The 57,671-nt window shown below is 34.3% G+C and carries 50 protein-coding genes, 1 tRNA gene, 1 other RNA gene and 1 pseudogene (1 of these 53 cut by a window edge); 25 read left to right on the top strand and 28 right to left on the bottom strand.

The genetic code is table 11. The features are described from left to right. Positions 1-924 carry the 3' portion of a tRNA (adenosine(37)-N6)-dimethylallyltransferase MiaA gene (gene miaA, locus ACFELV_RS06910; protein WP_375327323.1) on the top strand. Its footprint begins 33 nt before the window's first position, so 924 of the gene's 957 nt are visible here — the last part of the coding sequence; the start codon falls outside the window, past its left edge; the stop codon is at positions 922-924. Positions 925-962: 38 nt separating this feature from the next. Here miaA and ACFELV_RS06905 read toward each other — a convergent pair whose 3' ends face one another. The 8 genes from ACFELV_RS06905 to ACFELV_RS06870 form a co-directional block, all read right to left on the bottom strand. Then, entirely contained in the window at positions 963-1,616 is a 654-nt protein-coding gene (locus ACFELV_RS06905; RefSeq protein ID WP_375327322.1) for a hypothetical protein, read from the bottom strand. A gap of 56 nt (positions 1,617-1,672) precedes the next feature. Beyond that, entirely contained in the window at positions 1,673-2,368 is a 696-nt protein-coding gene (locus ACFELV_RS06900; protein ID WP_375327321.1) for an Hsp20/alpha crystallin family protein, read from the bottom strand. A gap of 86 nt (positions 2,369-2,454) precedes the next feature. Then, on the bottom strand, positions 2,455-2,793 hold the full coding sequence (locus tag ACFELV_RS06895) for a hypothetical protein (RefSeq protein WP_375327320.1): 339 nt from the start codon (positions 2,791-2,793) through the stop codon (positions 2,455-2,457). 193 nt (positions 2,794-2,986) lie between these two features. Next, complete coding sequence (locus tag ACFELV_RS06890; RefSeq protein ID WP_375327319.1) at positions 2,987-3,433, bottom strand: hypothetical protein; 447 nt, start codon at positions 3,431-3,433, stop codon at positions 2,987-2,989. Positions 3,434-3,520: 87 nt separating this feature from the next. Continuing rightward, positions 3,521-4,042: a hypothetical protein gene (locus tag ACFELV_RS06885; RefSeq protein WP_375327318.1), complete on the bottom strand. Its 522-nt coding sequence runs from the start codon at positions 4,040-4,042 to the stop codon at positions 3,521-3,523. Between the two features lie 124 nt (positions 4,043-4,166). Further along, on the bottom strand, positions 4,167-5,567 hold the full coding sequence (terL, locus tag ACFELV_RS06880) for a phage terminase large subunit (RefSeq protein WP_375327317.1): 1,401 nt from the start codon (positions 5,565-5,567) through the stop codon (positions 4,167-4,169). Beyond that, positions 5,564-5,827 (bottom strand): hypothetical protein, encoded by a 264-nt coding sequence (locus ACFELV_RS06875; protein ID WP_375327316.1) that lies wholly within the window; start codon positions 5,825-5,827, stop codon positions 5,564-5,566. Before ACFELV_RS06875 ends, terL begins: the two co-directional genes overlap by 4 nt. Beyond that, positions 5,824-6,984, bottom strand: coding sequence for a phage portal protein (locus tag ACFELV_RS06870; protein WP_375327315.1), 1,161 nt, complete (start codon positions 6,982-6,984; stop codon positions 5,824-5,826). The genes ACFELV_RS06875 and ACFELV_RS06870 overlap by 4 nt, the downstream gene beginning before the upstream one ends. A 217-nt stretch (positions 6,985-7,201) precedes the next feature. Between ACFELV_RS06870 and ACFELV_RS06865 the strand changes: the two genes are divergently transcribed. Next, positions 7,202-7,870 (top strand): hypothetical protein, encoded by a 669-nt coding sequence (locus tag ACFELV_RS06865; RefSeq protein ID WP_375327314.1) that lies wholly within the window; start codon positions 7,202-7,204, stop codon positions 7,868-7,870. A gap of 116 nt (positions 7,871-7,986) precedes the next feature. On the opposite strand, the gene infA is transcribed toward ACFELV_RS06865, so the two are convergent. After that, positions 7,987-8,202 (bottom strand): translation initiation factor IF-1, encoded by a 216-nt coding sequence (gene infA / locus ACFELV_RS06860; protein ID WP_375327313.1) that lies wholly within the window; start codon positions 8,200-8,202, stop codon positions 7,987-7,989. A 28-nt stretch (positions 8,203-8,230) separates the two neighbouring features. Further along, positions 8,231-8,305 (bottom strand) — tRNA-Asn (locus tag ACFELV_RS06855). 152 nt (positions 8,306-8,457) lie between these two features. On the opposite strand from ACFELV_RS06855, the gene ACFELV_RS06850 reads away from it, so the two are divergent. Both ACFELV_RS06850 and ACFELV_RS06845 read left to right on the top strand, forming a co-directional pair. Further along, positions 8,458-8,685 carry a hypothetical protein gene (locus ACFELV_RS06850; protein WP_375327312.1) on the top strand — a complete coding sequence of 76 codons (228 nt, stop codon included), beginning with the start codon at positions 8,458-8,460 and terminating at the stop codon, positions 8,683-8,685. A gap of 165 nt (positions 8,686-8,850) precedes the next feature. Next, on the top strand, positions 8,851-9,600 hold the full coding sequence (locus ACFELV_RS06845; protein WP_375327311.1) for a hypothetical protein: 750 nt from the start codon (positions 8,851-8,853) through the stop codon (positions 9,598-9,600). Between the two features lie 29 nt (positions 9,601-9,629). Here the strand turns inward: ACFELV_RS06845 and rodA are convergent, their stop codons facing one another. Then, the gene (rodA, locus tag ACFELV_RS06840) at positions 9,630-10,724 is read right to left on the bottom strand and encodes a rod shape-determining protein RodA (protein ID WP_375327310.1); all 1,095 of its coding nucleotides are present in this window, start codon (positions 10,722-10,724) and stop codon (positions 9,630-9,632) included. Positions 10,725-10,786: 62 nt separating this feature from the next. Between rodA and cysS the strand changes: the two genes are divergently transcribed. From cysS to tsf, 3 genes are all read left to right on the top strand, one after another. Continuing rightward, entirely contained in the window at positions 10,787-12,175 is a 1,389-nt protein-coding gene (gene cysS, locus ACFELV_RS06835; RefSeq protein WP_375327556.1) for a cysteine--tRNA ligase, read from the top strand. A gap of 386 nt (positions 12,176-12,561) precedes the next feature. Continuing rightward, positions 12,562-13,461 (top strand): 30S ribosomal protein S2, encoded by a 900-nt coding sequence (rpsB, locus tag ACFELV_RS06825; protein WP_375327309.1) that lies wholly within the window; start codon positions 12,562-12,564, stop codon positions 13,459-13,461. An 11-nt stretch (positions 13,462-13,472) separates the two neighbouring features. After that, complete coding sequence (tsf, locus tag ACFELV_RS06820; RefSeq protein WP_375327308.1) at positions 13,473-14,390, top strand: translation elongation factor Ts; 918 nt, start codon at positions 13,473-13,475, stop codon at positions 14,388-14,390. Positions 14,391-14,608: 218 nt separating this feature from the next. On the opposite strand, the gene ACFELV_RS06815 is transcribed toward tsf, so the two are convergent. The 7 genes and pseudogenes from ACFELV_RS06815 to dapF all read right to left on the bottom strand — a co-directional run bounded on the left by ACFELV_RS06815 (position 14,609) and on the right by dapF (position 22,204). Continuing rightward, positions 14,609-15,358 carry a biotin--[acetyl-CoA-carboxylase] ligase gene (locus ACFELV_RS06815; protein ID WP_375327307.1) on the bottom strand — a complete coding sequence of 250 codons (750 nt, stop codon included), beginning with the start codon at positions 15,356-15,358 and terminating at the stop codon, positions 14,609-14,611. After that, positions 15,357-16,772, bottom strand: a pseudogene (locus ACFELV_RS06810) (NADH-quinone oxidoreductase subunit N); the annotation flags it as partial. The pseudogene ACFELV_RS06810 and the gene ACFELV_RS06815, both read right to left, overlap by 2 nt. A 36-nt stretch (positions 16,773-16,808) precedes the next feature. Next, the gene (gene mrdA / locus ACFELV_RS06805; RefSeq protein WP_375327306.1) at positions 16,809-18,590 is read right to left on the bottom strand and encodes a penicillin-binding protein 2; all 1,782 of its coding nucleotides are present in this window, start codon (positions 18,588-18,590) and stop codon (positions 16,809-16,811) included. A 52-nt stretch (positions 18,591-18,642) separates the two neighbouring features. Beyond that, positions 18,643-19,128, bottom strand: a complete 486-nt coding sequence (locus tag ACFELV_RS06800) for a hypothetical protein (RefSeq protein WP_375327305.1) — start codon at positions 19,126-19,128, stop codon at positions 18,643-18,645. Between the two features lie 67 nt (positions 19,129-19,195). After that, positions 19,196-20,152 carry an NAD(P)H-dependent glycerol-3-phosphate dehydrogenase gene (locus ACFELV_RS06795; protein WP_375327304.1) on the bottom strand — a complete coding sequence of 319 codons (957 nt, stop codon included), beginning with the start codon at positions 20,150-20,152 and terminating at the stop codon, positions 19,196-19,198. A 2-nt stretch (positions 20,153-20,154) separates the two neighbouring features. Beyond that, positions 20,155-21,402, bottom strand: coding sequence for a tRNA (N(6)-L-threonylcarbamoyladenosine(37)-C(2))-methylthiotransferase MtaB (mtaB, locus tag ACFELV_RS06790; RefSeq protein ID WP_375327303.1), 1,248 nt, complete (start codon positions 21,400-21,402; stop codon positions 20,155-20,157). Next, complete coding sequence (gene dapF, locus ACFELV_RS06785; RefSeq protein ID WP_375327302.1) at positions 21,395-22,204, bottom strand: diaminopimelate epimerase; 810 nt, start codon at positions 22,202-22,204, stop codon at positions 21,395-21,397. The genes mtaB and dapF overlap by 8 nt, the downstream gene beginning before the upstream one ends. A 66-nt stretch (positions 22,205-22,270) precedes the next feature. Here dapF and ACFELV_RS06780 point away from each other — a divergent pair, with 66 nt between their 5' ends. The 5 genes from ACFELV_RS06780 (at position 22,271) to uvrC (ending at position 27,065) form a co-directional block, all read left to right on the top strand. After that, positions 22,271-23,530 carry a M16 family metallopeptidase gene (locus ACFELV_RS06780; RefSeq protein WP_375327301.1) on the top strand — a complete coding sequence of 420 codons (1,260 nt, stop codon included), beginning with the start codon at positions 22,271-22,273 and terminating at the stop codon, positions 23,528-23,530. Between the two features lie 71 nt (positions 23,531-23,601). Continuing rightward, the gene (locus tag ACFELV_RS06775) at positions 23,602-24,234 is read left to right on the top strand and encodes an exopolysaccharide biosynthesis protein (RefSeq protein WP_375327300.1); all 633 of its coding nucleotides are present in this window, start codon (positions 23,602-23,604) and stop codon (positions 24,232-24,234) included. Positions 24,235-24,243: 9 nt separating this feature from the next. Beyond that, complete coding sequence (locus ACFELV_RS06770; RefSeq protein WP_375327299.1) at positions 24,244-24,960, top strand: phosphoribosylaminoimidazolesuccinocarboxamide synthase; 717 nt, start codon at positions 24,244-24,246, stop codon at positions 24,958-24,960. After that, positions 24,957-25,205 carry a membrane protein insertion efficiency factor YidD gene (gene yidD / locus ACFELV_RS06765; protein WP_375327298.1) on the top strand — a complete coding sequence of 83 codons (249 nt, stop codon included), beginning with the start codon at positions 24,957-24,959 and terminating at the stop codon, positions 25,203-25,205. Before ACFELV_RS06770 ends, yidD begins: the two co-directional genes overlap by 4 nt. 18 nt (positions 25,206-25,223) lie before the next feature. Then, on the top strand, positions 25,224-27,065 hold the full coding sequence (uvrC, locus tag ACFELV_RS06760; RefSeq protein ID WP_375327297.1) for an excinuclease ABC subunit UvrC: 1,842 nt from the start codon (positions 25,224-25,226) through the stop codon (positions 27,063-27,065). Here the strand turns inward: uvrC and ACFELV_RS06755 are convergent. Continuing rightward, a complete protein-coding gene (locus tag ACFELV_RS06755; protein ID WP_375327296.1) occupies positions 27,045-27,935 on the bottom strand; it encodes a branched-chain amino acid transaminase in 891 nt (296 codons plus the stop codon). The two genes, uvrC and ACFELV_RS06755, sit on opposite strands and share 21 nt — an antisense overlap. A gap of 109 nt (positions 27,936-28,044) precedes the next feature. Here ACFELV_RS06755 and ACFELV_RS06750 point away from each other — a divergent pair, with 109 nt between their 5' ends. From ACFELV_RS06750 to ACFELV_RS06725, 6 genes are read left to right on the top strand one after another with little or no spacing between them, the layout of a single operon-like run. Then, positions 28,045-28,725, top strand: coding sequence for a response regulator transcription factor (locus ACFELV_RS06750; protein ID WP_375327295.1), 681 nt, complete (start codon positions 28,045-28,047; stop codon positions 28,723-28,725). Beyond that, on the top strand, positions 28,709-30,031 hold the full coding sequence (locus ACFELV_RS06745) for a sensor histidine kinase (protein WP_375327294.1): 1,323 nt from the start codon (positions 28,709-28,711) through the stop codon (positions 30,029-30,031). The genes ACFELV_RS06750 and ACFELV_RS06745 overlap by 17 nt, the downstream gene beginning before the upstream one ends. Next, positions 30,028-30,717 carry a polyprenyl diphosphate synthase gene (gene uppS / locus ACFELV_RS06740; RefSeq protein WP_375327293.1) on the top strand — a complete coding sequence of 230 codons (690 nt, stop codon included), beginning with the start codon at positions 30,028-30,030 and terminating at the stop codon, positions 30,715-30,717. The genes ACFELV_RS06745 and uppS overlap by 4 nt, the downstream gene beginning before the upstream one ends. Next, a complete protein-coding gene (locus tag ACFELV_RS06735) occupies positions 30,707-31,369 on the top strand; it encodes a phosphatidate cytidylyltransferase (RefSeq protein WP_375327292.1) in 663 nt (220 codons plus the stop codon). Before uppS ends, ACFELV_RS06735 begins: the two co-directional genes overlap by 11 nt. Further along, positions 31,366-31,722: an FtsB family cell division protein gene (locus ACFELV_RS06730; RefSeq protein WP_375327291.1), complete on the top strand. Its 357-nt coding sequence runs from the start codon at positions 31,366-31,368 to the stop codon at positions 31,720-31,722. The genes ACFELV_RS06735 and ACFELV_RS06730 overlap by 4 nt, the downstream gene beginning before the upstream one ends. A gap of 31 nt (positions 31,723-31,753) precedes the next feature. Beyond that, positions 31,754-32,365: a ribonuclease D gene (locus ACFELV_RS06725; protein WP_375327554.1), complete on the top strand. Its 612-nt coding sequence runs from the start codon at positions 31,754-31,756 to the stop codon at positions 32,363-32,365. A gap of 29 nt (positions 32,366-32,394) precedes the next feature. Here ACFELV_RS06725 and ACFELV_RS06720 read toward each other — a convergent pair whose 3' ends face one another. The 3 genes from ACFELV_RS06720 to ACFELV_RS06710 form a co-directional block, all read right to left on the bottom strand. Further along, the gene (locus ACFELV_RS06720; RefSeq protein ID WP_375327290.1) at positions 32,395-34,761 is read right to left on the bottom strand and encodes a penicillin-binding protein 1A; all 2,367 of its coding nucleotides are present in this window, start codon (positions 34,759-34,761) and stop codon (positions 32,395-32,397) included. 26 nt (positions 34,762-34,787) lie between these two features. Continuing rightward, entirely contained in the window at positions 34,788-36,119 is a 1,332-nt protein-coding gene (gene miaB / locus ACFELV_RS06715) for a tRNA (N6-isopentenyl adenosine(37)-C2)-methylthiotransferase MiaB (protein ID WP_375327289.1), read from the bottom strand. 349 nt (positions 36,120-36,468) lie between these two features. Beyond that, positions 36,469-37,794: a hypothetical protein gene (locus ACFELV_RS06710; protein ID WP_375327288.1), complete on the bottom strand. Its 1,326-nt coding sequence runs from the start codon at positions 37,792-37,794 to the stop codon at positions 36,469-36,471. Between the two features lie 428 nt (positions 37,795-38,222). Here ACFELV_RS06710 and ACFELV_RS06705 point away from each other — a divergent pair, with 428 nt between their 5' ends. Beyond that, entirely contained in the window at positions 38,223-40,304 is a 2,082-nt protein-coding gene (locus ACFELV_RS06705) for an ATP-dependent DNA helicase RecG (protein ID WP_375327287.1), read from the top strand. A 19-nt stretch (positions 40,305-40,323) separates the two neighbouring features. Here ACFELV_RS06705 and rnpB read toward each other — a convergent pair. Beyond that, positions 40,324-40,715: RNase P RNA component class A (rnpB, locus tag ACFELV_RS06700), an RNA gene on the bottom strand. A 412-nt stretch (positions 40,716-41,127) separates the two neighbouring features. Between rnpB and ACFELV_RS06695 the strand changes: the two genes are divergently transcribed. The 5 genes from ACFELV_RS06695 to dnaJ all read left to right on the top strand — a co-directional run bounded on the left by ACFELV_RS06695 (position 41,128) and on the right by dnaJ (position 49,907). Beyond that, positions 41,128-42,003: a hypothetical protein gene (locus ACFELV_RS06695; protein WP_375327286.1), complete on the top strand. Its 876-nt coding sequence runs from the start codon at positions 41,128-41,130 to the stop codon at positions 42,001-42,003. Between the two features lie 28 nt (positions 42,004-42,031). Further along, on the top strand, positions 42,032-44,647 hold the full coding sequence (locus ACFELV_RS06690) for an autotransporter domain-containing protein (RefSeq protein WP_375327285.1): 2,616 nt from the start codon (positions 42,032-42,034) through the stop codon (positions 44,645-44,647). A gap of 229 nt (positions 44,648-44,876) precedes the next feature. Continuing rightward, the gene (locus tag ACFELV_RS06685; protein WP_375327284.1) at positions 44,877-46,517 is read left to right on the top strand and encodes a patatin-like phospholipase family protein; all 1,641 of its coding nucleotides are present in this window, start codon (positions 44,877-44,879) and stop codon (positions 46,515-46,517) included. A gap of 273 nt (positions 46,518-46,790) precedes the next feature. Then, positions 46,791-48,674, top strand: a complete 1,884-nt coding sequence (gene dnaK / locus ACFELV_RS06680; protein WP_375327283.1) for a molecular chaperone DnaK — start codon at positions 46,791-46,793, stop codon at positions 48,672-48,674. A gap of 105 nt (positions 48,675-48,779) precedes the next feature. Further along, positions 48,780-49,907: a molecular chaperone DnaJ gene (dnaJ, locus tag ACFELV_RS06675; RefSeq protein WP_375327282.1), complete on the top strand. Its 1,128-nt coding sequence runs from the start codon at positions 48,780-48,782 to the stop codon at positions 49,905-49,907. Positions 49,908-50,006: 99 nt separating this feature from the next. Here the strand turns inward: dnaJ and ACFELV_RS06670 are convergent, their stop codons facing one another. Beyond that, positions 50,007-51,266 (bottom strand): MFS transporter, encoded by a 1,260-nt coding sequence (locus ACFELV_RS06670; RefSeq protein ID WP_375327281.1) that lies wholly within the window; start codon positions 51,264-51,266, stop codon positions 50,007-50,009. 181 nt (positions 51,267-51,447) lie between these two features. On the opposite strand from ACFELV_RS06670, the gene ACFELV_RS06665 reads away from it, so the two are divergent. Further along, entirely contained in the window at positions 51,448-52,527 is a 1,080-nt protein-coding gene (locus tag ACFELV_RS06665) for an IS4 family transposase (protein ID WP_375326208.1), read from the top strand. Here the strand turns inward: ACFELV_RS06665 and ACFELV_RS06660 are convergent. The 4 genes from ACFELV_RS06660 to prfA form a co-directional block, all read right to left on the bottom strand. Beyond that, positions 52,518-52,754: a hypothetical protein gene (locus tag ACFELV_RS06660; protein WP_375326287.1), complete on the bottom strand. Its 237-nt coding sequence runs from the start codon at positions 52,752-52,754 to the stop codon at positions 52,518-52,520. The two genes, ACFELV_RS06665 and ACFELV_RS06660, sit on opposite strands and share 10 nt — an antisense overlap. Positions 52,755-52,850: 96 nt before the next feature. Then, entirely contained in the window at positions 52,851-55,592 is a 2,742-nt protein-coding gene (locus tag ACFELV_RS06655) for a Tn3 family transposase (protein WP_375327280.1), read from the bottom strand. A 176-nt stretch (positions 55,593-55,768) separates the two neighbouring features. Further along, positions 55,769-56,083: a hypothetical protein gene (locus ACFELV_RS06650; protein ID WP_375327279.1), complete on the bottom strand. Its 315-nt coding sequence runs from the start codon at positions 56,081-56,083 to the stop codon at positions 55,769-55,771. A gap of 468 nt (positions 56,084-56,551) precedes the next feature. Then, complete coding sequence (gene prfA / locus ACFELV_RS06645; RefSeq protein WP_375327278.1) at positions 56,552-57,619, bottom strand: peptide chain release factor 1; 1,068 nt, start codon at positions 57,617-57,619, stop codon at positions 56,552-56,554. Positions 57,620-57,671 lie beyond the last annotated feature (52 nt).

Below are 57,671 nucleotides of genomic sequence, written 5' to 3'. Positions count from 1 at the left end.
CCAACTGCTAGTGGCAAAACACATTTAGGGCACCGTTTAGCTAAATTATATAATGGTGCAATAATTAATAGTGACGCTATGCAAATATATCAGCAAATCCCTATTATTACTGCTTCACCTTTAGCAATATATCGCCAGGAAATACCGTATCATCTCTATAATTTTTTATCTATCTCACAGGAATTTTCAGTTGTAAAATATCTAAATACAGCTTTCGAGATAATTAAAGAAATTGCCGATAGAGATCAACTCCCAATTATTATCGGGGGCACTGGCTTATATATTAATTCATTACTTTTTGGTTACAATGAGATTCCTGAAATATCACCGGAAATTCGGCAATATGTCCGGGCATTACATACTCATATTGGCCAGGTAGAATTTTTCCAAAAATTACAGCAATTAGATGTAGTATCTGGCCAAAAACTCCACTCATCAGACAGGCAACGTTCTATAAGAAGCTATGAAGTATATATGCAAACCGGCCGATCTATTTTTGAATTTCACACTGCTAAAAATGCCCGTTCGGCGGCGCTGGCAAAATTTAATGTGCAAGTATTGCTCCTGCACCCTGAACGTAATTTTCTATATCAGAGCTGTAATGAGAGAGTAGAGACCTTGTTTAATAATGGGGCTATTGAAGAGGTAAAAGCAGTAGCGCAAGATTTTCCTAATCTGACCACCGCTGGCACAAAAGCTATTGGCGTGCAAGAAATACTAGCATATTTAACTAATACCGTCACTTTGTCGGAAGCATTAACCCTAACTCAAACGAAAACTCGGCAATATGCCAAAAGACAACTCACTTGGTTCAGAAACCAGATACAGGATAAAACTACCTTTGAATATTCAAGTAATTTACAATTTGAAGAATTGCTCAATAGCTTTAATAATTCTGAGGAGTTATTAAAGCTAGATAGTTAACAATGCCTCTATGACGTTATCACCACTTTCTTTTGCACCTAGCAATCCCAGCGCCAAGAAGCCTCGTCATCTACTGTTGCGCGCTCTGCACCTGCTGCTAATGGCATATTTGTTTCTTCTCTTACTGCGTCTGCATAGGAAGGAGGAGGAGAAAAATGACTAGACCCTGCTGCAGCAGCAACTGAAGACTCAGTAGGACATTGACAGAATGCCTTAGGCGCAGCGGTATCTAGAACCGGTTCTGGTGCCACAACGGCGGCTTGGACTAGCTCTACTACTTCAACGGGGGCTGGTAGAATGTTCAAGTAGCCCTGGATAAATTCTAATTTGTAAGCGTTTAATATTGCTCCGTCAGGCGTGTCGTCAGAAATGTGGGCGTCATTAAAAATTTTATTTCTGTCTGCGCGTGACATCTGAGATAATTTTTCCTTATAACCGTTATCAAGCAAGCCGATAGTCCCTCCTAGTTTAAGATGTTGAACTATATGCTTATCATAATCTCTTGGTCCAAGGTTATGGTATTGTTTCATATAACAACCCATAGCTTTGCTATAATCATTCCATTCCTTTGGTACGCTCTCCCCTGGTTCAGCCTTACCAAGATCTGCAAAATCATGTCTTGAGTACCACGTGCCTTTATAGCACCCTCTTGGCTCAAACTCCGCCGTATTCTTAAATAGTTTCTTCAACATATACACACCTCTTACTTAAATATAAATTTACAAAATCTCTAAAGAATTTATATTATTTAACCAATAGGAATAGTTTTAATTTCTTCTGTTTTTATCGGCGATTTAGGCAAAATAATAGTTAATACTCCATTCTTTAAAGTAGTTGCGATAGCATTTTTATTAACATCTTTTGGTAAAAGCAATTTTTGATAAAATGAATTACGGAATTGTGAGTTGGTAGGCGAATTGTCTTTCTTATTTTCCTCAGCTTTTTGAGCTTTAATAATGATATATTCCCCTTGTAATTCAACTTTCACTTGTTCTTTTTCAAAACCAGGTATTTCAATATTTAATATATGTTCCTTATCATTACTATCAAGGTAACTATTAAAGCTAGTACTATGCATGAAGGAGCCGTCAACTATATAACCACTATTATCCCTGATAGCTATTTTATGCCATAACCTATCCATATTTTTGGATAATTGCTCAAAAGGGTTATAATATTCGTACGTTTCATTACGCTGGTTTGCACTCTCGTCCTGCTGCCCCTTGACAGTTTCCTTTGTTTGTGGCGTTTTTACCGTAGCCGCTTCGGCTAAATTATTAAAAACCATGAGGGTAGCAATAACAATACTCAGTATCAACAGATTACTGATATAAAATAAGTTAGTTGATGACTGCACCCCAGAAATTCCTAATTTTGTGTTACTTGTACTTCTCACTTCTTGTTTATTCTTATAAATATCAAAATTTTTCCAATAATTTTCCATAGTTAACCTCATATTTTACTTATGATAATTATAATATATTTTGTTTTCTGATTATTTCAATAACTCAAATATTAAATTTATAATTTTCATTCAGCATCTGGTGCTCCACTGTCATAATGGGATGTTTTACTACCCTCCCCTGTTAATTTTTTATTGTGCTCTTCAGCTTCAACTATATCAGGGTCACTATGAGAGTCTAAAGGAGCTGTTACTTCTACTTCCTCAGGTTCATGTTCATCATCCTCGGGTTTATTACAATAGTAATAAACGAGTTTCACGACCGTTATCATAACCCCGACTAGACATACAACAGAGGCAATTAATACTAGCACCAAAGGCAGCAGCTCAAAGTCGTTAGTTCTGCCCAAAACAGACCTAGAGGTAAGACCAGAAAGGGTAACATTATTAAGGTTCTTACCCCCCATCTGATAACTGACTCAATAATTTTATTGGTTATAACTCTTAGCATATTATCACTTGTACTTAAGATAAAGGTAGGTTATTAACGAACAATTAATAATATCCTGGTCTTGATCTAATTAGTTATAGCGTGTTGGATAGGGTTGAGCTCAGACATGATTTAAAGTAGTATAATTTTTAGTTAATATTATATAGTAGTTAAGCACTTAAAGATTCGACTAGGTCTCCTGCTAATTCTTGCATTATAAACTCCTGGACAGCAGCAAAGCATATAGGCTTATCGCTTGTTAACTTAATAATAAATTCTTCTTCTGCATAAGTTTCAATATAGTCTAATTTACGTGGAGTTTTCTTGATAATTTTATTCTTCCCTTTACAAACTTTCAGTTTAATTACAATATTATTCCAACATGATTTAGAGTTCACATCACCTTCTTGATAATAATCCTGTGGAGTTGTTTCGGCTTTTTCTGGAGAATGATTAATATTGTGATTCTCCATCCAAGCTGTATGCTCCTTTATTTCTGGTACTTGCACATACTTAGTCACTGTTATCTCCCTTGGTATGATATCCTCAAACTCTAGGTCTCGGTCTTGCCAAAGTAAATTCAGTTGTTTTTTAATATTCTTAATATATTTTAACATAATGCCTTTTTATTAATATTTAGATAATAGGTATGTAGAAAGAAATTTGCAGTATAATGCCAGAAACCTTAACTTACATCGCTAGTGTTATACAGCTAACTCTGCATTTCCTAGAAGAGGTGACTCACCGCCAGTATTAGGGTCCTCAGGCACTAACGATACCATCTGAAGTAGTTGGCAAGACTGCTGGGTGCAAGACGGATAGCTTGGTGGTTCCTCTCCCTTAAAGGTAGAATCCAGGGATACCCAACTCCCATAGGGTGGTGGTAGGTCTGTATAAGACTGCTGCACCAAGAGGCCACTTGCAAGGGTATCTCCTGAAGAGGGCAGCGGTGGGCAGCTGCTGTCTGGAGTTAAGGGGTATCCCCCGGAAGAATCCTCTTGTGCATTACACCAATTCCATACCTTATTATATAGTTTAACACCTTGTGTTATTATCCAGCTCCCATGCTGACAACAAATCCATAAAGTAACGAGCCCTCCTGCAACCCCTGCAACCACTATACCTGCTTGAAAACTATTATCTTCCTGCCTTCCCTGCTCATAATTATTTTCATCAGATAAGATTGGCACATCATTCCAGGTAAAATTCATCAAACGCGAAAACATTATTATCTCCTAAAATTATTATTTCAATTATTAATTATTTAATTATTATTTAACTATTTGGTGGACTGTGTTAATTACTATAAATTATTTATTTTGTCAACCGCATAATTTGAAACAAAAAATTTTACAATTCTCTTATTCGAGCTGGCATTTTGGCTGATTGCTCTTTCATAAAATTTAAAAATTGGCTCACCGAATCTACTATGTCATCGTTTTTAGAATGAGGAAAGCTCAGCAATTCATGAAGTAATATACTATTAAAGGTGGATTGTTTAGGAAGGTAGGCGGTTGTTTGCAGCAAGGTGCTACTAGAAGCAAATCTGGTGATCTTATCAAGTTTAGGCTTAATCGAGGCTATATTAACAAACCCTGCCAGTTTTAGGTCTTGGATAATCTGCTGTCCACTTGCTTTATCTTCAATAAGAATAATTTTAGGGAGATATTTTTGGGATAATTTAATTACTTGTTCTTTAAGCTCAGGGTAGGTTAGTTTTTTTCTTAACATTGATAATAAATAATATTTTTTATCAATAATACCCCATGAGGTACAAACACTATAATCAGCATTTTCAGAAATTTTAATTGCAGTATCCCAGCTTTGTATTACATAATCAAATCTTTCAGGTATAATTTCATAAAAATTAATATCTTGTATGTTTAATAACATGCAATTATTAGTAATAGGCTCTTGTAAATATTGAGCTGCATAATTATAAAGGCCGATTTCTTTTTCTAATTGCACAAGATATTGAGGATTATCTCGCAAATTATGCAAACTATTACCTTGAATATATTTATATTTAAAATTATTTATCGCAAAAAACTGATCGTGAGTAGCCATAGAGGGAATCTTTAAGTGGCTCCAAGAAGTAGAATTATTTAACAAATAACCAGTTAGATCCTCAGTATGAAGGCGTTGCATTACTAATACTATGACGCCAGTATTCTTATCATTGAGCCGCGTAGCAAAAGTTTGCTCGAACCACTCAATCACGCGCCGGCGCATCGTAGGTGAATTAATTTGGCTTGGATTATGAGGGTCATCAATAATTAATATATCCCCCCCTTCCCCTGTTGCGGAACCACCAACAGAGGTGGCAAATCTAAAACCATTAGCAGTGGTTAAAAACTTTCTTTTGGTATTAAGAGTTCTACTTAAGATGGTTTTAGGAAAAAGTTCTCTATACCATGGGGAAGACATAACAAAACGGCAATCTAATGAATGTTTATCACTTAAAATTTGGGAATAGCTAGCAGACATAATCCGTTTTGATGGATTATGTCCTAATATCCAAGCTGGCCACGCCACTCCTATACATACTGACTTTAAAGATCTAGGAGGCATATTAATGATTAATCTTTTAATATCGCCATTTTGTATTGCCTGCAAATATTCAGCTATTAATTCAATATGCCAATTAGGCTGATATGGACTACCAGGGTTAATGCTACTAAATGCTTTGCTAATAAAACTGGTAAAATCACTACGCAGAATTGCGTATAACAACTTTTTTTGGTGGCTCATTGATATTTACGTAAATACTGCTCTATAATTAATTCATCATCTTCCTGGATGACTGTATCTTCGTGCCAGCCCCCATCCTTATTTAACTTATTTAATTGAATAATTAAATTGACCAATTTATTAAGTGTTTCAGTAATATTTTTCTTAACAGTTATTTCATCTTTACATTTTTTCTCTCCTAGCCCGTCCAGTTCTACTTCAAGTAAAGAAATAATTCTCGCAATAAAACTGTATAACCTAGTAATTGTCGCATTGGTCATAGTCTATCACCATCCTCTAATGGCTTTAAGCCCACAATGGCTCTTTTCTCATTTAAAGTCATAAAATTAGCATTTGTAATCTTTGCCCATAAATTCTCTCTTTTTTCTGTCAAAGCGGAAATACTATCACGATCAAAATCTATAATAATTTCTTCTTGATACCAATGGGATAACCAATTCCCTAAAGCATCGGATAATTTGTCTAATAAAGGTATTAGAGTCTCTTCCCAAAGAGCTAACCTAGCTTCTTGCATATTACTATAAGTATTGTCCCCATTAATGCCTAGTAACTGCGGAGGAATACCGAAAGCAAGAGCTATTTCTCTAGCAGCTGAATTCTTTGATTCAATAAAATCCATATCCTTAGGATTAATACTCATTTCTTGCCATGCCAGCCCCCCTTCTAAAAGTAATGGTTTGCCTGAATTATTACTGCTTGTGAATTTTTCGATCAGTTGGCTTTGCAACCTATCAAACTGTTCTTCAGTAAGGTAGCCATCTTTTACTATTAAAGCTCCACTAGGGCGTGCCCCATTCTGCAGTAAAGAACTATTCCAATTAGTGGTCTGATCATGCAAATTAATAGAGCGAGAAGCCGCATCAAGACAGGATAAGCCGTAATGCTGATTAGTATGATGATAATTTTTTAAATGTAGTATCTTGCTCATTTTATTGAGCGGATCAATAGGATACACTTTCTCTTCATTATTACCTATATATCTATAAGCTATTGGAGCTGCTTTCTCCAATATTAATTCAGTAGAATTAGCTGGTAGCAAATAGATCTCTCGAGGTTTCATATTGACTAGTACTACTAAAATATAGGCATTCCCATATAACAACTTATTAGCGATAATTTCCCCAAAAAAATCCGCACCCGCTTTTCCTGGATTTGGTCTTTTCAATAAATTATAAATTGGATGATTGGCAATTCTTTCATAATTGCCCCCCTTATTTCTACTAACTAACCAAGGTACATGGCTAGCTGACTGAGCTATTAAGTTTACACATCTATAGACAATAACATTTTTTTTATATGCGTTAGCACCAACAGTGATATTATTACTACTTTCTCCTCCCATACTAATAAAATCTATAAATTTATGAGATTTATGGCCATTTGATTTAAACAACCTGTTGAAATATTTTGTTATCATGATTCACCTCAAATAAATACAATATCCCTGATTAATTATTGCTAATAATAACATAATTTAAAGCCTCACTAAGTATTACAGTACGTTTTTTTATTAATGATTTTTAATTCTTCACTTAATTAATATTATCGCGTAAAAATACTTCCAAATATTTTAATTTTACAATACAATGACAGAATGTTACATGCAGTTTTTAAAATCTAATTGAGTTATATTAATGTTCCCTCAAATGATCGAGTTATTAATTTTTGCTGGTATTGCATTTTTTGTTATTAACAAGCTTATTTCTAAACTTGGGTCTACCTCAGACAATGATCCTGCCAAACAAAAATTTTCTTTTTTTGGAGAAGCAAAAATTAAAGATGTGACCTATACTGCTCAAAATGCTCCTACTAATGTCTTTAAAAAGAATTTTTTTAGAAAAGCACCACTTGATGGTATAAACCTTGAGGGATTAATAGTGGAAGAAAATAGAGAGCCAATTACCACGGGCTTAGAATCTATTGCGACTAAGCTACCCTCTTTTCAGCCTCTTAAGTTTCTAAATAGTGCCAAAATGGCTTTTGAACTTATTATTGAAGCTGCAAATGATGAGGATATTGATGAGCTAGTAAAACTAGTAGATAAAAGATATGTAGAAAAATTTCATATTTTTTCGGAGAGTTACGGCGAGTTTGTACATGGCAGTAAATTAGAAGCCAAAATTTCTGAAAGCTATAGTTTTGCTAATAATGTTTTTATTAAAGTATTATTTAGTGGCAAAAAAATAACTAGTAAAATCGACTTTTTAAAGGAAGAATGGACTTTTTCCAGAAATCTTATATCTAATGAAATTAATTGGTTTTTAACAAATGTTGAGAGAGCTAATGAAATAGTAGGGGCTTAAACGTATTTTTAAGAAAAAAAGGTGATAGGGATAGTATAGTTCAACTAATGCTTATTATGTTTTTGATAACCTAAGCCTCCTGGCTCAAGGCAGAGCACCACGATAAATCAGAGTAATTAATAACGATGAGTAACACGGCCTTTTGTTAAATCATAAGGCGTCATTTCTACTGTTACTTTATCTCCCACGAGGATCCTAATACGATTTTTACGCATCCTGCCGGAGGTATGGGCGGTGATAAAATGACCATTTTCTAATTGAACTTTAAAAGTCGCGCTAGGTAAAAGTTCAAGGACCTTTCCTTCAAAGCTAATCAGTTCTTCCTTAGTCATATTATATTTAGTTGAATATTATGAAATGTGGCTCCCCGGGCCGGACTCGAACCAGCGACCGAACGGTTAACAGCCGTTTGCTCTACCACTGAGCTACCGAGGAACTATCTACTCAACCCTTATAACAAATCTTGCCCCTCAGGTCTAGAGTTTTCTTTATTTATTGTCAAAAATAAATATTGCTAAAAAATTAACTATTGCTATTTTAAATCCTACCTAAAGTTAACACTGTTAATAATAATTAAAAGGTAAAATATGCAGAAGATAATACATCCACTGAAGAAAATAATACAAACACTATGTGCAACTCCAGAGGAAGAGAATACCTCCAATAATAACACTGCAGAACCGATTGCAAAATTATTAAAAGCCCACAAGGGGCAGTGCGTTTTTATTCACCCTAACTATATTCTGCATCCTGACAAGAATCAAATGTCCATTTCGAGCGGAGAAGTAGAGTCCTTATATGAGGATTACACGTGAGATACAAGGACCCATGATAATCTGATGAACAAATAGTAAATAAATATCAACACCGCCCATTAGATCAAATTCTTCAGCAAAAGCAACAAAAATAAATATTGCTATTATTAAACTTTAATGTTATATTATTAATACATAGTTAATATATTAATAATTAGGTAAGAAATGATTTATAACACAAAGGAGGACCAAATAGAGTGGGGTAAAATAGAGTGGGCAATGTGCTTCGGATACCAAATCATGTTAGAGGATGGTACTCCCCTGGAGGAGTCTTTGGAGTATTCGCCTATGGTCCTATACCGTAGCACCCCTAGAGGCACTTCATCTACGGAGGAACCCATTACAAAAATACCTATCAAGCTGTTAGCAAAGAAAGAGACAAAAGAGATAAGTTTGTATATCAAACTAGCTAAATGGCTTAATTCTCATTTTGGTAATAATGAAAAACCAGCAGTATTTCTTGATGAGACTGTAGACGACAAGATTCCTCTTAACCGTTTGGAAGATCTAACACTGGATACTATTAGACGATATAAGCAAATGGAGCAAGATGTAAAGAAGCTCTTCTTTACTAGAAACGGAAAGATTCCATTTTGTCATATTGAGGCTCTAAGACAATATGACAAAATGGATAAAGAATTAATCACCTTGTTTGCTCAACAAAATAATGAGGACTTTACAATAGACACAGTAGATTCATATATTAACAAACATTTTTTTGAAATAACTGGAGTTGCTCGTAAAATAACCCACGAAAGCGAAACCCCTAATAAACAGTTTGGAGATCTTCCTGCAGAGATGCAGCAAAAAGTTTGTTCTTACCTGCATATTAGGGATATAATGCCAGATCAAGGAATTACCTCAAATGTAGACCCTATAGGAGATTTACCATCCCCTATTAATGACTCTGAGTAAAAGTTAAATAATCTAACATTTCTTTCCCCCTACCTAATATTACTATGCTGGTGGATTTGGGCATTCATTATTAAGCCAAATCCTATCAGCATAGAGACCAGCATAGTACCGCCATAAGAGATAAAAGGCAATGGCACCCCGACCACCGGCAATAACCCCATGACCATCGCGATATTGATAAATACATGACTAAATAAAATTGAGGTAATGCCTATTACCATCAATTTACTAAACATTGATCTACAATTCACCGCAATTATTAGAGAAATCGTAATAATTGCAGCATACAGCAACAATAAAGTTAAACTGCCGATCATCCCAAATTCTTCAGCAAAGGTAGCAAAAATAAAATCTGTTTGATGTTCTGGTAGAAATTCTAAATGGCTTTGGCTGCCCTTGACCAACCCCTTACCTAACACACCCCCTGAGCCAATGGCAATTTTTGACTGAATAATATTATACCCGGCGCCTAAGGGATCCCTGGCAGGATCTAAAAAAACCATAACCCGCTTTTTTTGATAATCATGCATTACATGCCAAATAACTGGCAGGCACGAGAGTACTGCCCCCCCCAATATTACAAAATTTCTGATCTTAAAGCCTGCTGCCAGAAATATACTACTGGCAATAATTAACGTGATAATTGCAGTGCCTAGATCTGGTTCTTTTATAATTAATCCAACAGGAATTAAGACTAATATCAGGGGTAATATAATCTGCGAGAATTTGAGATACTCATCAATTTTCATCTGATGTAAATATCTTGCTAGCATTAATACTATCGCGAGTTTAGTAGGTTCACTGGGTTGCAAGCGAATAACAGATAAATCGATCCAGCGTTTTGCTCCCATAGAGCTGGTGCCAAAGAGTTCCACTCCTATCAATAAAATTAGTACAGTAATATAGAATAGATAAGAGCATTTAAATATAATTCTTATGTCAATTACTGCTACAATTAACATTATAGGCAAAAATAAACAAAAATTTATTATTTGCTTGTAAGCCCAAGGGTGGATATTACCACTAGCTGCCGAGTATAAAACTATAAAACCTACACTACACACTATACTAATAAGAAATATTAGAGTAATTGGAATTTTAGTGATTTTTTCTAAAAAATTCATTTTTAGTATTAGAGTAGACTTGATATATGATATATATACTAATTTATATAATCATGATATCTATGAAATTATTATTACACAATAGTTTAACACGAAAAAAAGAAGTTTTTACGCCTATAGATATTAATTTAATCAAAATGTATGTATGTGGCCCCACCGTTTATGATGCGCCTCATATTGGTAATGCTAGGTCTGGTGTAATATACGATATTTTATATCGAGTACTATGTCAACTCTTTGGGCCTAGCAATGTTAGATATGTCCGTAATATTACTGATGTTGATGATAAAATAATGAGTAAGTCTAAAGAATTAAACATTTCTATTACCGATTTAACCACCAAAATTACTCAGGAGTTTCATGCTAATATGCAATATTTAGGGTGCCTACCCCCTAATATTGAACCCAAAGCTACGCTGCATATTGCGGATATGATTATGATTATCCAGAAACTACTCGCTTTAAAACATGCGTATATTGCAGATAATCATGTGTATTTTGATGTTTCTACTTACTTAAATTATACCAAATTATCTAATCGTAGCTTAGAAGAATTAATAGATGGAGTACGCATCGAAAATAATCCTTTTAAAAAACACCAGAAGGATTTTGTATTATGGAAACCTGCTGCGCAGGATGAAGAAATATTGGCAAGTTTTGATAGCCCTTTTGGGCGAGGCAGGCCAGGCTGGCATATAGAATGTTCAGCTATGAGCTATAAATATTTAGGAGAAAATTTTGATATCCATGGTGGAGGAGCCGATTTAATTTTTCCCCATCATACCAATGAGATTGCTCAAAGCATATGTGCCTTTCCTAATTCATATTTTGCTCGATATTGGGTACATAATGGCTTTCTAACCTTCAATGGTGAAAAGATGAGTAAATCTTTAGGTAATTTTTTGACCGTGCAAGATTTTATAGATAGGAAAATTCAAGGTGATATATTAAGATTATTGTTATTGTCTACTCATTATCGTAAACCTTTAGATTATAATAATAAAGCACTAGATGATGCTACACGAACAATAACCTATTGGTATAGAGCCCTAGATACTATAAATATTACTCTTACTGCTGCTCAGCAATTGCCAGAGGATTTCTTAGTATCCTTACTAGATGATTTAAACACCCCGCTGACCATTAAAATAATCAATGATTATGCTAAACGGATTTTTACTGCCTCAACAGCTGAAGAGAAATATTTAGCTGCTAGCTCTTTGCTTACCTGTAGTAATTTTATAGGTTTAATGACCAAACCTACCAAAGAATGGTTTGATTATGAGGAAGATAATCAATATATTATTAACCTCGTTGAACAACGTAAGCAAGCAAAACTCCAAAAAAACTGGCGAGTAGCGGATCAAATACGACAAGATTTACTGGCAGAGGGCATAATGATAGAAGACAAGGCTGATGGTTCAACTATTTGGCGCAAGAATTATATTTAACAATTAATTTAATAAAAAATAATTATATTTTATAGTCAATTCAGGAGAATTTGGTGCTAGGCGCGATGGAGCGAAGCCTATAGATAATAGGCGAGCGACGAGTAACGACGTCACCAACTTCTCATCAATTGACTATATGTGGTTGTTGGGGATTATTTAGAGCCACCCTATACACACCATTTGTAGAGACAGAGCTATTTTTTTTGTCTACAACACTATTGCAAATCTCTCAATCAAAATGTATACTCCAGAAGCTTATAATTTAAGCAAAATTCACACGCAAGAGAATAGTGTTAGTCCAAATAAGCATCAAAGCTTTTGGTATTAAACTTTTGCGGAAGGTATCCCTGAAAGGAGATATATAACTAACATTTGAAGGAACAAAAATGTCAAAAGTACAAACAGTTAATATAAAAGAATTGCTTGATGCGGGAGTCCATTTTGGCCATAAAACCTCACGTTGGAACCCAAAAATGGCACCATATATTTATGGCAGCAGAGATGATATTCACGTAATTGACTTACAACAAACCGTTGCGTTAATGCAAAGAGCTTTAAACGTAATGTGTGAAACTGTCAAAAAAAATGGGAAAATATTATTTGTCAGTACCAAAGTGCAAGCAAGCGAGATAATAGCTGAGTATGCAGAAAAATGTGGCCAATATTATGTTAATCACCGCTGGCTTGGAGGAATGTTAACTAATTGGGGCACAATTTCAAATTCTATCAAAAAGCTAGATAAGCTAGAGAAAGTTTTAGCAAATGAAGAAGAATATTCTGGTTATACTAAAAAAGAAATATTAGAGATGACCCGGAAAAAGGATAAATTGCTTAGATCCTTAGGAGGTATAAGGCATATTGATACTAAGCCCAATTTACTGGTGATAATTGACACTAATAAAGAACATTTAGCAATTCAGGAAGCAGTGAAGCTGAGGATTCCAATAATCGCGATTGTGGATACCAATTCTAACCCTGATAATATAGACTACCCTATTCCCGGTAATGATGATGCTATAAGATCCATTAAACTTTATTGTAACTTATTTGCTGATGCGATACTGGCAGGTATAGAAGAATCTTTAGTTGCCTCTGGTGTAGATTTAGGAAGTATTGAAAATCAAGAAGAAAAAAATAAAAATATTAGAAATATTGCAAAATTAAATTTCAGTAAGAAATTTTCTAAAATGCCCGAAACAGGCAGCGAGGCAGCCACTGAATTCGAGCGAGTCTTAGAACAGTCTGAAGAGGAGCAAACTACTAAAAAACCTAAAAAACAATATTAGAGGAAAGAAAAATGGTTGATGCTAGCTTAGTTAAACAATTAAGAGAGAAAAGCGGTGCAGGAATGATGGACTGTAAGAAAGCTTTAGTTGAAACTAATGGAGATTTTGAGAAAGCAATTGACTGGCTTCGCACTAAAGGTTTATCTACCGCAGCAAAAAAAGCTAATAGAATTGCTACAGAAGGAGTCACTGCTGTTAAAGTGCAGGAGAAAACCGGGGTGATTGTAGAAGTAAACAGCGAAACTGATTTTGTGGCAAGAAATGTTAAGTTTCAGCAGTTAGTTGATAATATTACTGAGCTAGGGCTCCATTATGACAATTTAGAGTCACTTAAAATAGCTAAAACTCCTTCAGGCAAAACTGTGAATGAAGAGATTTTGGATAATATTGCTACTATTGGCGAAAATTTAACTTTACGCCGTATGAATCTTTTGACAGTTTCGGAAGGCATAGTGAGTTCATATGTGCATAACGCTATTGTGAATAATCAAGGTAAGATTTCAGTGCTTATTGGACTAGAATCAACCGTACAAGATAAATCCACACTGTCAGAGTTAGGGAGAAAAATTGCTATCCATATAGCAGCAAACAACCCGTATTCTCTTGATGCTGCAAGCTTAGAGCAAGCAGTCATTGATCGTGAACGAAAGATATTTATCGAACAATCACAGGCTTCTGGTAAACCAGATAACATAATTGAAAAAATGGTTGAGGGTAGAATTCGCAAATTCTTGGCAGAAGTGGTGTTATTGGAACAGAATTTTTTATTCGACGATAAATTAACTATTGCTCAAGTGATTAAAAAGGCAGAAATAGAATTAGGGGGAGCAATTAAAATCAGTCGGTTTATCCGTTATGAATTAGGTGAAGGTATAGTCCAAGAAGAGAAAAATTTTGCAAATGAAGTAGCGGCAGTGATCCAGGCATAATGAGAGCTTTATCGCATTATGATTAACTAATACCAAATTGCTTTCTTCACATTAGGTCGTTGTATTTCGGAATTCGTCGTGCTCACCTAGATCTACTAGGTTCCATGCGTCTCACCACTCATACTCCTATTACTGTCTTGAAAGCAACTTAGTATAAGCAAAAGAGTGTATAAAATTTAAAGGGGTAACCATTGCCCCTTCTGAATGGCTGAAAGCCTTTAATCTGCAAGTAACGTAATTATCTCACCTGAATTTAATAAAACCTTCATTCTACCATGCTGGTCTATTCCTTTAAAGAAGCCGGTTATCCTACCACCTTGATAATTAACATTAATTAGTTGCGCAAGATTGTCACATCTCTTAATCCAATACTGTCTTATTCGATTAAAACCATAGGTTTGCCATAATATAACCTGTTTGTCAAAGTTACTCATAAGCAATTCTAATAATTTTGTGCTCTCCATTACTTCAATATTTTCATTAAATAAGCTAGTAGTCAGTTGCTCAATATGTATAGGACTTTCCATAATATTAATACCTATACCTATGACTAAATAATGTCTCGTATTTATAGTGATGGATTCCAGTAAAATACCGGCTGCTTTTTTATTATTTATTAATAAGTCATTCGGCCATTTTAATTTGATACTGTTTGATGATTTACTTGGTAACGAATTAATAGTCTTATGTACAGCCACAGCCGTTACAAAAGACAACTGAGGAACATATTGCAAATCTATATTATGATATAATAATATGCTACAATGCAAATTTCCAGGATAGGATTGCCAAGTTTTAGTATTTCTACCGCGAGCGTTAGTTTGATTCTTAGCAACTATTATATAATTTACAGTTGGGGCAGCTCTAGCTATTCTCAGAGCTTCCGAATTAGTACTATCTACTTCATCTAAAATTATTAGATGATATTTTGCTTTCCAGGATATAACTACCTCTATCTTGATATTCAAAAATAACAACTACAGAAAAACATACTATGAACGCTATTATAAGGCAGGTCAGTATTTTTAAACGTGCTGATGGTTTGATCATGCTTTGTACGTAATCTTGTTTCAACTCAAAAAAGTACATAGTTTTCACTATTTTTAGGTAGTAATAAGCAGACACCACACTGCTACCAATACCAATAATCGCTAGCACAAATTGTTGATGAATAATAGCTTGATAAAAAAGAAAATATTTCCCAAAAAATCCTGCTAAAGGAGGAATACCAATTAGAGAGAATATGATAATAGTAATCCCGCCTGCTAATGCTTTTCTGGTAGAAGCAATACCTTTAAGATCCTCGAAGGTTGCTGTATCTACTTTTTTATCCAGTAAAATAATTAAGCAACTAAAGAAGCCTATCACTGTGAGTGCATAGATAATCATATATAATAAAGCGACTTTACTACTTAAATCATCACTAGACATGGAAACAGCAATTAAAATATATCCTATATTGAGGATAGTACTATACCCCATTAATCTTTTTAAAGAATTTTGTCGCAGAGCTCCCCCTGCTCCAATTAACATAGATAAAACTGCGAGCGTCTGTATTAAATCCGTTGAGATGGGTTTATAATGGTCTACTATCGCCATTATGTTTAATAATACTACTATATTTGTAAATTTAGTAGAGGCCGCAAAATACGTAACCGTAGGGATAGGTGAACCTTCATATACGTCAGGAGTCCACGCATGTAGAGGGGCTACTGATAATTTAAAGAAGAGACTACTTAAAAAGAGTACTAGCCCTATTATGAGCCCAATATTAGGTTGCCCTGGCGCTCGCATCGTATAAAAAATATGATGGTAATCTAAGCTCCCACCAAAGCCATAAATATATGAGGTGCCAAATAAGGATAGGCAGCTGATTAAAGCCCCTAAAATAAAATACTTTAGCGCCCCTTCTGAAGATTTCAGGTTATTGATACTAAAGCCAGCAAGAACATAACCAATTAATGCTTGCAATTCCATACTACAAAATAACAGTAAGAAATTACGAGAGGATATTGCCACAAAAGAGCTCATAGTGGAAAGTACTACTAATGTGATAAACTCAAACTTAAATTCTTGTTGAGTTATTTGACAATAATCTTGATAAATTATTATCGTCATTATTGAACAAAATAACACTATAGCTTTATAACTTGCTATATATCTATCAGTAGCAAAAGAATTATTAAAGCTTATCATCCACTCACTAGTTGAACTTTGACAAATATACAACAATAAGATGATCAATATTGCGACTGTAAGATTGGTAATGATTTTTATTCTATTACTAACAAACAGAACTAATAGTTGAGAAAATAAGGCAACGAGCACTAGAAAGATCTCAGGCAAAATAATGACAAATTGTCCAAAAATTGAATTTAACATGAGCATATATCGCTAATTAATTAGATGATAAGAATATTAAGCATATTTATTAAGCACCATAGACATAATTTTACTGGCTATCGGTGCGGCAGCTTTGCCCCCTCCCCCACCGTGATCTAAATAAACCAAAATAGAATAGCGTGGTTGGTGATACGGAGCAAACCCCATAAATATCGCATGATTACGTTTTTCCCAGGCAATATTGTCTCGACTCAAATCATCATCAATACTAGCTTTGGATTGTACTTGCGCTGTACCAGTTTTACCTGCCAATTGCTGTTTGTCCCCTAAAATTCTACTATAATAGGCCGTACCACCTTCGGTATTGACAGCTTTGTACATTCCTTCTTTTAAAATATCTAAATATTTTTGTTGTATCTCCACTTGTTCAAATAATGACTCCGCTTGAGCAATCCTAGGCTTATATAATTTCCCATTACTAGCAATGGCGGTCGCAAAGCTTGCTAATTGAATAGGGGTAGATAATAAAAAGCCTTGACCTATAGATAAATTCAAGGTGTCGCCTATTGACCACTGCGATTTCAATTTTTTTGCTTTCCATTCGGCTGAGGGTAAAAATCCACTGACTTCTCCCGTTAAATCTACGCCAGTTTTTTGGCCAAAACCAAATTTTTGGGCCATATTAAGAATTTTTCTAAAGCCTACTAACCGTCCTACTTCATACATGTAAGTATTGCAAGAATATTTTATGGCATTATACATATTCACTTTTCCATGACCATACGCCCGCCAGCAGCGGAAGCTATTACTTCCAAGTACGGAAGCCCCAGTACAGTTAAAACTGTGCTCAGGGGTAATACCATGTTCTAGAGCCGCCAAAATCGTAATAATCTTAAAAACTGAGCCAGGTGGGTAAGTACTTTGTACTATCTTGTTAATTAAAGGTTTATAAGGGTCATTAATTAAGGTTTGCCAATAATCATGCGATAATTTTATAAAATTATTAGTCTCAAATACTGGTGACATAGCAAGGATTAACACATTACCATTCATGACATCCATCACTATGACAGAACAACCTTGCTTATTTAGATAAGGCTGTATTTTATGTTGAAGTTCTATATCAATATTTAAATATAAATCCTCCCCATCGCTACTATTAAAGCTTGCAATCTCCCGTACATGTTTCCCTACCGCATTTACTTCTACTTGTTTATAACCAAATTCTCCACGTAATTTTTCCTCATAATGTTTTTCTAAACCAAATTTACCTACATAGAAATCACCTAAATTATTTATTTTGAGATCTTGTTTTTCTTGTTCATTAATTTGGCCAATATAACCTATCATGTGGCAAGCAGAATCAGAGAAAGGATAAAACCTGGCAAAACCTGTATCAATAAAACATGACTTTAAGTAGAGCTTCTGCTCCTCTATTACGGCCATTTCTTCCCAGGTAAGATTATCTAATATTACACAAGGGGTATTAACATTAGCTTTTTTTATTTTGCTGTTAATGAATCCTATTTTTTCTTCCGAAAAATTTAAAATACTGAAAATAAGCCTTAATTCTTCATGATAGTTAGCGGTAATATTTTTATCTAGTAATAACTTAAAACACGCTTGATTGATTGCTAGAACAATTCCATTTACATCATAAATTTGACCTCTAGCTGGCGATAACAAGACAAAATTAATACGGTTTTTATCAGATAAAGTACGATATTTTGCGCTTTCAAAAAGCTGCATATACACCATCTTACTTGCCAGTAAGGATAACAATGACATTTTGCCGGTTCCTATTAAAAAGGCCCTCCTTGATATTAATTGGTTATATAATATTTTCTTGGTTAGCATATTTCTAAAATCAGTGAATTGGGATAAAAACTTAAGACCACAATAGTTCTTGCTATTTTAACCTTTTATCAAACGGAATTCGGATTAAATTATAAGAAAATATAGTAGTTAAATATTGCATCACTAATACTAAATATCCTTGGCTAGTTAGATCTTTTATAACAATTAAAAGGTATCTACAATGTATTATATAAAAATAATAACAACAAAAAATTATAAAATTTGTTAAATAACCTCGGAGTATAAAATATTTTCCTAATAATTTTACTAATAGGTGGGCTGATATCAAAACCAACGAATTGGTACCGATTGGCATAGAATATAGTTGATCAAAAACTATTCCTATTAAAAACATCACCCCAAAACTAATATGATAAATTGTAGCAAAATAGTAAAGTAAAATAATCTCAAAAGATGGTAAAATAGTAGAAGCTGCACTAATTCTAAAAGCTTCTAAAGGGAATATTAGTAATAATAAGCATAATTCTACTAGCATAAGCCTGTAAAATATTTGCGATAACTCTTTAAAAAATTTCATAATTGGTCTTCTTAGTGGTAAACACTTGTAATGGATTTTCAGAAAGTATAGCACTTCGTAACTCGCGTTAGATTAGCTTCAACTCTTGCGCTACAGATGTGATAATAGGTAATATCAGATTATACTTTTTGATAAAATCTAGCACTAATTTCGCTGCTTCTCGTCCTTCCACTAAATATGAATTTTCCTTTAAAAACTTTTCAGGATCTAGGTGATGGCCCAACTCATAGCCAAATCTAGTATTGCGGGATTCTTTTGAATAACAAGTTAAAATTAAATCGCCTAATATTCCAGGGGCATATAAAATAGAATTATCTCCAAGATCTCCATCAATAGCTTCAGATAAGATTTTTATTTCCTGGAGTGCAGTAGTAATCAGGGTAGCTTTAGCATTGTGCCCATAATTTCTAGCCTCATATAATCCGCTTTTGATAGCAATAATATTTTTCACTGCACTAGCCACTTGAAGTGCAACAAAATGATCGGTGATGGTAACTTTAAATTGCTCTGATATTAAACTTACTGCTAATTTTCTTGCCACCGCAATATTTTCCGATGCGATAGTCACCGAAGTAGGTAAATTCCTAGCCACTTCTTTAGCAAGATTGGGACCTGCGATAAACGCTAACGGATTGTGGGGTAATATTGATTTTACCTTATCAGATAATAATTCAGTAGGGTTCTTACTAAATCCTTTAGTTGCTACTAATAATACTATATTGGGAGATATTCTCGCTTCTTTTAATATATTTAAACTATTATCAAAAGCATGCGAAGGAACTGCCAGAATTATTACTTCTTTTTCTAAAATAGCTGATACCTGGTTAGAAGGAAATATGTTACTGGGTAATTTAATATCGTCACCTAGATATTTTTTATTGGTTCTAGTATTTTCTATCTCATATAATATATCATTATCACGTAATAATATATTCACACTATTATAACACCTTGCCACCTGACAAGCTAGTGCAGTACCCCAACTGCCACCTCCATAAATTGCCATATTTTTATATTTCGTCATATTTATCCTAAAACTTCTGAAAGCATATAATTCTCTTCTATAGAAATTAGCTTGGCTTTTATCAGCTGGCCAGCGGCAAAATCACCATGAAGTTTTACAGGAATAAAATTTTCTGTGTGAGCTATGTTATTATTTTCTACTAATAATTCTACCTTATGCCCTATATTTCTTTGATAGAATTTGTTTAATTGATTCTTGCCCTCGATTCTTAAAATTTCCGCTCTTTCCTTTCTGATAGTTTTTGCTACTTGAGGCATTCTTGCAGCTGGTGTCTCATCACGCTGCGAATAAGGAAAAACATGTAAATATTGTAAATCAGCCTCAGAAATAAGTTTTCTAGTATTTTCAAACATCTGCGCAGTCTCAGTGGGGAAGCCAGCTATAATATCTGCTCCAAAGGATACATTTGGTCTTATAGCACGAAGCTTATGACAAAAATCAATAACATCGTGACGATTATGACGGCGTTTCATCCTTTTAAGGATCATGTCATCACCAGCTTGTAAACTAATGTGGAAATGAGGCATGATTTTAGAAGAGTATGCTATTAGCTCAAATAATTCATCATCAATTTCTGCTACATCAATCGATGATAACCTAAATCTTTTTAACTCAGGCACTATCCTTATAATTCTCCGAAGCATTTGCGCAAAAGTCGGAGTCCCTGGTAAATCAGGCCCATAAGCTGTGACATCTACCCCTGTAAATACTACTTCGTTATAACCATTATCTACTAATTTTTTCACTTGCTCTGCTATTACTCCTATAGGCACAGAACGGCTATTACCTCGACCGTAAGGTATAATACAAAAGGTACAGCGATGATTACAACCATTTTGTACTTGTATAAAAGCGCGGGATCTGCCATCAAAACTACTAACCAAATGGTTAGCAGTTTCTTTGACTGACATAATATCATTCACTACCACCTTTTCACCATCAAATTGATAATAAGTAGGAAGTAATTTTTCTGTGTTACCAATTACTTTCTCTACTTCTACCATGTCAGTAAAACTGGTAGGATTGTTTTGGGCGGCACAGCCAGTAACAATGATCCTGACATTAGGATTATTTTTTTTCGCTTTTCGAATTGCTTGTCGAGACTGTTTTTCAGCTTCTTTAGTCACAGCACAAGTATTGAATACTACCACATTCTCAAGGTTAGAGAGAATTAGATTATTTTTTATAATCTCGCTTTCATAAATATTTAATCTACAACCAAAAGTGACCACTTCTTGGGATTTAGTCATACAAAAACTCTCCAAATGCTACCAAGGTTGCAGGACCTGTCATTATTACATTTTCCTCTTGTTTTGACATTTGCAAACTACCAATAGGGAATACTACCTCACAAGAAGAACTGACAAACCCCATCTTAACAGCCGCTGCAAAACTCGCTACTGCTCCGCTCCCACAAGCAAGGGTAAGGCCTACTCCCCTTTCCCAAACTGATAAATAAATTTTATTGTTATTAATTGAGGCAAAATTAACATTGATCCCATCAATGAATAATTCTTTAGCTTGTAATTTTTCTCCCACTATCTCTTTATCTCTATCACTAAGATTAGTAAAAATAATAAAATGGGGGTTACCTATATCTGCACAAACTACTTCTTTTAAATCTATCATATATCGCTCTGCTATTTCCCAAATTTGATCGTAGGAAGGCATCCACGCTTCATTAAAGCTAACAATTCCAACATCAACACTAATGTCATTGTCATTTAATATGGTGCAGGTTAATTTTTTTGCTCCTATATTTAATTGTATTTGTCTAATACCAGTATTCATATATATTAATTTTGCTAAACATCTTGAAGCATTCCCGCACAATTGTGCGCTTGACCCATCCTGATTATATATTAACATTTCATAATAATTGACCATTTGCTCATAAATAATAAATTGATCACAACCAATGCCGGTATGACGATTTGAAATATTAAGAGATAATTTGTGTAAGTCGCAATTTTGAGGTAAATCTCTTTTGTTGATAATTACAAAATCGTTCCCTAATCCATGCATTTTAGCAAAAGTGATTTTTTTCAACACGAAATGGTATTCTTTTTTTTGAATTTCTCTATTATAACAAACATGTAACAAGCCGGCAATTATATAATGACCTTTAATTCAAGTAAACTTTCAAATGGGCTAACTATACTTAGCTATAATATGCCAACTGTTAATTCAGTAGCAATTAACTTAATTATTAATGTAGGGGGAAGGTATGAGGATTCTACTGAAGAAGGCATATCACATTTTCTTGAACATATGGCCTTTAAAGGCACAACTACTAGATCTGCCAAACAAATCTCCGAAGAATTTGATTCTATAGGTGGGCAATTCAATGCTTATACCGGTCATGAACAAACAGTTTATTACGCCAAAACATTGTATGAATATTTCCCTAACGCTTTAGAAATCCTAGCAGATATAATCCAAAATTCAGTTTTTTTAAAAAATGAAATCAAAAAGGAATATCAAGTAATTTTGCAAGAAATTGCTCATGTGCATGATAATCCTGAAGAAGTGATTTATGAACAATTTTATAAGAGCGCATATGCAAATCAATCTTTGGGCAAATCAATTTTAGGTACTCCTAATACTTTAAGTAAATTTACTACTCAACATTTTAATGATTATATTCAAAAGCATTATAATGCAGAAAATATTTATTTATCGGTAGCAGGCAATATTGCACACGAAAAAGTAGTCTTATGGGCAGAAAATGTTTTTACTTCATTACATAGTAAAAAAAGTAACCCTTTTCAAAAAGCTAGTTATACAGGTGGTCATAGTGTTATAACTAAAAAGTTAGAACAAACTACAGTAATTCTGGGTTTTGAAAGTATATCTTACCTGCATATACTACCATTATATCATGTCCAGCTTTTATCTCTAATATTTGGGGCCAGTATGTCATCTCGATTATTTCAACAAATTAGAGAAAATCTAGGTCTTGCTTATTCTATTGGTAGTTATAATAGTTCATATTATGATAGTGGAATTTTTAGTATATACGCCTCTACTAACCATGATAAATTACCTCTTCTTATGGCGGAATTAGTAAACGAAATTAAGAAAGTCTGTAGTAATATTAAAGATTTCGAGCTAGAGAGAGCCAAAGTTCAACTCAAAGCTAGTATTTACATGGCCCAAGAGAAATCTTCTTATAAGTCCGAGGAAATAGGCAAAAATTTTGCAGTTTTTGGTAAATATATACCTACCCAGGAAACTATTACAAATATTATGAATATCACTACTGAGGATATAGCAAATATTGCTAAACAAATCTTTGTTACTAAACCAACTTTATCTGTTATTGGCCCTACCCCTTTAACAATAGATTATCATAAATTATGCAAGGAGCTTATGTAGTGTTAGAGTATTATAGTAGAATTTTTATCAAAATAACTTTATATTGATAGGCTTAAGAAAAAATATTCAGTATGCATTTCCAAAATAAGCAGCTAGATACTACCAAAGTATCTAGCATCTTCTATCAATTAGGCCAAAAAAAACCAGAAGGTTTCACTAAAATTAGTGAGTTAATAGTAGATTTTCATGAAAATGGTCTGGTATTAACTATGTTGTTTTTTGCTGTCCCAGTTGCAATCCCTCTCCCCTACCCCCCAGGTTTTACTACTTTAATGGGTCTTCCTTTAATAATTTTATCTATCCAAATGTTATTGGGTTTTAGACAAATTTTTCTTCCTGCGCGTATTAATAACTATCAAATTAGTAATACTACTTTAATTAACATAAGTAAAAAAATGGTGCCCTTAATTCGCAGGGTGGAAAAATATTTAACCCCTAGATTTAATTTTGCAAATTCAATATATTGTGAACAATTCATTGGTTTAGTATCATTACTTTGTTCTATAGCAGTAGCGGTCCCTTTGCCTCTGACCAACGCAATACCAGCATGTGGCATTGTTATCATGACCTTAGGGCTTTTAAATCGCGATGGGCTAATAATATTACTTGGCTTTTTTACTTCAATAATAGGCCTTGTTGTTGCGTCTGTAGCAATTACCGCTAGTTGGCTTAGCATAAAATATTTATTTCACCTATTTTTTTAACATTTTTCAATGAAACACAAACTATACCAAGGGTCGAGTAAAATTCTTTATCAATCTCCAGAAGATTTTGCTCTTATTATGTCTTTTACTGATCAAATAATGCTTGAAAACGGAGAAATTGCAGATATTTCTGGGAAAGGAGTGTTAAATAATAATATTTCATCCTTTATAATGAGTAAGCTGGATATGGTAGGAATAGATAACCATTTAATTGAAAAAATTAATATGCGTGAGCAATTAATTCAGTCGGTAGATATTTTTCCAGTTCAGGTAGCTGTTTCTTCAGTAGCTTGTGGTAGATTTGTCCAAGAATTTTCTATGGAAGAAGGATATGTATTTGATCATCCTATTATTGATTTTAGAGTGAAAAGCAGTGATTTAAAATATCCTATCATTAATGAACATCAAATATTCAATTTTGGTTGGTTAACTAATAAAGAGATTAATGAAGTTAAACATAAAGCAATAAGAATATATGACTTTTTGAGTGGGTTATTTGTAGGAATTGGCATTAGGTTAGTGGAATGCAAACTGGAATTCGGAAGAGTGTTTAATGGTGAAGAATTTATTGTCATGCTCGCAGATGAAATTAGCCCAGATAATTGTCGTTTATGGGATATAAATAGTAACGAAAAGCTTGGCATGGAATTAATTACAGTTAACCATGAGCAAGCATTAAAGTCTTATCAAGCATTAGCTAATTTATTAAAAGATAATATAAAATGAAAAAGTTGTTAAAGAAAAGCAGACAATTCAATTTGCTTATTATAGCAATTAAATTTTATCAATTTTTTATTTCGCCATTACTGGGATCTAACTGCCGTTTTGCCCCAACATGTTCAGAATATGCTAGATTGTCTGTATTAATACATGGTAATCTTAAAGGAATGTGGCTCTTCCTGAAGAGAGTGCTAAAATGTCATCCTTTTTGTGATGGTGGATATGATCCTGTTCCCAAGAAACCTGACTAGTGAGGTATTAATAATTATATGTTACTAGACGTTAAACTGACCGGTTCCGGATTAATCAAGTCTTATATTCAAGATATCCCCAATCTTCCTGGGATTTATAAAATGCTAGGAGAAGATCAAAAAATCCTTTATATAGGAAAAGCTAAAAATCTTAAAAAACGCCTTACTAATTATATCCAAAGCGATCTTGATACTAAAACCTTAAGATTAATATCTCTGGTAAAACAATTAGAATATAATATTACTAATTCAGAGCTAGAAGCTTTATTGCTAGAAGCGCAATTAATAAAAAAATTGCAGCCGAAATTTAATATATTACTGAAAGATGGTCGATCTTTTCCATATATCAAACTAACTTTAGAGGACGATTATCCGCAGCTAATCAAATATCGGGGCAAAAATTTATCTGATGGCAAATTTTTTGGCCCCTTTATCGCCATAGAACAAGTTAATAATACTTTGCGGGAATTGCAAAAAATTTTTAAATTACGAACTTGTAGTGATAATTATTTCAAAAGCCGTAAGCGCCCATGTTTACAATACCAAATTGGTCGTTGTAGTGCTCCATGTGTCAACAAAATCACTAAAGAAGAGTATCATGAATTAGTATGGCAAGTTGAAAAATTTTTTAGTGGTCACACTGTGCAGCTGCAACAATTACTTTCTCAGCAGATGGAAAAACTTAGCGCTCAGTTACGTTTTGAGCAAGCTGCAGAAATACGAGATAGAATAAAAGCTTTAAGTTATGTTCAGCTTAAATCAAATTTACTTGGTAATAGTGTAAAAAATGCTGATGTTATTGCAATTGCTGAGCAAAGTAGTGGTTATTGTATACAATTATTTGTTTATAGAAATAGGCAATTTTATGGTAACCTTCCTTATTTCCCTCTACATACCGAAAATCATAATAGTACTAAATCCGAAATACTAAGCCAGTTTATAATTCAACACTATCAAACCACCCAAATTCCTGAAGAAATAATTATAAATCATCCTATTAATGATTTAGCATTAGTCACTAATGCTCTTAGGACAATTAGTAATAACCAGGGCGTGACTATTTCCCAGCCAACCAGTAGTGACAAAATCAAACTAATAGAAAATGCAGAAATTAACGCGAAAGCTGCCCTTGAACATTATTTAAAGCAATTTGCTAAAAACCAGTTGATTTTTGTGCAAATACAGACGCTATTTAATCTTGTGAGTCTCCCTTCTCGCATTGAGATTTATGATAATAGTCACATTATGGGCAGTTTTGCTGTAGGAAGCATGGTAGTGGCTACTCAAGCTGGGTTAGAGAAAAAGGAATATAGAACTTTTAACATCCCAATAAAACATGGTGATGATTATGAAATGCTACAAACTGTTCTAACCAGGAGATTGAGTAAGCTAAAAACAGACCCCACTAAGTGTCCTAGCTTAATAATCATTGATGGCGGCAAAGGTCATTTATCAGTTGCCCACAAAATAATGAGCGAGTTGGAGCTAAACATTCCTCTGGCTTGTATGGCAAAAGGGGTAGAACGGAATGCAGGAAACGAACAATTTCATATGGTAAATAAGGAAGAATTTACCATTGATAAAAATTTACCAGTTATGAAGTTTTTACAAATCTTGCGAGATGAAGCCCATAATTTTGCTATCAAAAACCACAGATTACGCCGCTCTAAAGCGCTTACCAACTCTAGTTTAGATGATATTATCTCTATTGGCAAGGAACGCAAGAAAGCTTTATTATACTATTTTGGTTCATACAAAGCGATATGTGAAGCAACTATTGAGGAATTATCAAAAGTGCCAGGTATCAGCACAAATATCGCCAAAACTATTTTTACTGCCCTACATAATAGCGCTGACTAATTCTCTATATTTAGCCTTTAACAAATTAGTAATTTTATCCTCCTTAAACATTACCGTTTCTTTTCCACAATTAATAGAATTAATCCCTTTAATTTCTACAGAAGTACCGGTGATAAAACCTTCCTTAAATTCTTTGAGTTGCTCTATGGTTATTCTTGCTTCTTTTACCTCTAATCCAATAGTTCTAGCTATATCCAGAACTACTTGCCGCGTTATACCATTAAGAAATCGATCAGCAATAGGGGTGAATAATTGCTCATCTTGAACAAAAAATATATTGGCAACAGTACACTCAGCTATTAATCCTTGCCAGTCTAGCACAATAGCATCATCATATCCTAAAGATTTTGCTTCTTTTTGGATAGTAATCATCATATTATAGTGGCCTGAGGATTTACATTGGGGGGGCAAAGAATTAGGATGAGGTTTCCTGAATTGAGCAATATGCAGATTTAAGGAGGTAGACGGTTTAGGAGCTGAATTGATAGCAGCAATTAATAAATTAACTGACAAAGCGGGATTAGTAATATTCAGTGATTCGCTCCCGTGCCAAATTAATGGACGAATATAAGCATCTTTAATATTATTTTTCTCTATGAGCAAATGATGGGCTTTAATAATATCATCAGCACTATATGGCACATCCAAATGTAGGATTTTTGCAGATTCTAAAAGCCTAGTAGTATGTTTTTCTAGCTTAAAAACTGCTCCATTATAAGCCCTTTCTCCTTCGAATACTCCTCCTGAATAATGTAAACTATGCGTAAGGACAGATATTTTAGCATCATTTACTGCAATAAATTCGCCATTAATCCAAATATATGGGCAAGGGGTGCTAGTAGTTTTAATAGATTGATTATTCCCAGACATTTATTTTCCTGTTATTATCATTGGCAATATACTAATATTTAACTAACTTGATACCATAATCTCTATTTCCAAGATTTAAGAATCTAAGTTTAATTATAAAATTTAATTTATGCAAGACCATAAATTCCATATTTTAGTAGTCGATGATGATACTCGAATACTAAAACTTTTACAGCAATTTTTGTGTAAAAATGGTTTTGACGTGTCAACGGCTACCAATGTTCAAGAAGCCAAAGCCCTATTAAAAGAAGTGAAATTTGATTTAATTATTCTCGATGTTATGCTGCCAAATATTACCGGCCTTGAATTTGCAAATATTATCAGATCAACCGGCAATAATATACCGATTGTTATGTTGACTGCTTTATCGCAGCCAAAAGATCGTATAACAGGCTTAGAATCAGGAGCCTCTGATTATTTAACCAAACCATTTGAACCGCAAGAATTATTACTCAGAGTGAATAATCTAATAAAAACTCATATTTACCATCAACAACAAGCCAAAATAAAACGTTTAGGTAATAATTATTATAATCTTGACACCAAAGAATTTATAAAAAATAATCAGCTAGTCAATTTGAGTTCTACTGAACAGAAATTACTAGAATTACTACTACTAAATGAGCGACAAGTAATCTCACGTGATGAATTATCTAAAATAATGGGAGGATTAAGCCCGCGATCTATCGATGTGCAAATTGTTCGCATAAGAAGCAAAATTGAAGATGACCCCAAGCGCCCTAAATATCTCCGAACTATTCGTAATGAGGGATATGCTATTTATACGTAAACTTATTCCTCAAACTTTACTAGCTAGATTTGTATTAATCATTATTATTCCTACATTAATAGGGCAAATTCTTGCAGTATTTTTATTCTATGATAGGCATTGGTACAATGTGTCATATTATACTAGCAATATTATTGCTAACGAAATAATTGCTCTACTTGAACAAAATAAAAATAATTTGCTAGAACAAACCCCCTTACAAACTAATTACTTAAACTTAGCCTATCAGTTTCATAAAAACCTTAAGCTCCCTACTATACAACCCAAGATTAGCGAAGAATTAGGAATTTTTAAAAATATTATAGATATCAAAATTAACAAACAAAATATTATTAAAATTAGTGAAACTGGAAGAATTGAAGTGTATTTTCAATTAACTAATGGGCTATTAGCAATATCATTTCCAACAAAATTATTGATGAACCCTACCGCTTATATTTTTGTTTTATGGTTAATATTTTTAACCATTTTGCTTCTATCTATTTCTTTAATTTTTTCTAAAAACCAGATTAAGTCGATTTTAACTCTTGCCGATGCTGCTGATCAGTTTGGACATGGATTAAAAACGACCAGCAATTTTAAGCCATCTGGCGCCAAAGAAATAAAAAAAGCCGGCTTTGCTTTTCTTAAAATGAAAGATCGAATTGAAAAACAAATAGCTAAAAGAACGCAAATGCTCGCTATGATTTCACATGATTTATGCACCCCATTAACTAGGATGAAATTACAATTAGCCTTAATGCCTTCTACAGAAGCAACTAAAGAGCTGCAGGAGGATATAGACATAATGCAACAAATGATCAACTCATATTTAGACTTTACGACAGGAAAAAATGGTGAGGAGTATCAGCTTATTAATTTTTTACCTTGGCTACAAGGTATAATCAATAAATGGCCTTCTATTAATATTAAGCTCCTCACCCAAGAAAAAGCTATAACAGTTCAGCTTAAAGTTAGTAACTTCGAGCGCGCCCTAGCTAATTTAATAAATAATGCTATAAAATATTCTAACCAAATTGAGATTTCTGTCCTTTCTCACACCACAAACATCATAATAAACATTGAGGATAATGGAGTAGGTATAAAAGATGAAGAAAAATTGTTAGTCTTTAAACCATTTTATCGGGCAGATAAATCGCGCTCAATTAATAATTCAGGAAATGTTGGCCTTGGACTTGCTATCGCTAAAGAAATAATTATGGACCATAATGGGACTATATTATTACAGGATAGTAAGAAGTTAGGGGGCTTATTGGTGCAGATTGCAATCCCTCACCTCAATAGATTATTTAAAGAAGAAATATGAATACCACTAGCATCGTAAATCATTTAGCTATCATCATGGATGGTAACGCTAGGTGGGCTTTGAGTAAAGGCTTACCAAAATCAGAAGGGCACCGAGTGGGAGCCAATAATGTTAACAAGTTATTACCGGCACTGATAGAGCTTCATATCCCTTATGTGACCCTTTATACTTTTTCTTCAGAGAATTGGAATAGATCTAAAACTGAAATTGCATTTTTACTAAAATTATTAAGTAATTACCTTAAGCACGAAGTAACATCATTACATCAAAATGGGATTAAAATCAAAATCATAGGCAGGCTAGAGCAAGCAGGAAAGCTCTTACAAAAACAAATGCAAGATACTATCGCCCTAACAAAAAATAATACTAAAATGACGCTTTGTATTGCTTTTAGTTACGGAGGACGAGCAGAAATTATTGATGCATGTCAAAAAATTATTAATTCTGGCAAAACTCAAATTAGCGAGATGGAATTTAAAGATTATTTATATGATAATGAAATGCCAGATGTGGATTTGTTAATTCGTACTAGCGGCGAGCTAAGAATAAGTAATTTTTTATTATGGCAATCGGCGTATGCCGAATTACATTTTATATCTAAATATTGGCCAGACCTGACGAAAGAAGATTTAATAGCAGCATTAGCTAATTATTCAACAAGGAAAAGGAACTTTGGTGCCAGGTAAGACGCAAAATAAGAATATTCAAAGAGTACTATCAGCATTAGTGCTGGGCCCAATATTCATCATAGCTATCATGTTTAGTAAATTACTATTCTGTTTCCTAATGTTATTAATTACTATAGGGATGCTATATGAATGGTGTAAGATGACAAAATCTTCTTGCTCGTACCAACTATTAGGGTTTATTATTATTCCAATACCTACTATATTTTTGACATTTACCGCTATTAAGGAGGTTCAATACTGGCTATTATTACTATATTTTATTATAATATGGTCGGTAGACACATTTGCAATGGTCGGAGGAAAAAACCTACATGGACCTAAGCTGGCACCTAAAATTAGCCCTAACAAAACTTGGAGTGGTTTAATAGTAGGAGTGTTAAGTAGTGGAGTTGCCGCTTTTTTGCTAAGTTTATTTCCGGGATTTAATTTATCTCAATCTTATCTGATACCAAGGGAGTACTTAATTATAGTATCTATTGGTCTTGCATTTATGGCGCAAATGAGCGATTTATTCGTTTCATATTTTAAACGTAAATTTTCGATTAAAGATAGTGGTACTATAATACCAGGTCATGGCGGGATCTTAGATAGATTTGACAGTATTATTTTAACCGCACCTATTCTATTTGTGATTAGTCAAATATTATGAAACAGTTACATTTTCTGATAGCACTCAAAAGTTCTAAGAAAATTATATTTAATATTTTTCTATTTTTATTATTGGCATATTTTGTTTATCATTCTATTTATGGTAGCAGAGGTATTATTGCTTATTTTTCATTAAATCATCAACTTGAAAAAGCCTATAGTGAACTTGAAGCTTTACGTGATGAACGGGTTGAACTAGAACATAAAGTAAAGTTACTGAGACCCAAATCATTAGACCGGGATATGCTGGACCAAGAAGCACGAAGAGTTCTAGGAGTAGCTATGCCAAATGAACAAGTTTTCGTTGTAGATTCTGTAAAAACAAACAAGCACCCTGCAGAAATTACAAAATAATTTAATATTTAAGTGATCCTAGGAGGTATTTATAAATATTATAGTGTTCCAAAATGATATCCCGGCAAGTCTAGATATTACCGGCGATATTGCAATTGATACAGAAACAATGGGCTTAAATTTGCATCGAGATAGGTTATGCCTTTTACAAATGACTAATGGTAATGGTAGTGTTTATCTAATAAATTTTATAGATAGAAATTATGAGGCTCCTAATTTAAAAAAACTATTACTTGATGTAAAACGAGAAAAAATATTTCATTATGCCAGGTTTGATCTCGCCGCAATAAAAAAATATCTTGAAATAGATTTAGAAAATATTTTCTGTACTAAAATAGCCTCTAAATTAGTGCGCACCTATACTGATTTTCATGGGCTTAAAGAGCTATGCCGCGAACTACTTGGTATCCAGTTATCGAAACAACAACAATCCTCTTATTGGGGCAGCAACGTGTTAAAAGAAGAACAAAAAGAATATGCTGCCAAAGATGTGGTGTACTTACATCAAATACGTAGCATTTTACATGAAATGCTAGTGTCCGAAGCAAGATTAGAGATAGCTAGACATATATTTAAATTTTTACCTACTAGAGCTAACTTAGATTTAATAGGATGGAATGATATTGATATTTTATCTTACTAACCATTAATCATAGTTGAAATAGCGCAAAGCTAATATATCTCCTGAGAAGCATCTTGTTCGGGAGGCATATTATAAAATATATCGTCACCTTGCATCTCATCTCTCTGTTGTACTTGTGGAAGATCATTAACCTTAAATGCTTCTACCACATCGCCAAGAGGTGTAATTTTTCCTGTGTTACGGTCAGTACGTAATAATTTGATAGTATCTGGTACCTGGAAGGGCAAAGAAGGAGCTTTAGCATAAACATTTGCCATGAAATTAATGAATATAGGCAAAGCAACGCTTGAGCCGGTAGCAGTTTGCCCAAGAGTTTTAGGGAGATCATAACCAATATAGGTTCCAACAATTATTCTTGGAGTAAAACCAATAAACCAAGCATCCATACTTTCATTAGTAGTGCCGCTTTTTCCTGCTATAATCTTACCAAGTTTTTTGGCAGCAGCAGCAGTACCTCTTTCCACTGCGCCTGTTAACAAGGAAGTAATTTGATAATTGCTTGCTTCATCAATAATCATTTTATAATTAGGGGCAGAAATTGAAGGCACTGGTGGATCGGCAAGTTGTTGATCTGATATATTGCAATTCCGGCACTCACGATTATCTCTCCGATAAATTACCTTGCCATTACGGTCTTTGATTAATTCTACAAAATGCGGCGTTACTTTTTGGCCCGAATTAGCAATGATCGCATAGGCAGTAGTCATCTTCTCTAAAGTAGTCTCAAGCGATCCGAGTACCATAGAATATACTTTTTTAGGCTCACTATTAATATTCAATCTTTGTATTATTTCAGCCACTTTGTTGAGACCTATGGCTTGCGCTACCCTAACAGCGATAAGATTTCGTGATTTTTCAAGGCCAGTACGCATAGTAATTAACCCCAAAAAATCACCTTTGTAATTTTTCGGACGCCAAATCGGCATCCCTGTGCCTTGATCAATTTCTATAGGACCGTCTTCAAAAAGGGTATTAGGCTGTACGGCATTTTCTAACGCAGCTAAATATACAAAAGTTTTACTAAGAGAACCGGGTTGTCTTAGCGCTTGAGTTACCCGGTCAAATTTACTAACAGTAAAATCGTACCCTCCACTACTAGCTAACACCTGGCCAGTAGTAGGATTCATGACGATCATTCCTCCATTTACCAAAGGAATTTGCTGTAAGGCGTAGCCCGAATTGAGTTTTTCTACTACTATTACATCGCCGTTTTTGAATAAAGTTTTTGGAGATTTAAGATTAACTAGCGCCCATTTCATATCAGCTAACAGTATTTTAGACTTGCTACCATCCGCTAGACCAATTTCCACTTGTGTATCCAGCGAAGCTAATACCACAGCTAATTGGTATTGAAGTAACCCTGCAGGTTTTGGGATTTGCCGTAAATTTTCTGGCCAGTTATTTAATGATATAGAATTGATTCTACCTCTAAAACCGTGTTTTTTATCATAATCTCTTATCCCTTGACGTAGGGCATTATCAGCAGCTTTTTGATAATCGGCATTAAGAGAAGTAATGATTGTTAGGCCGCCAGTATAAAAATCTTCCTTACTACCTATCCTATTAATTACTTCTTCTCGTACTAATTCAGCATAATAATCTGCTTTTACAGTTTCATTGCGATCACGTTTTCTTAAGATAATAGGGGTTGCTATTGCCTCTTGAGCACTCTCTTCTTTGATATACCCTTCTTCATACATTCTCATAATGACGTAATCCCGACGTTCTTTTACTCGGGCATAATTTTTGGTTGGATTAAAACTTGATGGCGCTTTCGGTAAGCCTGCAATAAAGGCTGATTCAGCAATCGTTAAATCTTCAATAGATTTGTTAAAATAATTTTGTGCGGCCATCGCTACTCCGTAGGCTCCTTTGCCAAAAAATGTTTGATTCAGGTAAAGCTCTAAAACCTGATCTTTAGTGAAGGCTTTAGAAATTCTATAAGATAATATTGCTTCTTTAATTTTCCTCTCTATTGATACCTCAGAAGTTAATAAAAAATTCTTAACTACTTGCTGGGTAATAGTTGAACCCCCTTCTACTCTACGATGATGTATAATATTAAAGATATTATATAATGCTGCCCTGAATATACTAATAATATCTACGCCTGGATGTTCATAAAAATTTTTATCTTCAGCTGCAATCAAAGCTTCTATGAGAGAACGAGGTATACTATTAATAGGAACAAAAACTCTACGCTCGAAAGCATATTCCTCAATCAACTTCCCATCTTGTGAATAAATTCTAGTAACAGAAGGAGGATAATAATTAGCTAATTGTGAGTAATCTGGCAGATCTTGAGAATAGTAATAAAGAAGACCGCCCACTATACTAATACCTATTAATCCTAATATTACCAATAATTTTAGGCATACATATAATTTCTTGATCATGTTTGCTAATTTTATGTTAAAATTGACTATATTTCTCCTGTCAAACTACTTGCCCCAGCTTTGATAATTTTTACATCACAAATTTGGCCAAATAAGCTTCTAGTAGGATTGATTATATGTACTGACTGCATATAGGCTGTTTTGCCTATTAATTGATTATCTAATTTTCCATTACGGTCAAATAATACTGGCATTGTAATTCCTACACAATTTTCATTAAATTGTAATTGTTGTTTAGACAATTCCTCTTGTAAAATTGCTAAACGCTTAGATTTAATCTGTTCTGGTACTTGTTCTTTCACTGCTGCAGGCGTTCCAGGGCGTGGACTATATTTAAAAGAGTAACATTGACCATATCCTACTTTTTTTACTAAATCTAAAGTATCAGCAAAATCTTCATCTGTTTCATTAGGAAAGCCAACTATAAAATCAGAAGAAAAAATCATATCTGGTCTCACATTTCTAAGACGTTTAATAATATCGAAATAATAATTGCGAGTATGTTTACGGTTCATTGCTTTTAAAATTTTGTCTGAACCTGATTGTACTGGTAAGTGTAAAAATGGCATGAGCTTCGGTTCAGTCCCATGCAATTGGATTAAGTCGTCTGTCATATCAATTGGATGCGAAGTAATATATCTAATACGTGCCAGATTATGGATTTTCGCTACATGTTTTATTAAATCTGCTAAGCTACAAACAACCCCTTCAGGTGTTTTACCATGATATGCATTAACATTTTGACCAAGAAAAATTACTTCTCTCGCACCGCTTGCTACCGCACTTACAGTTTCTCTATATATTTGTTCTAGATTTCGAGAAAATTCTGCTCCCCTCGTGTAAGGTACTACGCAAAAAGTACAAAATTTATCACACCCTTCTTGCACTGAGATGAGGGCACTACTACCTTTTATATTCGTTTGTTCCGGTAGTTTGTCAAATTTTGCTTCCTCAACAAAATCAAGTTTAATTAAATGTTTTTCGTGTCGAGCAATTTTGGCAATTAATTCCGGTAATTCATAGTAAGATTGTGGTCCAACCACTATATCCACATAAGGAGCCCGCCGAAAAATCTCATCTCCTTCAGCTTGACCCACACAACCAGCTACTGTTATTATTAAATCCTGTTTAGCTTTGGCTTTTCTCTCATCTTTAATTTGCTTAATACGACCGAGCTCGGAATACATTTTCTCTGCCGCTTTTTCTCTAATATGGCAAGTATTAAGAATAATCATATCCGCATGCTGCATTGCATCAGTTGGCTTATAACCAAAAGGCTCTAGTAAATCTTGCATTTTCATGGAATCATATACATTCATTTGACATCCATAAGTTTTGACAAACAGCTTCTTTTCCATAGATTTTTATAAAAGATAATGAATATTAGCACTAGTAATGATTTTTAGGAATATACTCCTCTTCAGATGATTTTGCTGCTAGGCGCGATGGAGCGAAGCCTATAGATAATAGGCGCGCGACTAGTAACGGCGCATGCAAATTCATATCCGAGGAGTATATATAACATAATCAGACATATAAATATACCCAAATAATTTTTTTAATAAAAAGATTGACAAGCAGATAATAGAAGAATTCACCTGAAAGCATGATGTATTAGTACATCGCTGTTTTGAGCTCAAAGCGTAATTTACAATAACCTGGAAAATTCATTGGTAGAGCTAGCCATAACAGGGTTCCGCGTTATTTTTATAAATAATCACTAGACTCTTGATCGACTGAACAGAGCGCTAGTAATACTGAACATGTTCCATTATTATTTATTGAATAATTATCTCCTGAATAAAATGAATTATAAAAATTACTAATTTCCGAACTAAATGCGGTAAATATTAGACTCCCCTCAAATATTGCACCTGAGAACATGGTCCATTTGTATATTGGCTCCTGCATATAGGATATTAAACAATCCGTACCTTCTTGAACCAGGCTCCACATTTCCTGGACTATCGTTTTATTCACATTTGTAACTCTATTTTGCATTTTATCCGTAAGGTCACTAATAATCTGATCAAACTTATTAGTCAATATATTCTCACAAATATCAGGGCTATATTCTACTAACTCATCTTCATCGTAACCTAAAAACTTCGCTGCAGCAATACACCCTTTATATGCTGTTTCATACATACTATATAATACAGTCCAGCTTCCTGTGTTCCTTACATAGTTTTCAACTTTACTAATTGCATCAAGGCCAAGAGAGATGAGGTTATTTGGTGTACTCAATTCTGATAATTTATATTTTAACTTATCTACAGTCTGATTATCTTCCTGAAAGATTTCTATCTCCTGCAAATAGTGATTCATTTTCTTAATCAATGGCTGCTGTTCGGTGGATCTTCCTTGCTTAAAACTATCAGATTGAGTTTGGTCAATTAAGGGTGATTCCTTAACTCCTAGTTTAAGAATCAACATATCAAGTATTATGTGAGCCACACTTATAATTTTTTTCTCCAATAATCTACTTGGGAGATCATGCGGCTTAGAATTAATAATATCCCACTCTAGTACGTCAATATGAGGACTGTAGCACTCATCAACGTCATTGTCCTGAAATAGTTTTAATATTTCTGCTGGAGAAATATTGAGGGTGAGCGCCTTAGCAATAAGTTGTTCTAACAAATCATTCTTTACCGTTTGTGCGGTAATTACTTGCTGGATAGATGCTTTCGCCTGAGCTTGTTCTAGTAGCTGCCTATTATCTTTTGCACGTTTTATATTTTCTACTAGAGGTACCTTAAGATTAATACTCACTTCCAAAACTACTTGAAATAGTTCAGGGCATCCCTCTGATATTGCTTGAACTAATAGTAGATTTTCACCTTTATCATTATATTGGCCTAAGTCAACTTTACTCTCTCTTAGCCATTTTACTATAGTAGTTTCCACGACCTTCCTCAATAAAAAAAAGGTAGGCCTTGGCGCCGTGATTAGGGCATTAAAATCTCGCACAATCTCCTGGCTCCAGGGTCCTGGCCCTGCGTCTGCTAGATATATAGGTTTGTCCTTCATCTTAATATTTATTAACTATATAATACTTATTATTAATTATTAAGCTAGCCTTTTCGATAGCTTAATAGCAAATAGAATTGTGTAATTTTTAATAAAGAAAGCCTAAGATTGGCGCACTAAAGTGATTGTCAAACATCAATAGACCTCTTGCATAACCTAATCTAATTGGTAATTTTGTTGTCAAAACTCGTCTTCGTTCCTCACGTACAATTTAAGTACGCTGCGGTACTCAACTTCGTTTTTCCTAAAAATTCCTCAATTATCTTTAGGTTATGCAAGAGGTCTATTATAAAAGCATATAAGGTTTAGCAAGCAAATTCGTTTATTTGTACCAATTCTAATAAAATTGTTATATTATACTTTATATTTTGATCTTCAATACGAGGGAGAAAATTAAGAGACCCTGCTAGTTGAGGTCCTGCAGTATTATGGCTACACCAGATCTAAACAAGTTTTTTTTCGCTCCCGTTAAAACTTATATCAATATTAATGATAATATAATTAATGCACTTAAACGATTAGAAATCATTAATTTAAGAGATTTGTTGTTTTATCGTCCTATTTCTTATCAAATAAAACTCTTTGCTCCTAATTTATCATCCTTACAAAACGACTTATTAATTCAGATGCCAGTCACAATTAACGAAATTCTTATTCCTACTAAAAAGACCCAACCTTTAAAAATTTTAACCTCAAATGACACTGGTTCTCTCCTATTAATATTTTTTCATAAACCAGCAAATTTTATTTTCAATCAGCTTCAAATAGGCAGACAATTGACAGTGAAGGGGAAAGTACAAGTATTTGCAGGGTTACCTCAAATAATTCACCCAGAATTTATTTTTCATGACAGAGCTAATGATTCGATAGAGCCAATTTATCCTTTAACTTACGGTGTAGTGTCCCCTCAACTCTATTCCTATATAAAACAAGCTATTATTCTCCTTGAAAATTATTGCCACAATATAACTATGACTTCTCAGTATAGTTACAATTATCTTAAGTCTTTACTCACAGACATCAAAATACTACATTATTATCAAGTCACCCCGCCCCATAATAATTTAGACAAGATATACAACAAGTGTCTCAGACGCTTAGCTGAGCAAGAACTTCTGGCTAATCAGTTAACTTTAAACTATGTACGTACTCACCTTCAAAAAAAGCAGGGTAATTCATTTGCCAAAGCTATTACCTTACAAAATACTATCCTTAGCAATTTAGAATTTGAACTCACAGACGACCAAAAAATAACCATTGCAGAAATTGAACAAGACCAATTATCGACTAGCGAAATGATGCGATTACTACAAGGGGACGTCGGATCAGGTAAAACTATAGTAGCATTACTTACTATGGTTAATGTAGTACCTGCTAAATTTCAAGCAGCTTTAATGGTGCCTACCGACTTACTCGCTAATCAACATTATCAATTCTTTATTAAAGCCCTCAATGGCACGGCAATAAGGCTGGCCCTACTAACAAGCAGGTTAGCCACGAGAGACAGAAAACAAATCCTCTTAGATTTACACAATGGAGATATTGATATATTGATTGGCACCCATGCTTTATTCCAAGAAAAGGTGAATTTTAAAAAGTTAGGTTATATAGTAATTGATGAACAGCATAGATTTGGAGTACAACAACGCTTAGATTTGATTAATAAAGCCTCGAGTCCAGATGTGCTAGTAATGACCGCCACACCTATACCAAGGAGCCTTACTCTAACAATGTTTGGTGACATGGCTATTTCTCAATTAAGGAACAAGCCTAATAATCGTTTGCCAATCATTACTAGTATAGTACCCAAAGTTAAGCTAGCTGACTTAATGGTGGGTTTAGATAAAAAACTTAAACTGAAAGAGAAAATTTACTGGATATGTCCCCTCATTGATCAAAAAGATAAGGAAGAGATAGAAGGTGAAAATAGTAGAGAAGTTATTGACATAAATACCCGTTTAGCGTCACTTACCAGTATATATCCGAATATTACTGCTGCAATCCATGGCAAAATGAGGAACGAACAAAAAGATATTATTATGCAGCAATTTCAAGGAGCAGAGATTCATATTTTAGTCGCCACTACAGTCATTGAAGTAGGAATCAATATTCCAGAAGCAACTTTAATTATTATAGAAAATGCCGAACAATTTGGATTAGCGCAACTCCATCAAATTAGAGGGAGAGTAGGACGTAGCCATTTACAATCTCATTGTATTTTGCTTTATGATCCTAAAAGATTAAGTAAGACCGCAAAATCCCGATTTGAAATTATGAAAAATAGTAATGATGGATTTTATATTGCTGAACAAGATCTATTGCTGCGGGGTAGTGGAGAGATTTTAGGAACAAAACAAAGTGGAGAAATAAGATTCTTTTTTGCTGACCTACCCCGCGACAACGAGTTATTGATTCAAGCAAACAAATTAGCAGCAAATATAGTGACTTCTGAGATTACTACCTTACAAATAAAATTATTTGCTAAAACTGAGTTACAGGAATTGAATTAGCCCTATTTGAATTTGCTTAATGCAGTGATGGTCTATAAGCCGGATTCTGTATAAGTACTTTCGTAATACTTACTGCAGTTATTTATCTAGGATAAATGTTACCATTTACCTCAAGCGATCTACCCGCACTACTTCTAGTCAGAGATGCCTAGGAACATGCAAATTCTGTAGTGCCTATTTGATCTTGCTCTTGGTGGGGTTTACCCATGCGTAGCTTGTCACCAAGCTACCGGTGCGCTCTTACCACACCATTTCACCCTTACCAAAATAAATTGGCGGTATATTTTCTGTGGCACTTTCCCTAAAAGATTGCTCTTTCGCTGGCTGTTAACCAGCACCATATCTCTGTAGAGTCCGGACTTTCCTCGTAAAATCTAGCTAGATTATGTACGCAACTGCACAACCATCAAAATCATTATGCTGCAATAACGTAATTTGTCAATATTTTTCATCTGAGATGAGAGCAGGAGTCCATTAGGAAGTAAGCATAATAAGCATATATACTACTATTACTCATGATTTTTGCTTATTTTTAACCTCTCCCTGCTAAATACATATTGCAATTCAATTAATTTTTGCTAATGATATAGTGAAATTAGCACATATTGGAAATGAAATTCTCATTATATGAATCTTCAGTCTTCCAGATATGTGTAAAAAACTCTCATTATAAGTTGTAATACTTCCCTATGCAGCAATTAAGTCACACAAATATTATTAAATCATATTAAATGATTAACAGATTACTAACATCTTAATAGATCATTTGAACTTGCTAATTACTTACGTTATAGCTTCGTTAATAACCATTACTAAGAGGTTTATGAAAAATTTTATATCACTAACGGACCTTACTAACCGCAAAATAAGGTATAATGTTAAAACTCTATTAATTACATCAAGTATAGTCACCACTATTCTCAGTATGCCAAGCTTGATATTGGCAGGTCCTCCTCCTGATGAGAAGAAAAAAGTTAGTAAGTTTGAACAACTAAAGCACGCTATGCACAGCAAGTTGGCAGGTAAAACCACAAATCTACCACAACTTAGCAAAGCTGCTATTCCTACAAAAACTACTAATGTATCTTCTGTCACAGCAACCCCTTCTTCTTCTGCCCCTGCTTTTACCAAAGCTCCATATGTACCGCCGCCTCCTCCTATCCCTCATTCTATAAACTTTGGAGCCCCAATCCCTTCTACCTCTACTCTTCCACCCCCTATTCCTGGAGCTCCCCCGCCTCCCCCGCCAATTGCCAATTTACAGAACTTTCGTCCAACTTCAAACTGGCAAAGCGCAAATTCTCAATTGAGAGATAATAAAGAAAACATTGACAGTACTAACGTATCTGTAGATACCACTAAAAGCAATATTGTCAAAACCAGGACGCCAAACACGTTGCTGGCTGATGAGTTAAAGCAAGCACTAAGCAGAAGAAATAGTCTTGCTGTGTCTTCTACACCTCAACCCACAAATAACCCGTATGATATAAGCAGCATACCAACTCCTCCATCCTCACCAGAGAGAGGAAGATCAACACAAACCCAAGGAAATTCCGCGGATATTAGTAACTTAGCCCAGACTCCTACGCTCACAGGTAGTAATTCTATTCCAATGCTACCACCCCCCCCCTCCTCCAATTTCAGGTTTTGCGAGCTTTGCCCAAGCTATAAACAGCCCCCATGTAAATTCTCAAGATAATCAAGGGATAAGCAATAATACTGCACCTGTGATCAGTATTCCTAAAAACAATACGGCAGTAATAGGAGAAGCGAATAGTTTATTTAGTGAGTTGCACGCCAACCTCGAAAGGAGAAAGAGTAATGCGCAAACCAAAGAACAAGTACCTACCCCTACAAGAGTTCATAGTACTACAGTACTAAAAAAAGATTCTGGCGCCCAGTACCAAAATCATATTACTAGTTCCCTGCTTGCCTCGCCAGCATTTAGGAACAGAAGAAAAGCTACTAGGGCCGATAGTAGTTCAGAATCTGATAGTGAAGATGAGAATACATATACTAATAATAAGTCTGTTACTGTTGATCAAAATAATCCAAAATATGATATTAGTGGTATACCAACTCCCCCTTCTTCACCGGAAAGAGGAAGAGTAACACAAACAAAAGGAGATTCAGCTGATATTAGTCACCTAGCCCAGGCTCCTATATCTAAAGATACTGGTCCTATTCCAATGCCTCCAAGTCCTCCACCGCTGCCTCCTGTTAATTCTATACTGCCAGCCGTGAGTAGCAAAAATAGCCTAACCACCGATCTCCTGCAGGAAATCCGCCAGGTTAATGGTAAACCTCAGTTAACAAGGCGAGCCTCTAATATTACGTCTTCTAGTAAAGGAGATAAAACAGCAAGTACCCATGATAAGAAGTTTCATACGGAGCCTACCAGAGGAAAATCTAAGATTAGGCCTCCCTTGGAAGGATTTTGGAAAAGCTTAGATCAGGCAATATCTCCAGCCATACCTCAGAAACCTAGCACCACGGAACTGACAGAAGAAGAATTATTAGCAGCCTTGGAATGGGCAGATCCGACTCCTACCACTTACGAAGTAGTACACGCTCCACCTATATGGACAGGTAAAATCTCAACTCTTAATAAACCAGAAGCATTTTTCGTTCATCCTTTGCCTGTTCCAGTAAAACCTATGGCAGATGCTGTGCAACCTATTGAACCTAAGATAGAGGAAGTTCCTCTTCTTGAATCTCCTGTCTCTACCCCAAAGCCTATTATCTACACTACTGAGACATTATCTCAAACTACAACCCCTAATATTCCAGTTGTAGATATGGATCTCGCATCTAATTCAATAAATAGTATCTCTCCTGCGAAACTTCCTTCTGGTAGGAAACTTGAAGAGGATGATGGGCCCAAAACCGCAACATATTTAGGTGCACCTCAGGATTTGAGCCTAGAATCATTGTCCAAATTACCAGTAGAAGTAGAGTTGAACAAAGAGTCTAACCTCTCTCCTACTGCCAGTATAGAGCTGGTAGAACCAGTAAATCCACCCACAAATCTACACCGTAAAAAAAGAGCCAAAACTAATCCAGAAAATTCAGATAGCACCACCCTGCCCTCTCCTGTCAAAGACCCTAGACATCCAGCTGTTATGCTGAATGTTACTACTAATGATGCTGAACAAGGAGCAAGTAATGCTGAAAATAGCAGAGAAGACACAATTGCAACCACTAACTTACCTCCTCGCACTGCTCCTACTCTATTAGACCCCTTGCCTCCTTCCATTCTTAGTAGAGGTAGTGATAGCCCACTTGCTAGCGGTGAGGGTAGTGACAGTGGTGGCGGTGAGGGTAGGAAAGACAGCCCACCTCTTCCTGCAATAGTTGCCAATTATCCTAATACCAACCCACAAACTATATCTCAGTTAGTAGAGGATTCCATGTTTACAATTGGCAATATTATTACGCACGAAGCCCAAAATAGATTATTTGCTGCTTATAATACCGCAGCTATAGGGTCAGGGGAAGAAGATAATAGTGTACCAAAAAATCTATGGATTAATGGTAATTATGGTATTAGCAAATATGATGATGGCACAAATAATAGAGGAAATTATAAGGGCAGAACTACAGTTGGTTCTATTGGAGCTGATATAGAAGTGCGGGAAAATAGTATTATTGGATTAGCCTATAATTATGTAAGGTCTAATTTTCACTATAAAAGCCATAGGGATAAGGTAGCCATTAACACTCACCTATTATCTCTATATGGGCAAGGTAATTTAACAGAAAAATTAATATTACAAGGATTTTTTTCTCTAGGATTTGGTGATATCTACACAACAACTCCCTTCCAAAACCAACTATTGAAAAATAAAATCAAAAATAAACCATGTAGTAGTAAAGTAGTACTGGCGCATAAATCACGTGTTGGTAAATTAGTAGTAATACCAAATATGGCTTTTAAATATGGCTCCTATAATACGGGAAGTTATACCCAAAACTTTGAAGCACAAAGCTTATCTGTGGCTAGTAATAATAATAAAAAAACTTCAGGCGTGATTGGAGTGGGGACTACCTTACCATTACAAATCACCAATACTACCCTTCTAACACCAGGTTTATATGTAGAAGCTGAAAAGTTTTTTCGTAATAAGGCTAGTATATTTAATGTTACTACCTCTTCCCTCACCGCTGCTCCTACAAGCCAGTTATTGTTTGCGCAAAGACCTCCTAAATATAGCTATAAAATTGGCGGTAACGTAACCATTAAACACGGAATAACCGAAATTATGACAACTTATGATTATTTAGCGACTGATAAGAAATATTTTAGTCATCAAGGTTCAATAAAACTAAATTTATTATTCTAAGTTGCCTATAAAGCAGTAGTGGCTTTCACTAAAATGTGGCGTTTAGGATAAAAATTAATTAATTTTTATCCTAAACGCAATAAATTCTATATTTCTTTAATTTATATTAGTATAATGAAATTAATCAACAATAGATACTATACATCAGATTATCAATTGTTTTTCTATAATTTATAAAACATTTGCAATGTCAAAATATTTACTAATATAAATATAATAGGTAGGAAATATGTCTACTGCAGAAACGAAACAAAATATCAAATTCCCCGCGTTTAATAATTTAGACGATCAAATAGCTAAACACCCTGTTACGCTTAACACAAAAGGGACACCAAATAAATTACAACCAGCCTCCTCAAATGATTTAAACAGCGAAGAAGGACTCAATGGTTTTTTCTGTGAAGGAGGAGGAGTCAAAGGAATACAGCAAGCAGTCATCTGTACTATACTGGAACAAATAACAGGCAAACCGTTCCACCTCCTTGTTGATCTAGTAGGAGGAACAAGTGCAGGGGCATTGAATATGGCTATATTAACTATTCCTAAAGAGAAAGGGAGTCTTGAACCGCTATTTGCCGCAAGTGAATCTATCGATCTTTTTACAGAAATGGCTCAAGTCATTTTCCCCCAAAGTACTTTTAAACAAACCATGAATAATATTAAAACCTTTAATGGCTTGCTGGGTAATAAATATAATAACGAAGCTCTCAAAAAATTATTAGAAAAATATTGTGGAGATCTGACCCTTGCCGATACTATTGTCCCAATATTTATTCCCGTTTATGATTTATATCACAAAGAGCTCGTGGTTCTTTCCACACTAAAAGCACGCGAAAGTCCAGAACATAACTATCGGTTAGTTGATGTATTATTAGGAACCACAGCTGCACCAGGCTATCTACCACCGGTAAAAGTAACAAATATTAGCGGCATGAAAGATTCAGTATGGATTGATGGAGGACTTGGTAAAAATTCTCCTACTCTTGCAGTTTACCTTGAACTCTTAGAAGCAGGATATAAGATTAATAGCATGAACTATGTGTCTTCAGATGATCCCTATGTTAAGGGTTATTCGTCTTTTATGTATGGAGGAGGAAAACTCGATATACTCAAGAATGGTGTTCAATCTATGCTTCTGGCATCTCAACAACGTTGGGAAGAGAATATCATAGAAAGGATATTAGTAGATAAATACTGTAAAATAGAGGTACCTCTCAGTGATAAGTCAAACACCAAATTAGATGATTCTTCCACTGCAAATTTACAAAGCTTAATAGCAGATACAGAAGATTATATAAGAACTGAAGGAAATTTATGGCTTAAAGGTATTGTGGATAATCTGACAGCTTCTTACGATAGAAAACATCCTGAAAACAAAATTAATACCAATCTCGAACTGTATAAAGAATTATTTAACATTCTACCTCCTAACGTTACTAAAGAAATAGATGAAGGTTACGGGGGTGAAGAAGATATATCTTCTTCTGAGGAGGAGCTTTCTTATGACTTACCAAATATAGGAGTTAACGCAAAATCCACGGCTGATGTAATACCTCAATCTGCAGAACCATCTGCACTCCCGGCACATCCACCATCCGATATAAACGCTGGGTCTAGGCCTATTGCTGTGCTCTCATATCAAGAGGAACAAGCAGAGAGTATAGTACCTTCTCAAGATATGGTGGAGCCTTTGCCCTTGCTTGCTAATAAACATCTTATTCCCCCTCAAGACGAAGGATACGAAAGCGGCTTGGAAGAAAACGATCCTGAAGGGGAGCTCCTAGATGAGTTATTAGGTAAAACAACACCTAAACGTGACGAGATGTTATTAGATGGGGTAGATCCCGTCAATGAGGATTATTCAGCATAGGCTGTGATTAATTTTGATATAAGAATTAATAATTCTTATATCAAATTGAGATTACATTAGTAAAACAATAAGCCGCCATATTCTGTACTATATATTTTATTCTACTCTCTATACTCTATTTCTATCATAAAAATAATTAGAGTAGTATCACTTTCAATTAAAATATGTAATAATTTTTTACATATCCCCCTTGTAAAAGTCATTATAGAACACTATATCAAAAATTGTCTATCTTTAAAGTAAATTTGTTTTAATTGGGTTTAGGAGTATATTATGGGAAAAGTAATAGGTATAGATTTAGGAACAACAAATTCTTGTGTTGCAGTAATGGAAGGGCAAAAGCCTAAAGTAATAGAAAATGCTGAAGGGATTAGAACAACCCCATCAATGGTAGGTTTTAGTAATTCAGGAGAAAAATTAATTGGTGAGCCGGCAAAACGTCAAGCTGTAATTAATCCAAAAAATACTGTCTATGGTGCTAAACGACTAATCGGGAGACGTTATACTGATCCGATGGTAAGAAGAGATCAAGATCTAGTACCGTTTAACATAATAGAAGCTCCTAATAAGGACGCTTGGATTGAAATTAACAGAGAACAATATTCTCCAAGCCAAATTGGTGCTTATATTCTTCAAAAAATGAAGGAAACAGCTGAAAATTACTTAGGAGAAAAGGTAACACAAGCGGTGATCACAGTACCTGCATATTTTAATGATGCTCAACGTCAAGCAACAAAAGATGCTGGCAAAATTGCAGGTTTAGAGGTTTTAAGAATCATTAATGAACCAACAGCTGCAGCCTTAGCGTATGGTTTTGATAAAGCCGAAAGTAAAATCATTGCAGTTTATGATCTTGGTGGCGGTACATTTGATATATCGATTTTAGAAATAGGTAATGGAGTATTTGAAGTCAAATCTACTAATGGTAATACTTTCCTAGGAGGAGAAGATTTTGATGCTAAGATTTTAAATTATCTAATAGACGAGTTTAAAAAAGAAAGTGGTATAGATTTGCGTAAAGATTCTCTTGCGCTGCAACGGTTGAAAGAAGAAGCTGAAAAAGCTAAAAAAGAATTATCTTCTGTAACGCAAACTGATATTAATTTACCATATATTACGGCTGATAGCTCGGGCCCTAAACATTTAAATATGAAATTTACGAGAGCAAAGCTAGAATCCTTAGTAGCCACACTAATTGAGGACACCATAGAGCCTTGTAAGAAAGCGCTACAAGACGCGGGGCTTAAAGCTTCGGATATTCAAGAAGTAGTTCTTGTTGGTGGCATGACTAGAATGCCAAAAGTTATTGAAAAGGTTAAAGAATTTTTTGGCCGTGATCCACATAGAGGGGTTAACCCCGATGAGGTAGTGGCCTTAGGTGCTGCCATTCAAGGGGGGGTATTAAATAAAGAAGTTACAGATATATTATTACTGGATGTGACCCCTCTATCTTTAGGTATTGAGACTTTAGGCGGAGTATTCACCAGATTAATTGATCGTAACACCACTATTCCGACTAAGAAAAGTCAGGTTTTCTCGACTGCTGAAGATAATCAGAATGCGGTTACTATCCGCGTATTTCAAGGAGAGCGAGAAATGGCCAGTGATAATAAATTACTTGGCCAATTCAATCTTGAAGGCATACCACCGGCCGCTAGAGGGCTGCCTCAAATTGAAGTAACGTTTGATATAGACGTAAATGGTATAGTCCATGTCTCTGCTAAAGATAAGGCCAGTGGCAAAGAACAAAAAGTAACTATTCAAGCTTCAGGAGGGCTTAGTGATAGCGAAATTGAACAAATGGTAAAAGACGCAGAAAAAAACGCAGCGGAAGATAAAAAGCGTCGTGAATTAATCGATGCTAGAAATAGCGCAGATAGCTTAATATACTCTACCGAAAAGACGCTTCAAGATAATAGCAGTAAAATATCCGCTGACAATAAGCAAGAGATAGAAAGCGCTATAACCCAATTAAAATCTGCTTTAGAGGCTGATGATTTAGAGCAAATTAAAACAAAAACTGAGCTCCTTACTGTTAGTAGTATGAAAATAGGAGAAGCAATGTATCAGTCTCAATCCGAAAATAGTGCTAGCACTAATCCTGAAGAAAAGGTAGTTGATGCTAATTATGAGGATGTAAGCGACAATAAGTCATAATAATTATATCTCAATCTACTCTTTGTATCACAGGGTTCGATATATCGTAGTAATCGAACTCTATTACTGAAGTTGATCTGTAAATCTCTAATAAAGCACATATATATGGCGACAAACGATTATTATCAAATACTTGGTGTAAGCAAAACTGCTACTCAAGCAGAGCTAAAAAAAGCATATCATAAATTAGCAATGCAATATCACCCTGACCGCAATTCTCACGATACCCAGGCAGAAAAAAAATTTAAAGAAATTAATGCTGCTTATGATATTTTAAAAGATGAACAAAAAAGAGCTGCTTATGACCGTTTTGGGCATGACACATTTGTTAAAGGGGGAGGAGGTGCGGCTACAGGAAGGTATAGTAACGGTAATGGGCCAGATATAAATGATATATTTGGAGATTTTTTTAACGATTTTATGGGCGGCAGCTCAAAAAGACAACGGCATTCCACCACAGCTAGAGGATCAGATTTAAAATACAATGTTAGCATTACTCTAAAAGAAGCATTTTTTGGTATTGAGCAAAATATTAATTTTACTAGTGAAATAAAATGTTCTAATTGCCATGGTAGCGGCTCAGAAAATAATACTGGTATGACCAAGTGTACTACCTGTGGCGGGCAAGGCGCTATAAGAACACAGCAAGGATTTTTTACCCTTGAACAAACTTGCCATAATTGTCAAGGGTTAGGACAAATTATTAAAAATCCCTGTAAAAAATGTCAGGGTCATGGACGTACGTCACAACATAGGAGTTTATTAGTAAATATTCCAGCAGGCGTAGAAGATGGGACTAGAATACGTCTGACAGGCGAAGGAGATGCTGGGCTACGGGGCGGAAGTAATGGAGATCTATATATCTTTGTCACCATTAAACCTCATGATCTTTATAAGGTGGAGGGCATTAATTTACATTGTAGGCTGCCCATTAATTTTATCATCGCAACTTTAGGGGGAGAAGTAGAAGTCCCTGACATAGAAGGCGGGAAGGTAAAATTAAAAATACCTGCTGGTACTCAAAACGGGGAGCAGCTTCGGTTAAAGGGTAAAGGTATGTCAAAAATTAGATCAAATATTAGAGGAGATATGCTGGCTCATATCCATATTGAAATACCAAAAAATCTTACTAAAAAACAAAAAGACATGTTGGAAGAGTTACGTAAAGAATTAGGCAATGATAAGGATGATGAGGCAAGCTTTTTTAATAAAATGAAAAACCTATGGTCCTAAATAACCTGAATTCGATATAAGAATTAATAATTCCTATATCGAATTCAGGTTAAATATAGCCAAAGTGATTTAGACACGATAGAGCTCAATTCTCGAAGTTCATCGAGTATACCCTCCTTTTTTATTATAATCCCTCTCAAACTTTCTTACCGTATAATACGCTAATATTGCAAATATGATCAGATATATAATGGGAAACAGCTTAAATTTTAACGTCTTCATCACTGCTAAACATACATAATTCGCACTACCGCCCATTAACATTGCACCAATAGTGTGCCCAAGGCTTATCGCGCGATATCTGGTATTCACCGAAAAAGCTTTAACAAAAATACCATGGGCTAATGCATTGATAGGCGCTACAAAACATGCTAGCATTAAACAAGATACTAATACAAGATTAAGCATTTCATTACTAACCCCAATAATAAATAATAAGCTCGCAAAAATAGTACCAAATAAACTAACTCGTATCACTATAAGTTCACTAAAGCGATCCGCCAATAGGCCGGCAATTGGCATCGCCACAGCAAAACACAACACTATTAACACTGAAAATGTACTAATAATTAAAGTAGATTGAGGCATTACTATAGGTAAATATTGTTTCATAAAAATAATCGCAATTTGATAAGTGACTCCAAATCCCCCCGCCAGAAATATTACCCTTAACATTACTCGCCATTGTTTTCTTAACAAATTGTTTAAATTGTCTATTTTTATACTTTGTTCTTTATTTATTCTAAATTCTGGCGTTTCATCAAGTCTTTGACGAAAATATAATACTACTAAGGCTAAAGGTAAACTGATCAAAAAAGGAATACGCCAGCTCCAATCAGGAAAAATATGAGAACTAAAGAAATTAGTCATGCCAACGCCCAATAATATCCCTACTACTCCTGTGAACCTCGTTACTGCTGAGGCGGTAGAACGATATTTTTTCCCTAGATGTTCGATGACATAAATAGCAGCTCCATCATACTCCCCTGCGACAAATATACCTTGCATAAAACGACATAAGACCAATATTATTGCACTCCAAGTACCAATGGATGAGTAAGTCGGCAGTAATCCTATAATGATAGTAGGAACTACAATACCTATTATAGTGATATTCAACACTATCTTACGGCCATAAATATCTCCTATCCTCCCAAAAATCACAGCCCCTATAGGTTTTGATAGATAGGCTACTGCATAAACTGCAAACACATCCATTAGGCTAGTAAGAGGATCTGCATTTGGAAAAAACTTCAACGCAATAATACTAGCTGAAAAACCATATAAACTATAATCATAATATTCAATTATCGTGCCTAAAAAGGCGCCTATAACCTTATTTTTTGATTTGTCTCTCATCCTATTTTCCAAATATATAAAGTTATCTTTTAATATAAAATATATTTTCTAGCAAGTTGATTTCATTGCAAATAATTCAGCATAGTACCCCACAGATTTTACAGGAGGGTTAAAATAATAAATTGAATAAGTGACTGAGAGTCACTAATCTCCGCTGAGAAACAAGCAACAGGAGGTATTAATGGACTCTCAATCACTATACCAAATATTATACATATTTTTAGATTGGCACCCAGCACGAATTAAAACATTTGCAGAATTAATTTGTGCAGTAGTAAAAGCTAAAACTGTGAGAATCAAAGAATTAGCACTGTATGTCGCTTCTAAAGGCAATTTGCATGCCAAGATTGTTAAAGTTGAGCGTTTGCTTTTAGAACAAAATATGTGCTTTATAAGTTTAGGGAAAATTATTGTTAAATTGCTCTGTCTAACAGGTAAAATTAGCCTTGCCATAGATAGAACCAGCTGGCAATTTGGTATTAAAAATTTGAATTTTTTTGTTGCAACTATCGTTTATGGTAATATTTCAATTCCTATAGCATGGTTGTTACTTGATAAAAAAGGCAACTCTTCTACTAATGAAAGAAAGAAATTGATTGAGCAAATTTTAACAATTATACCTAAGGAAATGATAGAGCTTATCCTTGCCGATCGGGAATTTGTTGGTGAGGAATGGTTGCAATATATGGGTGGAATCCAAAAATTACCTTTTGCTATCAGGCTAAGAAAAAGTGAGAAGGTCAAGCATTTCAACGGTGGCAAGATGAAGTTGAATAAATGTTTTGCCGATATGCAAATGGGTGACACTAAAACTATAGAAAGCAAAATTTACAATGGTATGGCAATTAAAATAACTTGTTTGCAATTAGAAAGAGAGCAACTATTTATTGCTAGTAATGTGCTTATTGGTGAATGTGCTTTGCTAGCATATAAGCAGAGGTGGAGCATTGAGCGACCTTTTCTGTCTCTCAAGTCATCTGGATTTAATATTGAAGATACCCACATTACAGATCAAAAAAAGCTGGAAAAACTATTTGCAATAGTATCTTTATCCTTAGCTATTTGCGTGCTTGCTGGTGACATTAAGAACAAAATTTATCCTATAAAGATCAAAAAACATGGTCGTAAATTATACTCATTATTTACTTACGGATTTGATTGGATAAAAGATTATTTTTATAACTCGTTAAGTGATACCCCTGCTATGTTGTTTTCATTACTACGAAAACACATTATGCATGCCTTTCAACTTCAACAATAAGTGTGGGGTACTATGATAAAGCACATATTTTGTTCTAAAAGCAAACGCTCAACTTTAACAATCTTGGCATGCAAATTGCCTTTAGAAGCGACATACAGTGCTAATTCTTTGATTCTCACAGTTTTAGCTTTTACTACTGCACAAATTAATTCTGCAAATGTTTTAATTCGTGCTGGGTGCCAATCTAAAAATATGTATAATATTTGGTATAGTGATTGAGAGTCCATTAATACCTCCTGTTGCTTGTTTCTCAGCGGAGATTAGTGACTCTCAGTCACTTATTCAATTTATTATTTTAACCCTCCTGTAAAATCTGTGGGGTACTATGAGACAATACAAGCTTGTAATAAATGTAGACATAATATTGATAATTCTTGATCACCAATATTGTTTGTTGTGAGCTCTCCTAGTTTCCCATAGAAAATAAAATCCATTATATAATTTAAGCGTTCTACTACATTCAACCCTTCATTGATTTCAATTCTAAGATATTCTGAATCTAGGTATTTACATAGGAAAATACTTTTATTTGCTTTACCAATTTCTAACAAAGTTCTATATACAGGATGTTCGTAATTATTATTACTAAAACGTTTTACTAATACATCAGGTTCTACAATACCCAATTTTAATGCTACAAGATGTTTAACGACTTCATTGTAATTCTCCTCAATTAATTTCCAATTGATACCACCTTTAATTATTTCAGAAATATATTGGTATTTCCATTTATCTCCAGATGCAACCCTATAAAGTTTTTGTTTATTTATTGCTTTTAATCTAGGTAGTAAATCAAAATCAAGTAAGTAGCTAATAGCAAAACCTATCACACTTTGACCATGAGTATCAACAAATACTCTGTTCATGTTCATCTCTGTATCATGATCAATTATACCTTTAATCATTGATCCTACTTCTGAAGATGAACAACTTTTTAATTGTGAATAAATACATAATGATTTCTTATCAACATGCCAATAAATCATTACTCCTCGACCTTGATAACGGTGATGCCACTCATTAATAAGATTTTGATCCCAACTACTTATCTTTGTTGAATCGCATGCTACTGATGTTGTTGCTTCTCCCCAAATATCTGGATTACGTATTTTGAGAATATTGTTAATAATTAGACGAATAGAGTTTCTAACATTTGTAGCATTAATATACCTCTTCTTAATATAACGTAAATCGCTGTAATTAACATCACCATTGGCAATACTTATTCTCTTCAATCCTGTATTGCTACCTATACCATATAAACACAATAAAAGTCTTTTTCTAAGGCCTGACGGTTCAATACTACTACTTTTAGCAATAGTTTCCATTTGCTGTGTAAAATTGGTAAGTAGATCAGTTTCTTTTAAAATATCAATAAGGTTTATACTTGACCACCTACCTGTAATTTCCTTTTGTAGTGCAATGATGTTATTTGGATCTTTTTGTGCTTCTGATGGGGTAATAGTAATATTCTTCCCAACAGTACTTGTCTTGATTTTAACAAGATTATTATTAGGTATTTTGCTATTTAGATTTTCTAAACCCCTTTCTAAGGCATTTTGTAACTTTGTAATAAACTCCTTATCATCTAAAGGTAGACCAAGTTCTTGATAATATTGTTGCTTTTTTTGTTCAAAATCTTTTGGTATATCTTCTTCAGGATTTCTATATCGATAACTTCTTTTAATCCATATTGCTTTGAAGTTTAAAAAACGCTTCAATTCTTCTAAAACGGCAAGCTCATAGTTATATTTATTAACTTTAATCACATCTTTATCTACTTGAACAACCATTGGATGCCAATTTGTAGGTATTATACCTTCAATAGGCGGCTCCGTTTCATAATACTCTGAGTCTGATTCATTCCAGTACTTATTAATAAATTCAACAGCTTTTAAAATCGGTTGATAACTAGAGTTATCTTCTTTTAACTGAAAAGTTTGTAGTATTGGTAGTAGTGTGGTTCTACTTCCATACGCATACTTTGAATGAATCTTATTTTGTACCTGTTGTTGATACCATTTACCGCGTTGCTGTAAATCAGTAATTATTGCTTCTAGTTTTTCTTTAGAAACTTCAGGGTAAATCTTATCTTCAATTGTACTTTTAGGATTGTTAATTGATAAAGATGCTAATTTCTCTAGAATATCAAATTTTCCATCAACACGCTTAACCTCCTTTACAATATAGTTATCTACGTATTTTTCAGAACTAGAACGCATACGTTTTATAAGCTTAATTAATGTATCAGCTAAACTATCTAATATTAGCTGCAATCTTATATAACAGAATATTGCCATAGTCGCATATTTTGCCACAGGGCTAAACTCTAAAATATTACTAGGCGATAAAGCCATGATACGATCATAATATTTCAGCAGTAATTTTCTATCTACTAAATCTACAATCGATTTGGGCAAAGTAATTTGTTTTAATAAAGCGATCTTATCCAAAGCAAAATTAACATTTTTTAGCCTAACCCCAGGTATATCATTTTTTAACTCTGATAATTCTATAATACCATTCTTTGACTGTTCGCTTTGTTCAAGGATTTGCTCAATCAAATAACAGTTATCTTGACTTAAACTTTTAAATATCTTTTCAAGAAATTTTTGTTCAAATTGATGCTTTGCTGAAGCAACATAACGATCCAACTGTTTTTTCTTGAATAGTACAATTTTATTTTGGTCAAAAAATAACCTAGTCTGCTCCATTAATAATTCATTAGATGGATAATGAGGTAGAATATTATTTGTTAGATATTCTGTAAATATTAAAACATCATTATTATTTGCTTGGCGATATCCCAAATATTTTCTAATATCCTGATGATATCTTTCGGCTGTTCTACCGCTCCAATTAAATTTTGAAAGAATAGACTCTTCAATATCCAACTCTGAAGCAATGGCTGATATTAATTTTAATGATATTGGTTTTTCTTCTGCTGCAGGGAATTTAATGTGAGACCGAAAATAAATTAACATTACTCCAAAAGCTAGTTGATTGATTTTACCAGTTTTTGTGTTGCATAGATTAAAATCTTCTAATGATAGTAAATTTGACATATATTATTTTGTATATTCCTAGAATACCTAATATCGGTACTATTTACGAACAATACTACCTATAATTAAATATTATGAGCTATATCTTTTAATATAAATATCAAAAAGTGTCAACAATATTCTTTTAGGAACTTAAAAAGTTAGAACTTTGCATTAAATGTGGCGGCTCATCGCAGCTACCTTAACACTGGTCCAGATAGGGCCAGTATGGAAGCGGATTGAATATTATCAGGATTGTTATAATCGCAACGAAATTCTGTACTAAGTGTGATATTATGAGCAATAACATATTGTTTTGCTATATCTTTTGCCTTCTCAAACAGAGTTTTTACTAATGGTTTCAGATGGGAAATTTCATCTAATGTAAATAGTTGGGGTACTATAACATAACCATTAGCAAAAAATGATTGTACTTGTTGTTTAGATAAAGCATGGGCCTCATCAGGTGAGAATCTTTCAGCTTGTGGAGATGCACAAGATGTTGATTGCATATGTGCCTCTTAAGTTTAAAGTATGGTATAAAAATAACTTTATTATAATATACTGCTGCACTTTCAAGAATTGTTTTTTTATTTTATCAAGGATTCGCGTGCTTACGTACTTAAGTGTCACACTACTGGACAAAAATAGAAAATGGTTAAAAAAGTACAAAAATTGTTATCTGCTAAAGCTCGTTTTTAGCAATTATTATCTCAAAAATAACATTTTGTACTTAAAATAATATGTTTTTTTAACCATTTTCTATTTTTGTCCAGTAGTGTGACTTAAGTGTACGCTCCGCGCGCTCACCCCTGGCAAATAAAATCCAATTCTTGAGATCCCAACAGTATATACCCATCTTGTGTTCATAAATAAAAATTTAATTTCCGATCAATTGTCACATTAATGGCTGCTTAATACCTCAATGCTGATATTTGTGGTATTTAGTTATAGAATTACTCTATTAGATGAGATAGAACCTATACCTCCGAGAGTTTTCGAGCTTCATCATCGGAAATTAATGCTTCAATAAATTCATCTAGCTGCCCATTTTTTACTACTTCCTCTAGTTTATAAAGAGTTAGATTAATACGATGATCTGATACCCTTCCTTGAGGAAAATTATAGGTACGAATTCTTTCAGAACGGTCCCCAGAACCAACTTGACCTTTACGTACTTCTGCTCTTTCCATATCTTTTTTATGGCGCTCAGCGTCATAAATCCGAGAACGAAGAATTTTCATAGCTTTTGCTTTGTTTTTATGTTGGGATTTTTCGTCTTGAAGAGCGACCACAATACCAGTGGGGATATGAGTAATTCTTACCGCTGATTCGGTAGTATTGACGTGTTGCCCGCCTGCTCCTGATGCCCGATATGTGTCAATTCGTAGATCCTTTTCATCAATTTTAACATCTACCTCCTCTGCTTCCGGTAAAACTGCCACAGTAGCAGCAGAAGTATGAATTCTACCATTAGATTCTGTTTCTGGTACCCTTTGGACTCGGTGCACGCCTGATTCAAATTTAAGTTTAGAAAATACTGCCTTCCCTTTGATTAATGCTGATGCTTCTTTATATCCTCCAATTCCTGTATCAGTAATTGATAATATTTCAACCTTCCAATTTTTGAGTTCAGCGTATCTGAGATACATGTTAAATAAACTTGCAGCGAATAATGCCGCTTCTTCACCTCCTGTTCCAGCTCTAATTTCAATAATAGCGTTTTTGGCATCTGCTGCATCTTTAGGTAATAGAGATAATTTGACTGCTCGCTCTAGATGCGGGATAGTATTTTCTAATTGCCGTATTTCGTCATATATCAGAGAGCCTGTATCGTTGTCTAGATTTGCTTCATTAAGCATCTCCTTAGTATCGTTAAGGTCAGAAACAGCTTTATTATATTTAGTGATTGTTTCCACAATTTCTTCTAAATCTGCATATTCTTTAGAGGCTTTAATAAATTCTTCTCCCATTATCCCGCTAGATAATTTTTGTGATAATTCCTGATATTTATTTAGAATTTTTGTTAAATTATTAGAAAAGCTCATAAAAATAGGTATTTGGATAAGGAAAATAGGATCAAATATTAAATGTAAAGTA

This window comes from Candidatus Tisiphia endosymbiont of Nemotelus uliginosus (assembly GCF_964264835.1).
GTDB lineage: Bacteria > Pseudomonadota > Alphaproteobacteria > Rickettsiales > Rickettsiaceae > Tisiphia.
This window is presented reverse-complemented; position numbering and strand designations above follow the sequence as displayed.

Coding starts and splice junctions, on each gene's coding strand:
- ACFELV_RS06905 (WP_375327322.1), bottom strand. CDS start 1,616: ATGTTGAAGAAACTATTTAAGAATACGGCGGAGTTTGAGCCAAGAGGG.
- ACFELV_RS06900 (WP_375327321.1), bottom strand. CDS start 2,368: ATGGAAAATTATTGGAAAAATTTTGATATTTATAAGAATAAACAAGAA.
- ACFELV_RS06895 (WP_375327320.1), bottom strand. CDS start 2,793: ATGGGGGGTAAGAACCTTAATAATGTTACCCTTTCTGGTCTTACCTCT.
- ACFELV_RS06890 (WP_375327319.1), bottom strand. CDS start 3,433: ATGTTAAAATATATTAAGAATATTAAAAAACAACTGAATTTACTTTGG.
- ACFELV_RS06885 (WP_375327318.1), bottom strand. CDS start 4,042: ATGTTTTCGCGTTTGATGAATTTTACCTGGAATGATGTGCCAATCTTA.
- terL (WP_375327317.1), bottom strand. CDS start 5,567: ATGAGCCACCAAAAAAAGTTGTTATACGCAATTCTGCGTAGTGATTTT.
- ACFELV_RS06875 (WP_375327316.1), bottom strand. CDS start 5,827: ATGACCAATGCGACAATTACTAGGTTATACAGTTTTATTGCGAGAATT.
- ACFELV_RS06870 (WP_375327315.1), bottom strand. CDS start 6,984: ATGATAACAAAATATTTCAACAGGTTGTTTAAATCAAATGGCCATAAA.
- ACFELV_RS06865 (WP_375327314.1), top strand. CDS start 7,202: ATGTTCCCTCAAATGATCGAGTTATTAATTTTTGCTGGTATTGCATTT.
- infA (WP_375327313.1), bottom strand. CDS start 8,202: ATGACTAAGGAAGAACTGATTAGCTTTGAAGGAAAGGTCCTTGAACTT.
- ACFELV_RS06850 (WP_375327312.1), top strand. CDS start 8,458: ATGCAGAAGATAATACATCCACTGAAGAAAATAATACAAACACTATGT.
- ACFELV_RS06845 (WP_375327311.1), top strand. CDS start 8,851: ATGATTTATAACACAAAGGAGGACCAAATAGAGTGGGGTAAAATAGAG.
- rodA (WP_375327310.1), bottom strand. CDS start 10,724: ATGAATTTTTTAGAAAAAATCACTAAAATTCCAATTACTCTAATATTT.
- cysS (WP_375327556.1), top strand. CDS start 10,787: ATGAAATTATTATTACACAATAGTTTAACACGAAAAAAAGAAGTTTTT.
- rpsB (WP_375327309.1), top strand. CDS start 12,562: ATGTCAAAAGTACAAACAGTTAATATAAAAGAATTGCTTGATGCGGGA.
- tsf (WP_375327308.1), top strand. CDS start 13,473: ATGGTTGATGCTAGCTTAGTTAAACAATTAAGAGAGAAAAGCGGTGCA.
- mrdA (WP_375327306.1), bottom strand. CDS start 18,590: ATGCTAACCAAGAAAATATTATATAACCAATTAATATCAAGGAGGGCC.
- ACFELV_RS06800 (WP_375327305.1), bottom strand. CDS start 19,128: ATGAAATTTTTTAAAGAGTTATCGCAAATATTTTACAGGCTTATGCTA.
- ACFELV_RS06795 (WP_375327304.1), bottom strand. CDS start 20,152: ATGACGAAATATAAAAATATGGCAATTTATGGAGGTGGCAGTTGGGGT.
- mtaB (WP_375327303.1), bottom strand. CDS start 21,402: ATGACTAAATCCCAAGAAGTGGTCACTTTTGGTTGTAGATTAAATATT.
- ACFELV_RS06780 (WP_375327301.1), top strand. CDS start 22,271: ATGACCTTTAATTCAAGTAAACTTTCAAATGGGCTAACTATACTTAGC.
- ACFELV_RS06775 (WP_375327300.1), top strand. CDS start 23,602: ATGCATTTCCAAAATAAGCAGCTAGATACTACCAAAGTATCTAGCATC.
- ACFELV_RS06770 (WP_375327299.1), top strand. CDS start 24,244: ATGAAACACAAACTATACCAAGGGTCGAGTAAAATTCTTTATCAATCT.
- yidD (WP_375327298.1), top strand. CDS start 24,957: ATGAAAAAGTTGTTAAAGAAAAGCAGACAATTCAATTTGCTTATTATA.
- uvrC (WP_375327297.1), top strand. CDS start 25,224: ATGTTACTAGACGTTAAACTGACCGGTTCCGGATTAATCAAGTCTTAT.
- ACFELV_RS06755 (WP_375327296.1), bottom strand. CDS start 27,935: ATGTCTGGGAATAATCAATCTATTAAAACTACTAGCACCCCTTGCCCA.
- ACFELV_RS06750 (WP_375327295.1), top strand. CDS start 28,045: ATGCAAGACCATAAATTCCATATTTTAGTAGTCGATGATGATACTCGA.
- ACFELV_RS06745 (WP_375327294.1), top strand. CDS start 28,709: ATGCTATTTATACGTAAACTTATTCCTCAAACTTTACTAGCTAGATTT.
- uppS (WP_375327293.1), top strand. CDS start 30,028: ATGAATACCACTAGCATCGTAAATCATTTAGCTATCATCATGGATGGT.
- ACFELV_RS06730 (WP_375327291.1), top strand. CDS start 31,366: ATGAAACAGTTACATTTTCTGATAGCACTCAAAAGTTCTAAGAAAATT.
- ACFELV_RS06720 (WP_375327290.1), bottom strand. CDS start 34,761: ATGATCAAGAAATTATATGTATGCCTAAAATTATTGGTAATATTAGGA.
- miaB (WP_375327289.1), bottom strand. CDS start 36,119: ATGGAAAAGAAGCTGTTTGTCAAAACTTATGGATGTCAAATGAATGTA.
- ACFELV_RS06710 (WP_375327288.1), bottom strand. CDS start 37,794: ATGAAGGACAAACCTATATATCTAGCAGACGCAGGGCCAGGACCCTGG.
- ACFELV_RS06705 (WP_375327287.1), top strand. CDS start 38,223: ATGGCTACACCAGATCTAAACAAGTTTTTTTTCGCTCCCGTTAAAACT.
- ACFELV_RS06695 (WP_375327286.1), top strand. CDS start 41,128: ATGAAAAATTTTATATCACTAACGGACCTTACTAACCGCAAAATAAGG.
- ACFELV_RS06685 (WP_375327284.1), top strand. CDS start 44,877: ATGTCTACTGCAGAAACGAAACAAAATATCAAATTCCCCGCGTTTAAT.
- dnaK (WP_375327283.1), top strand. CDS start 46,791: ATGGGAAAAGTAATAGGTATAGATTTAGGAACAACAAATTCTTGTGTT.
- dnaJ (WP_375327282.1), top strand. CDS start 48,780: ATGGCGACAAACGATTATTATCAAATACTTGGTGTAAGCAAAACTGCT.
- ACFELV_RS06670 (WP_375327281.1), bottom strand. CDS start 51,266: ATGAGAGACAAATCAAAAAATAAGGTTATAGGCGCCTTTTTAGGCACG.
- ACFELV_RS06665 (WP_375326208.1), top strand. CDS start 51,448: ATGGACTCTCAATCACTATACCAAATATTATACATATTTTTAGATTGG.
- ACFELV_RS06660 (WP_375326287.1), bottom strand. CDS start 52,754: ATGGACTCTCAATCACTATACCAAATATTATACATATTTTTAGATTGG.
- ACFELV_RS06655 (WP_375327280.1), bottom strand. CDS start 55,592: ATGTCAAATTTACTATCATTAGAAGATTTTAATCTATGCAACACAAAA.
- ACFELV_RS06650 (WP_375327279.1), bottom strand. CDS start 56,083: ATGCAATCAACATCTTGTGCATCTCCACAAGCTGAAAGATTCTCACCT.
- prfA (WP_375327278.1), bottom strand. CDS start 57,619: ATGAGCTTTTCTAATAATTTAACAAAAATTCTAAATAAATATCAGGAA.